The sequence below is a fragment of the Psychrobium sp. MM17-31 genome, assembly GCF_022347785.1.
Taxonomy (GTDB): Bacteria; Pseudomonadota; Gammaproteobacteria; order Enterobacterales; family Psychrobiaceae; genus Psychrobium.
The window spans coordinates 692,057-749,727 of sequence record NZ_JAKRGA010000003.1 but is presented as its reverse complement, the minus strand read 5'-3'; the positions used below and the strand labels follow the sequence as shown (position 1 = coordinate 749,727).

Annotated in this window: 52 protein-coding genes and 1 other RNA gene (2 of these 53 running past the window's edge); 34 read left to right on the top strand and 19 right to left on the bottom strand. The window is 41.8% G+C overall.

Annotated features, from left to right (window positions below):
• Positions 1 to 76, bottom strand: the beginning of a protein-coding gene (locus MHM98_RS12175; RefSeq protein ID WP_239439717.1) for an endonuclease. It extends 629 nt beyond the left edge of the window; the window shows 76 of its 705 coding nt (coding positions 1–76); it begins with the start codon at positions 74 to 76; its stop codon lies beyond the left edge, outside the window.
• A gap of 482 nt (positions 77 to 558) precedes the next feature.
• On the opposite strand from MHM98_RS12175, the gene MHM98_RS12170 reads away from it, so the two are divergent.
• Both MHM98_RS12170 and MHM98_RS12165 read left to right on the top strand, forming a co-directional pair.
• Positions 559 to 1,524: a DUF2971 domain-containing protein gene (locus tag MHM98_RS12170; protein ID WP_239439598.1), complete on the top strand. Its 966-nt coding sequence runs from the start codon at positions 559 to 561 to the stop codon at positions 1,522 to 1,524.
• A gap of 375 nt (positions 1,525 to 1,899) precedes the next feature.
• Positions 1,900 to 2,376: a hypothetical protein gene (locus MHM98_RS12165; RefSeq protein WP_239439596.1), complete on the top strand. Its 477-nt coding sequence runs from the start codon at positions 1,900 to 1,902 to the stop codon at positions 2,374 to 2,376.
• Between the two features lie 154 nt (positions 2,377 to 2,530).
• On the opposite strand, the gene ssrA is transcribed toward MHM98_RS12165, so the two are convergent.
• Positions 2,531 to 2,885, bottom strand: a transfer-messenger RNA (tmRNA) gene (ssrA, locus tag MHM98_RS12160).
• Between the two features lie 116 nt (positions 2,886 to 3,001).
• Positions 3,002 to 3,487, bottom strand: coding sequence for an SsrA-binding protein SmpB (gene smpB / locus MHM98_RS12155; protein ID WP_239439594.1), 486 nt, complete (start codon positions 3,485 to 3,487; stop codon positions 3,002 to 3,004).
• A 216-nt stretch (positions 3,488 to 3,703) separates the two neighbouring features.
• Here smpB and MHM98_RS12150 point away from each other — a divergent pair, with 216 nt between their 5' ends.
• Genes MHM98_RS12150 through MHM98_RS18815 form a run of 3 tightly spaced genes read left to right on the top strand, consistent with a single transcriptional unit; the run spans position 3,704 to position 5,043 of the window.
• Positions 3,704 to 4,135, top strand: a complete 432-nt coding sequence (locus tag MHM98_RS12150) for an SRPBCC family protein (protein WP_239439593.1) — start codon at positions 3,704 to 3,706, stop codon at positions 4,133 to 4,135.
• The gene (locus tag MHM98_RS12145; protein ID WP_239439592.1) at positions 4,128 to 4,472 is read left to right on the top strand and encodes an RnfH family protein; all 345 of its coding nucleotides are present in this window, start codon (positions 4,128 to 4,130) and stop codon (positions 4,470 to 4,472) included. Before MHM98_RS12150 ends, MHM98_RS12145 begins: the two co-directional genes overlap by 8 nt.
• 52 nt (positions 4,473 to 4,524) lie before the next feature.
• Positions 4,525 to 5,043 carry a prepilin-type N-terminal cleavage/methylation domain-containing protein gene (locus MHM98_RS18815; RefSeq protein ID WP_275441545.1) on the top strand — a complete coding sequence of 173 codons (519 nt, stop codon included), beginning with the start codon at positions 4,525 to 4,527 and terminating at the stop codon, positions 5,041 to 5,043.
• 73 nt (positions 5,044 to 5,116) lie between these two features.
• Here the strand turns inward: MHM98_RS18815 and bamE are convergent, their stop codons facing one another.
• The 3 genes from bamE to MHM98_RS12125 form a co-directional block, all read right to left on the bottom strand.
• Positions 5,117 to 5,485 (bottom strand): outer membrane protein assembly factor BamE, encoded by a 369-nt coding sequence (bamE, locus tag MHM98_RS12135; RefSeq protein ID WP_239439591.1) that lies wholly within the window; start codon positions 5,483 to 5,485, stop codon positions 5,117 to 5,119.
• A gap of 82 nt (positions 5,486 to 5,567) precedes the next feature.
• Positions 5,568 to 6,314: a UDP-2,3-diacylglucosamine diphosphatase gene (gene lpxH, locus MHM98_RS12130; RefSeq protein ID WP_239439590.1), complete on the bottom strand. Its 747-nt coding sequence runs from the start codon at positions 6,312 to 6,314 to the stop codon at positions 5,568 to 5,570.
• 85 nt (positions 6,315 to 6,399) lie between these two features.
• Positions 6,400 to 6,894: a peptidylprolyl isomerase gene (locus MHM98_RS12125; protein ID WP_239439589.1), complete on the bottom strand. Its 495-nt coding sequence runs from the start codon at positions 6,892 to 6,894 to the stop codon at positions 6,400 to 6,402.
• A gap of 212 nt (positions 6,895 to 7,106) precedes the next feature.
• Here MHM98_RS12125 and cysS point away from each other — a divergent pair, with 212 nt between their 5' ends.
• The 3 genes from cysS (at position 7,107) to MHM98_RS12110 (ending at position 10,276) form a co-directional block, all read left to right on the top strand.
• On the top strand, positions 7,107 to 8,486 hold the full coding sequence (gene cysS, locus MHM98_RS12120; RefSeq protein ID WP_239439588.1) for a cysteine--tRNA ligase: 1,380 nt from the start codon (positions 7,107 to 7,109) through the stop codon (positions 8,484 to 8,486).
• 212 nt (positions 8,487 to 8,698) lie between these two features.
• Positions 8,699 to 9,409 carry a DUF3581 family protein gene (locus MHM98_RS12115; RefSeq protein WP_239439587.1) on the top strand — a complete coding sequence of 237 codons (711 nt, stop codon included), beginning with the start codon at positions 8,699 to 8,701 and terminating at the stop codon, positions 9,407 to 9,409.
• Positions 9,410 to 9,976: 567 nt separating this feature from the next.
• Complete coding sequence (locus MHM98_RS12110) at positions 9,977 to 10,276, top strand: hypothetical protein (RefSeq protein ID WP_239439586.1); 300 nt, start codon at positions 9,977 to 9,979, stop codon at positions 10,274 to 10,276.
• Here the strand turns inward: MHM98_RS12110 and nhaC are convergent.
• Together nhaC and MHM98_RS12100 are read right to left on the bottom strand one after the other, a co-directional pair.
• A complete protein-coding gene (nhaC, locus tag MHM98_RS12105) occupies positions 10,254 to 11,735 on the bottom strand; it encodes a Na+/H+ antiporter NhaC (protein WP_239439584.1) in 1,482 nt (493 codons plus the stop codon). The two genes, MHM98_RS12110 and nhaC, sit on opposite strands and share 23 nt — an antisense overlap.
• Before the next feature lie 3 nt (positions 11,736 to 11,738).
• A complete protein-coding gene (locus MHM98_RS12100; protein ID WP_239439583.1) occupies positions 11,739 to 14,120 on the bottom strand; it encodes an aminotransferase class III-fold pyridoxal phosphate-dependent enzyme in 2,382 nt (793 codons plus the stop codon).
• Positions 14,121 to 14,249: 129 nt separating this feature from the next.
• Between MHM98_RS12100 and MHM98_RS12095 the strand changes: the two genes are divergently transcribed.
• From MHM98_RS12095 to MHM98_RS12065, 8 genes are all read left to right on the top strand, one after another.
• A complete protein-coding gene (locus tag MHM98_RS12095; RefSeq protein ID WP_239439582.1) occupies positions 14,250 to 15,320 on the top strand; it encodes a saccharopine dehydrogenase in 1,071 nt (356 codons plus the stop codon).
• 32 nt (positions 15,321 to 15,352) lie between these two features.
• A complete protein-coding gene (locus MHM98_RS12090; protein ID WP_239439581.1) occupies positions 15,353 to 16,504 on the top strand; it encodes a saccharopine dehydrogenase C-terminal domain-containing protein in 1,152 nt (383 codons plus the stop codon).
• 257 nt (positions 16,505 to 16,761) lie between these two features.
• The gene (locus MHM98_RS12085) at positions 16,762 to 17,187 is read left to right on the top strand and encodes a hypothetical protein (RefSeq protein WP_239439580.1); all 426 of its coding nucleotides are present in this window, start codon (positions 16,762 to 16,764) and stop codon (positions 17,185 to 17,187) included.
• 211 nt (positions 17,188 to 17,398) lie between these two features.
• A complete protein-coding gene (locus MHM98_RS12080; RefSeq protein WP_239439579.1) occupies positions 17,399 to 21,169 on the top strand; it encodes a DNA replication protein in 3,771 nt (1,256 codons plus the stop codon).
• 118 nt (positions 21,170 to 21,287) lie between these two features.
• The gene (locus MHM98_RS18950) at positions 21,288 to 21,812 is read left to right on the top strand and encodes a transposase (RefSeq protein WP_343229214.1); all 525 of its coding nucleotides are present in this window, start codon (positions 21,288 to 21,290) and stop codon (positions 21,810 to 21,812) included.
• 51 nt (positions 21,813 to 21,863) lie between these two features.
• A complete protein-coding gene (locus MHM98_RS18945; RefSeq protein WP_343229213.1) occupies positions 21,864 to 22,268 on the top strand; it encodes a hypothetical protein in 405 nt (134 codons plus the stop codon).
• 371 nt (positions 22,269 to 22,639) lie between these two features.
• The gene (locus MHM98_RS12070) at positions 22,640 to 23,020 is read left to right on the top strand and encodes a hypothetical protein (RefSeq protein WP_239439578.1); all 381 of its coding nucleotides are present in this window, start codon (positions 22,640 to 22,642) and stop codon (positions 23,018 to 23,020) included.
• 208 nt (positions 23,021 to 23,228) lie between these two features.
• Positions 23,229 to 23,741: a Fur family transcriptional regulator gene (locus MHM98_RS12065; protein ID WP_239439577.1), complete on the top strand. Its 513-nt coding sequence runs from the start codon at positions 23,229 to 23,231 to the stop codon at positions 23,739 to 23,741.
• A gap of 72 nt (positions 23,742 to 23,813) precedes the next feature.
• Here MHM98_RS12065 and MHM98_RS12060 read toward each other — a convergent pair whose 3' ends face one another.
• Both MHM98_RS12060 and MHM98_RS12055 read right to left on the bottom strand, forming a co-directional pair.
• On the bottom strand, positions 23,814 to 25,991 hold the full coding sequence (locus MHM98_RS12060; RefSeq protein ID WP_239439576.1) for a S46 family peptidase: 2,178 nt from the start codon (positions 25,989 to 25,991) through the stop codon (positions 23,814 to 23,816).
• Positions 25,992 to 26,154: 163 nt separating this feature from the next.
• Positions 26,155 to 26,565: a helix-turn-helix domain-containing protein gene (locus MHM98_RS12055; protein WP_239439574.1), complete on the bottom strand. Its 411-nt coding sequence runs from the start codon at positions 26,563 to 26,565 to the stop codon at positions 26,155 to 26,157.
• 108 nt (positions 26,566 to 26,673) lie between these two features.
• Between MHM98_RS12055 and MHM98_RS12050 the strand changes: the two genes are divergently transcribed.
• The gene (locus tag MHM98_RS12050) at positions 26,674 to 27,153 is read left to right on the top strand and encodes an ester cyclase (RefSeq protein ID WP_239439571.1); all 480 of its coding nucleotides are present in this window, start codon (positions 26,674 to 26,676) and stop codon (positions 27,151 to 27,153) included.
• Between the two features lie 37 nt (positions 27,154 to 27,190).
• On the opposite strand, the gene MHM98_RS12045 is transcribed toward MHM98_RS12050, so the two are convergent.
• Positions 27,191 to 29,044: a TonB-dependent receptor gene (locus tag MHM98_RS12045; protein WP_239439569.1), complete on the bottom strand. Its 1,854-nt coding sequence runs from the start codon at positions 29,042 to 29,044 to the stop codon at positions 27,191 to 27,193.
• Positions 29,045 to 29,160: 116 nt separating this feature from the next.
• On the opposite strand from MHM98_RS12045, the gene MHM98_RS12040 reads away from it, so the two are divergent.
• Together MHM98_RS12040 and MHM98_RS12035 are read left to right on the top strand one after the other, a co-directional pair.
• On the top strand, positions 29,161 to 29,676 hold the full coding sequence (locus tag MHM98_RS12040; RefSeq protein ID WP_239439568.1) for a peptide-methionine (S)-S-oxide reductase: 516 nt from the start codon (positions 29,161 to 29,163) through the stop codon (positions 29,674 to 29,676).
• A gap of 8 nt (positions 29,677 to 29,684) precedes the next feature.
• Entirely contained in the window at positions 29,685 to 30,077 is a 393-nt protein-coding gene (locus MHM98_RS12035) for a DUF4345 domain-containing protein (RefSeq protein WP_239439566.1), read from the top strand.
• 101 nt (positions 30,078 to 30,178) lie between these two features.
• Here MHM98_RS12035 and MHM98_RS12030 read toward each other — a convergent pair whose 3' ends face one another.
• The 3 genes from MHM98_RS12030 to MHM98_RS12020 all read right to left on the bottom strand — a co-directional run bounded on the left by MHM98_RS12030 (position 30,179) and on the right by MHM98_RS12020 (position 34,517).
• Positions 30,179 to 31,327, bottom strand: coding sequence for a sigma-70 family RNA polymerase sigma factor (locus MHM98_RS12030; RefSeq protein WP_239439564.1), 1,149 nt, complete (start codon positions 31,325 to 31,327; stop codon positions 30,179 to 30,181).
• A 65-nt stretch (positions 31,328 to 31,392) separates the two neighbouring features.
• A complete protein-coding gene (locus MHM98_RS12025; RefSeq protein ID WP_239439563.1) occupies positions 31,393 to 32,286 on the bottom strand; it encodes an alpha/beta hydrolase in 894 nt (297 codons plus the stop codon).
• A 134-nt stretch (positions 32,287 to 32,420) separates the two neighbouring features.
• On the bottom strand, positions 32,421 to 34,517 hold the full coding sequence (locus MHM98_RS12020) for a prolyl oligopeptidase family serine peptidase (protein ID WP_239439561.1): 2,097 nt from the start codon (positions 34,515 to 34,517) through the stop codon (positions 32,421 to 32,423).
• Positions 34,518 to 34,767: 250 nt separating this feature from the next.
• On the opposite strand from MHM98_RS12020, the gene metA reads away from it, so the two are divergent.
• The 10 genes from metA to MHM98_RS18810 all read left to right on the top strand — a co-directional run bounded on the left by metA (position 34,768) and on the right by MHM98_RS18810 (position 46,063).
• Positions 34,768 to 35,706, top strand: a complete 939-nt coding sequence (metA, locus tag MHM98_RS12015) for a homoserine O-succinyltransferase (RefSeq protein ID WP_239439559.1) — start codon at positions 34,768 to 34,770, stop codon at positions 35,704 to 35,706.
• Positions 35,707 to 35,817: 111 nt separating this feature from the next.
• Positions 35,818 to 37,005 (top strand): hypothetical protein, encoded by a 1,188-nt coding sequence (locus tag MHM98_RS12010; RefSeq protein WP_239439558.1) that lies wholly within the window; start codon positions 35,818 to 35,820, stop codon positions 37,003 to 37,005.
• Positions 36,998 to 38,710, top strand: a complete 1,713-nt coding sequence (locus tag MHM98_RS12005) for a diguanylate cyclase (protein ID WP_239439556.1) — start codon at positions 36,998 to 37,000, stop codon at positions 38,708 to 38,710. Before MHM98_RS12010 ends, MHM98_RS12005 begins: the two co-directional genes overlap by 8 nt.
• A gap of 220 nt (positions 38,711 to 38,930) precedes the next feature.
• Positions 38,931 to 40,115: an acetyl-CoA C-acyltransferase gene (locus MHM98_RS12000; RefSeq protein WP_239439554.1), complete on the top strand. Its 1,185-nt coding sequence runs from the start codon at positions 38,931 to 38,933 to the stop codon at positions 40,113 to 40,115.
• A gap of 88 nt (positions 40,116 to 40,203) precedes the next feature.
• Positions 40,204 to 40,980, top strand: a complete 777-nt coding sequence (locus tag MHM98_RS11995) for an enoyl-CoA hydratase (RefSeq protein ID WP_239439552.1) — start codon at positions 40,204 to 40,206, stop codon at positions 40,978 to 40,980.
• A gap of 12 nt (positions 40,981 to 40,992) precedes the next feature.
• Positions 40,993 to 42,120 (top strand): enoyl-CoA hydratase/isomerase family protein, encoded by a 1,128-nt coding sequence (locus MHM98_RS11990; RefSeq protein ID WP_239439551.1) that lies wholly within the window; start codon positions 40,993 to 40,995, stop codon positions 42,118 to 42,120.
• A gap of 2 nt (positions 42,121 to 42,122) precedes the next feature.
• Entirely contained in the window at positions 42,123 to 43,013 is an 891-nt protein-coding gene (mmsB, locus tag MHM98_RS11985; protein WP_239439550.1) for a 3-hydroxyisobutyrate dehydrogenase, read from the top strand.
• Positions 43,014 to 43,206: 193 nt separating this feature from the next.
• Positions 43,207 to 44,508 carry an HD domain-containing phosphohydrolase gene (locus MHM98_RS11980; RefSeq protein ID WP_239439548.1) on the top strand — a complete coding sequence of 434 codons (1,302 nt, stop codon included), beginning with the start codon at positions 43,207 to 43,209 and terminating at the stop codon, positions 44,506 to 44,508.
• A gap of 52 nt (positions 44,509 to 44,560) precedes the next feature.
• Positions 44,561 to 45,106: a heme NO-binding domain-containing protein gene (locus MHM98_RS11975; RefSeq protein ID WP_239439547.1), complete on the top strand. Its 546-nt coding sequence runs from the start codon at positions 44,561 to 44,563 to the stop codon at positions 45,104 to 45,106.
• Positions 45,107 to 45,109: 3 nt separating this feature from the next.
• A complete protein-coding gene (locus MHM98_RS18810) occupies positions 45,110 to 46,063 on the top strand; it encodes an ATP-binding protein (protein ID WP_275441536.1) in 954 nt (317 codons plus the stop codon).
• A gap of 20 nt (positions 46,064 to 46,083) precedes the next feature.
• Here the strand turns inward: MHM98_RS18810 and MHM98_RS11960 are convergent, their stop codons facing one another.
• The 5 genes from MHM98_RS11960 to MHM98_RS11940 are packed head-to-tail and all read right to left on the bottom strand — an operon-like array spanning position 46,084 to position 52,041.
• The gene (locus MHM98_RS11960; protein WP_239439546.1) at positions 46,084 to 47,031 is read right to left on the bottom strand and encodes a glycosyltransferase family 2 protein; all 948 of its coding nucleotides are present in this window, start codon (positions 47,029 to 47,031) and stop codon (positions 46,084 to 46,086) included.
• On the bottom strand, positions 47,018 to 48,154 hold the full coding sequence (locus tag MHM98_RS11955; protein ID WP_239439545.1) for a polysaccharide pyruvyl transferase family protein: 1,137 nt from the start codon (positions 48,152 to 48,154) through the stop codon (positions 47,018 to 47,020). Before MHM98_RS11955 ends, MHM98_RS11960 begins: the two co-directional genes overlap by 14 nt.
• Positions 48,144 to 49,415 carry an O-antigen ligase family protein gene (locus MHM98_RS11950; RefSeq protein ID WP_239439544.1) on the bottom strand — a complete coding sequence of 424 codons (1,272 nt, stop codon included), beginning with the start codon at positions 49,413 to 49,415 and terminating at the stop codon, positions 48,144 to 48,146. Before MHM98_RS11950 ends, MHM98_RS11955 begins: the two co-directional genes overlap by 11 nt.
• Complete coding sequence (locus MHM98_RS11945) at positions 49,370 to 50,761, bottom strand: hypothetical protein (protein ID WP_239439543.1); 1,392 nt, start codon at positions 50,759 to 50,761, stop codon at positions 49,370 to 49,372. The genes MHM98_RS11950 and MHM98_RS11945 overlap by 46 nt, the downstream gene beginning before the upstream one ends.
• Positions 50,762 to 50,769: 8 nt before the next feature.
• Positions 50,770 to 52,041, bottom strand: coding sequence for a polysaccharide biosynthesis/export family protein (locus MHM98_RS11940; protein WP_239439542.1), 1,272 nt, complete (start codon positions 52,039 to 52,041; stop codon positions 50,770 to 50,772).
• Between the two features lie 573 nt (positions 52,042 to 52,614).
• On the opposite strand from MHM98_RS11940, the gene MHM98_RS11935 reads away from it, so the two are divergent.
• The 5 genes from MHM98_RS11935 to MHM98_RS11915 form a co-directional block, all read left to right on the top strand.
• The gene (locus MHM98_RS11935; protein WP_239439541.1) at positions 52,615 to 52,989 is read left to right on the top strand and encodes a hypothetical protein; all 375 of its coding nucleotides are present in this window, start codon (positions 52,615 to 52,617) and stop codon (positions 52,987 to 52,989) included.
• A gap of 685 nt (positions 52,990 to 53,674) precedes the next feature.
• Positions 53,675 to 54,319 carry a hypothetical protein gene (locus tag MHM98_RS11930; RefSeq protein WP_239439540.1) on the top strand — a complete coding sequence of 215 codons (645 nt, stop codon included), beginning with the start codon at positions 53,675 to 53,677 and terminating at the stop codon, positions 54,317 to 54,319.
• Between the two features lie 445 nt (positions 54,320 to 54,764).
• Positions 54,765 to 55,220 (top strand): hypothetical protein, encoded by a 456-nt coding sequence (locus MHM98_RS11925; protein WP_239439539.1) that lies wholly within the window; start codon positions 54,765 to 54,767, stop codon positions 55,218 to 55,220.
• Between the two features lie 702 nt (positions 55,221 to 55,922).
• Positions 55,923 to 57,230, top strand: coding sequence for a HipA domain-containing protein (locus tag MHM98_RS11920; protein ID WP_239439537.1), 1,308 nt, complete (start codon positions 55,923 to 55,925; stop codon positions 57,228 to 57,230).
• Positions 57,231 to 57,502: 272 nt separating this feature from the next.
• Positions 57,503 to 57,671, top strand: partial view of a BrnT family toxin gene (locus MHM98_RS11915; RefSeq protein WP_239439535.1) — the 5' portion only. 128 nt of this gene lie beyond the right edge of the window; 169 of the gene's 297 nt are visible here — the first part of the coding sequence; the start codon lies at positions 57,503 to 57,505; the stop codon falls past the right edge of the window.

Sequence of the window (57,671 nt, the reverse complement as noted above, 5' to 3'; positions counted from 1 at the left end):
TCTTTTTGGCTTGGCTAAAAGATTCTATCTTTTGATTGTTGTGTGGTGTTGGGGTAAATCCATGCGCTGTTGATATCGCGAAGGTCGCAGTTGCTAGTAAAACTGCGTTCAAAACTTGTTGTGTTGTCACTGATTATCCTGTCAATTCATTTAGCTCAAAATAAAGCCCCGCCAATTAACATGGTAGGGCTTTGTAAGGTCTGTGATAACAAACCTGAATGTGGTGGATGCAGGGGAACAAGAATCACAACTTTACCTTCAATTATCTCAAAAAACCGAATTACTGAGATGTTTTGGCGCAAGTTTATTTGAGCGGAGTTTTGTCGTCAATATGTAGGCAGAACAACATATTACATTAAGGCTTTATTGATGCTAATTCTGGAATAGAGACGAGCTTCTTTTGCTCTATAAAATTGGATTTTAGATACGACAGCAGAGTTAGTCTCAATAATTCAAAGAGATAATTATGAGTGTCACAAATTATTGATCATTTCACTTGATTTGTATTTGGTTGTAGCGTATTTGTCTCAATACAAATATGTAGGGAAAGTAAAAACGATGGAAAATAATTTGTATCACTATACAAGTGGACATGGGTTGCTTGGAATAGTTGAACAGAGCAATCTATGGTCAACTCACTTTAGATTTATGAATGACACGAAAGAGATAAAGGAAGCTTATAACGTAACTGTTGATAATTATGAATTAATTACGCAGAAGACCATTATAAAAGTTAATGAAAAGCACAAGCGTTTCGAGGAAACGTCGAAGAGCTTGTTATCTGAATTAGAAAATATGCTTGAAAAATACGCTATGAATGCAGCTTTTTATATTACTTCTTTCACGACGGAGAGGGATAACCTGGCGCATTGGCTAACTTACGGAGGTGGGAATACATCTTACTGTTTGAATTTTGAAAGAGATAGTTTTACGGATAACAAACTAATTATAGCTAATACAACTTCAGAGCTTGTAGATGTGAAGTATTTTACGGATAAAGATGAGGTTATCGATGAATTAGTTAACGAACTAGCGTCAATTATTATTGAATGCTTCGATCGTTATATTGATGGGTGGAGTGATGAAAAATACTCTAGATTTTTTGGGGTAACTAGTTTTGAGTTATGCGAGGCAGCTTTGTTTTTTTTTGCTTCATACAAGAATGAAAAGTTTAAGGATGAAAAGGAAGTAAGGTTTATTACATCTTGTTTACAGGGGTTTACGATCAATGGCGATGAGTCGTTTGATTATTATGAGGCAAGGAACGAGTTTCATCCTAAATTAGATGAGAAAGCTGATTCTTTTATGGTGGAAAGCACTAGAGAAGATTGTTTTAGAATTAGTGCAATAGGAACGGTTGTCCCTTATATTAAATATCCAATTGAACTGAAAAACATTAAAGAGATAATTATTGGCCCTTGTGAGCATAAATCGGATTCTGCATTTGGAATGAAATCAATGACTACGAGAAAAAATTTGAGTGTAGAGATTACTAGCTCTCACTGTCCATTTAGAAATATTTAATTCATTATGGTGAGGTCAATTTGATTAATAAAATGGAGTCTTGATTCGTTATCGGCGGGGATATAATTCAAGTCCAAATTAATTGAATTTAGTCTCCTGATTGGTATTTGAATTGGAAGCTAGTGTGAAGACTATATTGATTACTGCGCTTGAAAGTAATCAATATAACGCTATTAAAAATTAAAGGAATAACATGAAATAATATCTTGTAGCATTGAGTGTAAATGAAATGGAAGTGGTTCTTAAGTCGAACGAAGAGTTAAGTGGGAATATTGTTCATATTAAATGTTGCCGTTCGGTAGGTGAATGCGAAAAAAAGGGACAGGCACAAATTTTCACCCAAGCTGTTTGATGCTAATCTAATACGGAAAAATTATGAAAAAATTGACATTAATACTGACAGGCTTTTTTAGTTTTATACTTTCTGGCTGTTCCTTATTGCCAATCAAAGCACAGATAAAAGAAGAACACTTCAGATTTGAGAATTTCAAAAGAGATAAAGGGCGGCAATTAGAGTATGTTCATCTAATGTGTTTTAAAAATAAGCCGATAACTTGGACTCAGCCAAAACAGTACATTGCAGGTGAGCATAAGCTATGGGTTAAAGCTAGAGTTTTCAGACGGGATATTCCCAACAGTAAAAGGGAGGCTTTTGCGCATTTCAAAGTGAATTTTGAGGCTGGTAAAAGTTATATGCTAAACAGAAAAATAGATGAAGATAATATCTCTATTTGGATTCAAGAAGTTGATACAGGAATTGGAGTATCAGATATCGTTGTAGTTGATTTAAAAACACCTTTGATTGAGGAATATAATTTGCGAAAACAGCAATGTGAATCAGGAACTATCTAAGAGTAGAAGATGAAATAAAGATTTGAAATGAAAATAGGCACCCATTACTCTGTAAGTATATTTCCACGAACAATCAAAATTCGAGAATTAAAAAAGGGGCTAATCAGAAAACTGATTAGCCCCTTTTTAAGGTCTGCGGTAACAGACCCGAATGTGGTGGAGGCGGCGGGAATTGAACCCGCGTCCGAAAAACCTACATCCTCGGTCCTACATGCTTAGTCATGTCTTTAGGTTAACCGCAATCACTCCGACAGACAGGATTGATATTGGCGAGCCTGATTAAATTTTAACGCTTCAACTACAGACGAAGTTTCCACGCGATCCTGTGTAGTGTGACTTTCCGAATCCCAGCGCACAAGCACACGTGGGTGGAAAGCTAGCGGCCTAAGCGGCTAGAGAGTACTGTTCGTCGTTTGCGAATAGATTTAAGTGCGGCTTTTTACGAGGCCAACCGCCCCTCGGCATGCACCTTGGGTTTCGAGAATCCCGTCGAATCCTGAATCGCCCCCAAAGCGATAATGGCTATTCTACGCGCGCTTGGCGCATTGAGCAACCAGTGACTTAATTACTTGATGGAATATCAAGCAATTAGTCGCAAGTAATTAATCGATAGTGCGCTAAGTTATTAGCGCAGTGAATCTTTCATGACACGTGATTTTTCACGTTCCCAGTCGCGCTGTTTGGTGTCGTCGCGCTTGTCGTGGGCTTGTTTACCTTTACCTAAACCGATTTCAACTTTTGCCCATGGGCCTTTCCAGTAGAGGCTGATGGCAACGATGGCGAAACCTTGGCGATCGACTAAACCTTTCAGCTTGTCGATTTCACGGCGATTAAGCAGCAGGCGACGCGGCCGCTCTGGATCGCAAAATACGTGTGTCGATGCGGTGTTGAGCGGTGTGATGTGACAACCAAGCAGTAAAATCTCGTTATTTTGCACAATACAGTAGGCTTCAGTCATGTTGACCTTGCCAGTGCGCATTGATTTTACTTCCCAGCCTTGTAGCTCAAGACCTGCTTCGGTTTTTTCTGAAATGGCGTATTCGAAATGCGCCTTTTTATTTTTGGCAATATTACCCGGACTGGTTTTCTTGTTGCCTTTGTTTTTTGCCATCTGATTTAACTCTTAACTGATGAGGTCGCGTGAAATGAAAACTAATGAATCAAGAAGTGTTGCGACGCTGAAATTGTGGCTAAGTTTACCAAGATCACAGCGGCAAGCAAGCGAAGACATTAGAAGTTGTTAGCTGTTAAGTATTTGTATCCGCTTAGGTATGAGTATTTAAGGGCGCTTGTGATATGATAGCGCCGATTTTGTAAAGGAAGAGTTATGCCTCAAGTAAACCGTAGTGCGCTGGTGATGTTTAGCGCGCAGCAAATGTATGATTTAGTTAATGATGTTGCGTCTTATCCGCAGTTTTTACCCGGTTGTGTTGGTGCGCGTGTTGTATCGTTTGATGGCAATGTGATGGTGGCGAGCGTTGATGTATCAAAGGCGGGGATTAAGAAAACCTTTACGACGCGCAATACACTGCTTGAGAATCAGCGCGTTGATATGCAGCTGGTGGACGGTCCGTTTAAGTTATTACAAGGTGGTTGGTCGTTTTTAGCACTGGATGACAATGCGTGTAAAGTCAGCTTAGATTTAGAATTTGAGTTTGATAATAAATTGGCTGAGTTGGCGTTTGGAAAGATTTTTAAAGAACTAGCAGGCAATATGGTTACGGCCTTTAGCGAACGAGCGAAACGTGTTTATGAGTGAGCAAATTAATGTATTGGTGGCTTTTGCCACGCCACAAAAACAAAAGATTATTGAATTGTCGGTTGATAGCGAATCGACGATTAGCGAGATTATTGCCAAGTCAGGCATCGATAAGTATTTTCTCGATTTTGATTTTACCAAACCAAAGGTTGGCGTGTTTAATCGCACGGCTAAGCTGACTGACACTTGTCGCGATGGCGATCGCATTGAGATTTATCGCCCGTTAATCGCCGACCCTAAAGCGGCTCGCTTGCGTCGTGCAGAGAAAGCTGTTGCAGAAGGGCGCGCAGATAAAGTGACAGGTGGTCGTGTCAATCAGGTAAGAAAAAAGGACTAATCAAGGTCTATACTTTATACATAGGTTTTACAGGGATTACGGTGAGTTAATTATGTTACAGCGCCAACGCGGTTTTACGTTAATTGAATTGATTGTCGTTATTATTATTTTAGGCATTTTAGCTGTTGTTGCAGCGCCTAAATTTGTTGATGTGCGGGATGAAGCACAACAAGCGACAATAAAAGGTGTGGGAGCTGCATTTAAAGCGGGTGTCGATCAAGTTCATTTAGCGTGGCAACTTCGAGGCAACGGGCAGGCAGTACAAGATTTTATTAAGGATGCCAACCAGATTGTTTCGTCGACGAATCCAAATCATAGGCACTTGTCGGTGAATAGTTTTGGCTATCCGGCTGATAGTCGAGGTACGAGCTTAACGATGAATAGCACAAATGACTGCATCGATGTTTGGAATTCAGTAATGGATACGCAGGGCGCTACTGTTAATAGCAATGACTCTGAGGATTATCGAGCAAGGTATAGTGCTAGCACCTGTACTTATGAATATGTTGCTGAACCGAGTTATACAATTTTTTATAATTCGAATACTGGCGAAGTCACCGTCAATTTATAAAAAGTTAGTTTCATTAAAAAGGCCGCGCTTATTATCTAAGCGCGGCCTTTTTGTGTTTGTAAGTTAAGACAGTTTATTCAGCGATTGGCGTGTTAAACGCGTCGTTTGGTGTGTAGTCACCTGTCATATCAACTAACTTATTATCTTTAAAGTTTAAGATTAGCTCGCGGTAGGTGATTGCTGCGTTACGACCTGATTTAAAGTGGTAAACGTAGCGCCATTTGTCGCCGCCGTAAACATCGTCAACCACTGGGCGACCGATGATGAAGGCTACTTGCTCTTTGGTCATTTGAACACGGAGTTTGTCGATGTCTTTTTGCTCTAAGAAGTTACCTTGAGGTTTGTCTTGTTTGTATACCAACCAATCGACAAAAGAACACGCTGGCAAGGTCAATGTTAGTGATGCGATTAGCAGCGCTTGTGATACAGATTTTAAACTCATGTTTCCTCAAATAAATAACGTCGTTAGTACTCAACTTGGAGGGCATAATAGCCAAGGGGTTCCCCAAAGTCCAAATTAAATTTTAATCTTCAACTTTGGGTGAAATAAATGCTTGGTTTTCGAGCGACATGCCATCTGGTGTTACAACAAGTGACGAGCCTTGTTCGTACCAGTCACCAAGCACGATGCGCTCGGCTGGCTTGCCGTTAAGCTCAAAATGATGACGATCAGGGCGGTGAGTGTGACCGTGAATGAGCAGTTGCACGCCGTTATCAGTCATGTCTTTTTCTACTTCACTTTGCGTCACATCCATAATCTCAAGCGTTAATTGCTTGTTAGATGATTTTGATTTGCTGCGAATATCGCCCGCAATCTTCTTTCGCATCGCAAAAGGCAGTGATAGCAGTAAGAACTTAACAATAGGGTTACGACTGCGCTTTCTAAACTTTTGATATGCAACATCGCGAGTACATAGGCTATCGCCGTGCATAATCAGCGTTGGTGTGCCGTATAAATCAATGACCTTGTGCTCTGGCAATAAAATCATGCCGCTTTGTTTGCAAAAACGTTTGCCAATAGTGAAGTCGCGGTTGCCGTGAATGTAGTAAATTGGCACGCCAGTATCGTTAAGCTCTTTAAGGCGCTCGCTCACGTGCTTGATCATCGGACACGGATTATCATCGCCAAACCACACTTCAAATAAGTCACCTAAGATATAAAGTGCATCACAACCAACGGCGTCGTTACGCAAGAAGTGACAAAAAAGATCGGTAATGTCTGTGCGATCGCGATGGAGGTGTAAATCAGCAATAAATAGCGTTTTGCTCATTGAACGGAAGAACCTTGCTTAGTAATTGTGAAAATTGGCAGTGCAAACAAAAAGGGCTAAGCGAAAGCTTAACCCTAATGACGAATTAGTCGATGAAAGATACTTTCTCGATAACTACTTCATCTAATGGAACGTCTTGGTGGTAACCACGGTTGCCAGTCTCAACTTTCTTGATCTTGTCAACAACGTCCATACCTTCAACAACTTTAGCGAATACACAGTAACCCCAACCTTGCACAGACTCGCTAGTGAAATCTAGGAAGTTGTTGTTGCTAACGTTGATGAAAAACTGTGAGCTTGCTGAATGAGGATCTTGAGTACGTGCCATTGCTAGCGTACCGATTTCATTTTTAAGACCGTTGTTTGCTTCGTTTTCAACACAAGTTACTGTGTCTTTTTCTAACATGCCGCTTTCCATGCCGCCGCCTTGAACCATGAAACCATCGATTACGCGGTGGAAGATAGTACCGTCGTAGAAACCTTCTTTAACGTATTTTTCGAAGTTTGATACAGTTTTTGGTGCTTGTTCTGCGAATGTTTCGATTTTGATATCACCGAAGTTAGTGGTCATTAAGATCATGAAATTAACCTGTATTAGTGTGTTTGAATTGGCGCGATTTTACCTTGTTTAGCACTAATGGCAAAGCAAAGGCTTAAAATTAGAACTAAATTGCGAGTTAGTGATGGTTTTTCGTTAATCTTTAAGCGCCAGTGCGCCAATGTATTGAGCTGTTTTGGCGCAACTGATAAACTCACCGTCTTTAATTGTTAGTCTCAAGGAATACACTCCCAATGTTATCTATTTACAACACGCTTACGCGCCAAAAAGAAGTCTTTAAACCGATTGTTCCCGGTAAAGTTGGCATGTATGTGTGTGGAGTGACCACTTATGACTACTGTCACATCGGTCACGGCCGTACTTACGTGTTTTTCGATACTATTGTGCGTTACCTGCGCTTTAGCGGTTACGAAGTAAAATACGTGCGTAACATTACCGATGTTGATGACAAAATCATTGCCCGTGCCAATGAAAACGGCGAATCGTTTATTGAACTCACTGAACGTTTTATCGAGATCATGCACGGTAACTTCAAGTCGCTAAACATGGTTGAACCCGATGTTGAGCCAAAAGTATCGACTCACATTCCTGAAATCATCGAAATCATCGAAAAGCTAATTGCCAAAGAGCACGCTTATGTGGCTGACAATGGCGACGTGCTGTTTTCTGTACCTAGCTTTGATGATTACGGCAAGTTAAGCGGTCAAGATTTAGATGCACTGCAACTTGGCGCCCGTGTCGACGTGGTTCAAGACAAACGTAATCCAATGGATTTCGTATTGTGGAAGAAGGCTAAACCAGAAGAGCCAAGCTGGGAATCACCATGGGGCGAAGGTCGTCCGGGCTGGCACATCGAGTGTTCGGCGATGAACGCGAAACACCTTGGTGAAACCTTCGATATTCACGGCGGCGGCAGTGATTTAACTTTCCCACATCACGAGAACGAAGTAGCGCAATCATGTTGTGCACACGGCACGAACTACGTGAATACGTGGATGCATTCTGGCATGGTACAGGTGAACAAAGAAAAAATGTCTAAGTCGTTAGGCAACTTTTTTACTATCGAAGACGTGCTAAAAGTATTTGACGCTGAAACTATTCGTTTCTTCTTGCTAAACGGTCACTACCGCAGTCAGCTGAACTACTCAGAAGATAACCTGCATCAAGGTCGCAGCGCGTTAGAGCGTTTATACACGGCACTGCGCGGTGTAACGCCAGCGGCGAATGTTGATATGGATAACGATTACGTTAACCGCTTCAAAGTAGCGATGGACGATGATTTCAACACGCCAGAAGCATTACCTGTGTTGTTTGAATTGGCGAAAGAAATCAATCGCGTTAAAGATACTGATAGCGATAAAGCAAGCGAGTTAGCGGCTATCTTAATTGAGCTTGGTAGCGTGTTAGGTGTGCTGCAATCAGATCCTGTTGCCTTCTTACAGGGCGGCGGCGAAGACGATGAAACAGCGATTATCGAAGCACTTATCACTAAGCGTAACGAAGCTCGTGCTAGCAAAGATTGGGCAGCTGCCGATGCGGCGCGTGATGAGCTAACAGCAATGGGTATTGTACTTGAAGACAGCGCTGGTGTTACCAGTTGGCGTCGTGTATAAAACACCCTAACTAATACGTTAAAATAGCGGCACTTTTCAAGGTGACACTGTTTGCATTTATCGATAATTACATCGATGAATGTACAGCTGCCTTGGCTTAGTGCCTCTTTTTTTGCCTTAAATTTATTCCCACTTATTGATTGGTATTAGATATTTAAGCGCGTAATGCGAGGCCTGACTTTTGTTTTAATTTATATGGCCAATTTATAGATATGAATATCAATCAGTATTTTAATCAAGGCGCAGGGGCGTCTTTTTCTTTTACGCGTGAACAAGCGAGCAGCTTCGCTAAAGATATCGCGGGTGACTTCAATCCACTGCATGATGTAGAAACTAAAAAATTCTGTGTTCCAGGTGACTTATTGTTCTCAATTGCGCTAGCCAAATTAGGCGTGAGCAAGAAAATGCAATTTACTTTTTCTGGCATGGTAAGCGATGGCATTGAACTTGATTTTTCATGTAACGAAGCAGCCAACATCAAAGTAATTGATGGCAGTGAGAAAGAGTATCTATCGATTAATCGCGACGGTGAAAAAAGCGATAACGCGGAGCTAGCGTCATTACTAGCTCAGCGTTACGTAGAATTCTCTGGTCATACTTTCCCACACGTTTTAGTACCGCTAATGGAAAAAGAAAACGCGATGATTAATCCAGCGCGCCCATTAGTGATTTACGAGAATATGTCGATTGATTTAGATCGCTTAGACATCGCTAACCCAACGCTTGAAGTAACGAACACCGAGTTACAAGTAAACGGCAAACGCGGCCGCGCTATCTTACAGTTTGTCTTTAAAGATGGCGATGAGGTTGTAGGCCGTGGCGAAAAACTAATGGCGTTAAGTGGTTTACGTGAATTTGATGCAGCGGTAATCAACGCTGTCGTTGAAGATTACAACGAGCGTAAGAAGGCTTATTTTGCATAGGCAAAATAAGCTTATTGAAAAGAAAATAACTTAGGTTAATTATTGTTAGTTAAATGAAAATTTGAATATTCGAGCACGGTTTGGTGTGCTTATAAGATGTAAATGCTTAATTGAAATTCGCGAAAGCACACCAGTTACTTTTCTTTGCGTCGCCAAAGAAAAGTAACCAAAAGAAAGGCGACCCGTGATTTAGCGTTGATTCTTAAATCATAAATTGCCTATTCAATATCGTATTTGATCCGCATCTCGGCAACTGCTCCTGCGTTGCTCTACCTCCTGCATCCATGCAGTCGCTTGCGGCAAATACTCAAAAGTTTGTCTGGAACAAACTTTAACAGCTTTAGCTGACCTCGAAGAGGTGAGTACAGGGAATGTACGAATCAAAATCATCCCTGATTTTTGCATTGGTCAATTTCTAATTTAAGACGCTAAATGGCGGGAATTGTCCGTGCCGTAAGCCTATCGAAACACTTTACAGATTAGAACTAAGCAGCTTCGGCTGCTTTTTTTATGGCTGCGTCAATGTTATTAGTAAGAGTCATAAGTCTATTTTCAAAGGAGAGAGCAATGAGTGATGACAATATTCCTACAAAACCAAGTGTGCTAGAGCCATCGTTAGATGGTGATGATTGGCTTAACAACATCATTGGTCATTCTATTGACAATCCGCTGATTGCTTATTCGATGGAGCATGAATATCAATACATTGATGACGTTTATCCCCATGATCGCATCGTGCAGCAGCGACTCATCGAACGCGATGGTAAATTCTTCGATGAGTTCGTGCTAGAAAATACCGATGGGCTGTCGGGTAAAGTCACTCAGCACTCGCTGTTTTTCGATATTAATGCGTTTTACCAGCCATAACTACATCCTGTGGGGCTAGCGGCATCATCTTAAATTGCTTTATGGCGTAAATTGCACTGACAATTGGGCAGATTAAATTGAAAAATGCATAGGGAAGATACGCAAAAGTTGCTACGCCTAATGCGCCAGCCATGTAAGCGCCACAGGTATTCCACGGCACTAGTGGGCTGGTGATAGTGGCAGAATCTTCAATGGCGCGGCTTAAATTCACTGTATCGAGTTGATACTTTTCATATTCCAATTTCAGCATCCGACCCGGCAGTACGATCGCAATGTATTGATCTGACGTGATGATGTTGGTGCCAATACAGGTCGCTAGTGTGGTTAACACTAAGCTGGTTGTGCCGTTAACTAGCGATAGAATTGATTGCAGTAAGCGTTTTAACATGCCGCCCACTTCCATAATGCCGCCAAATGCCATGGCACACATAATGAGCCAGATGGTGGTTAGAATGCTGCTCATGCCGCCGCGACTTAGCAGGGCGTCGAGATCTTTATCGCCAGTATTGGCAACATAGCCATCGAACATTGCAATCCATAAACCTTTAATTGCCGCAACAGCGGGTAAAAGTGTTGTATCACTCACGCCTTTGATAATGGCGTCATATTGGAAAACAAGGGCGCAAATAGCGCCTGCAATGGTGCCGAGAATAATGGTGGGGAAGGCGGGCATTTTGCGATAGGCCAGTACTAACACCACTAACAGCGGAAACAATAAATGTACGCCGACATCGTAGTTTTGCTCTAACAACTGCAAGGTAGTCTCAACCCCTAAACTACCGCCAGATATTTCAGCGTTGATGCCTATGACATAAAAAATAACCAGCGCAATCAAGATGCTTGGCGTGGTGGTCCACAGCATGTGCTTGATGTGTTTAAAAATATCGGTGCCTGCCACTGCTGGCGCGAGATTGGTGGTGTCAGATAGCGGCGACATTTTATCGCCAAAGTAAGCGCCACTAATAATGGCGCCAGCAGTAATTTCGACACTTAAATTAAGCACGCCTGCAATGCCAATGAGTGCGATGCCCAAGGTGCCTGCCACTGTCCATGAACTGCCGATACTCAAGGCGACAACTGCACAGAGTACACAGCTAGCGACATAGAAATATTGCGGGCTAAGGAGCTTCATGCCGTAGTAAATCATGCTGGGCACAGTGCCACTAAGTAACCACGTACCAATTAATGCGCCAACGGCAAATAAAATAAGGAATGCGCCCGATGCGCTGGCGATAGATTGGGTGATGCCTTGTTCTAAGGCTTGCCACTGATGACCGTTCTTCACGCTAATCGCGAGCGCAATACAGGCGGCGAGAATGAGGGCGATTTGATTGGCACCTGATGAGCTATCAGAGCCAAACAAATAGACGGAGGCGCTAAGCATTAGCACCAAGGAAATAACAGGGATGAGGGCGTCTAATAGGCTCGCATCTTTCGCTGGTGCTGTGCTTATCGTCATAAATTACTCCTGTGCACTTAAACTGCTAAGGGCGCAGTCTAATTGGCTAACGAAGTAATCTACATTGGCGCGATTAAACACAATCGGCGGCTTGATTTTCAGCACATTGTTATGCGGACCATCGAGGCTTAGTAAAATGTGCTGACGCTTTAATATTTCACATAGCGCTTTAGCTTGCTCTGTCGCTGGCGTTAATTGCTCATCGAGTACTAATTCAGCGCCAATAAATAACCCAAGGCCACGCACATCGCCGATTAATGGCTGAGTCGCAGCAAGCTCTCGTAGCTGCGCCATGAAATAATTACCTGTATCGAGAGCATTCTCTCGTAGGTTTTCTGACTTGATGGTGTCGAGTACCGCATGGCCAATGGCGCAAGACACTGGGTTACCACCAAAGGTATTAAAGTATTCCATGCCAGTAACAAAGGCATCGGCGATGGCTTTGGTGGTGACAACTGCTGCTAACGGGTGGCCGTTACCGATAGGTTTACCAAGGGTGACGATATCTGGCACCACATCTTGAGTTTCAAAAGCCCACCAGTGACTGCCAACGCGACCAAAACCTACTTGTACTTCATCGGCAATACAGATGCCGCCAGCGGCGCGCACTGCTTGATAAACAGTTTTTAAATAGCCATTTGGCATAATTAAGTTGCCGCCAACACCTTGCAGCGATTCACAAATAAAGCCGCCAAGCTGTTTACCGCTGTTGCTGAGGTGATTAATTTTATCGACCGCATATTGTGCATATTGACGGCCTGACGCTTCACTCATGCCTTTGATTTCACCGCGATAAGGATCTGGCATTGGCACTATGTGAATATTATCTGCCGCACCTTCACCGCCGGGACCGTTAAATTTATATGGGCTAATTTCAATCGCTTTGTTGGTATGGCCGTGATAAGCGCCATCCACCACTAACAATTCTTGTGAGCCAGTGGCGCATTGCATTAAACGCATCGCCAGTTCGTTGGCTTCGCTGCCTGAGTTTACAAACATCACCACCGATAGTTCATCGGGCATGGTCTCTAGAAGTGCTTGTGAGTAGTCCACTAGGTTTTGGTGCAAATAACGGGTATTGGTGTTGAGTGTCGCCATTTGCGTTTGGCCTGCGGCAACCACTTTCGGGTGACAATGGCCGACGTGACACACGTTGTTCACCATATCGAGATAGGCGATATCATTTTCATCGAGTAAATATTGGCCTTGGCCGCGCTCGATAATTAGCGGCTGCTGATATGAAATACTCAAGGTTTGAAAGAGGTTTTCTTTGCGCTTGGCGATAATGTCATCGTGACGATTAGAAGCAAATGGTGTGATATTACACAAACGCTGTAGCTCGAAACCGATGGTTTTAGCATCAAAACTTAGTAATTTTTCGATAGCGCGCCATGCTGGTTTTGCTGAAATCAGCAGGTAGTCGTTATCTGGCTCTTCTAAAATCGCTTTCGCGCTGTTACATACGCTGGTGGCGAGTCGCGCGCAAATAAGTGGAAACAGCACCCACAATTCCACTGGCAGCAATGGATTGTGCTCGTGATAACTTTGAGTAATGGTTTTTATGACGTTTAGCGGTTCTTCGGTGTCGAGCATCGCATAAGTAATGGCAATGGCGAGTTCGTTAACACGGTAGCTGTGTACCATATCGCCAAAATCAATTAAGCCGCTGATATTCGCTGATTCTTCAGCACTATCGAGCAGCAAATTATAATCGTTAATGTCGTTGTGGATAACTGCTTGCGGCAGTTTTTCGTCAAATGGCGTTAGCTGTTGCGCTAGCATGGCGCGAATAGTTTCAATCTGAGCACGCTGGGTATCGTCTTTAAGGTAATCAATTTTGCTATCGATAACGTGCGGCGCTTGTTTGAGATCCCAATCTAAGTAGCGATTGGCGCTTGGATGAGTAAAACCCGCCGTCTGTTTTGAAAGCTGAGCAGTCATCGCGCCGAGTTGCTGATATTGGCGCTCGCCAATCTTTGAGTGGTTGGCAAAAAATACTCCATCAACAAAACTCAGTAATCGCATAAAGCGAGGCTGGCCATTTTCATCGAATAGGGTGACGATGTCTTGCTGTTGACGAGTTTTAATCGGCAGCGGCGTTTCGAAACTGTCACAACTGCTTGTTGTTTCTTTATTCGGCGCTCTGTCAGATGGAGAATGCTGTAAATGATTCATTAATGCATTTTGCATCGCCAGCTCGGCCATTGGCTCATCGGCATTTGCAATCTTAAGAATAAATCGCATGCCATCGCTGCTGGTTAGGAGGAAATTAAAATCGATATAGCCGGGTAATTGTTTGGCTGTGACGTCTAATCCGTAGTGTTTTAAAACAAGTTCAACAATTTGCTGAGTAGAAATTGGATTAGTAATAATGTCTTGCGACATGAGACGACCTTATGATTGAAATTAATTTTGTATACTATATACAGTTGATTTTGCTTTGTATACTATACGGTTCTTGTTATTAATTTAGCCAATTTAGGCTAATCATATTCGCTTCTGACAGGACATTTTATGCAAACTCACATCTGGTTAAGGGCTGAAACTAAACCTATGGAAGAGCGCATTGCGCTAACACCCAATATTGCAAAAACCTTGATTGACGCAGGCTTTAAAGTCACAGTTGAAGAGTCTGAGCAAAGCGCTATTAGCGCGCAAAAGTTTAGCGAAGTAGGTTGTGATATCGCGCCTGCGCATCAATGGAAGTCGTTAGAAGATAACGACATCATTATCCTCGGCTTAAAAGAATTAGAAGAGTTATCCTCGCCGCTGTCACATCGCCATATTCATTTCGCTCATGTCTATAAAGAGCAAAGCGGTTGGCAAAACGTATTAAATCGTTTTGTTGAAGGCAAAGGGCAGTTGTTTGATTTAGAATACCTCGTCGATGAAAACGGTCGCCGTGTTGCTGCCTTTGGTTTCTGGGCAGGCTTTGCGGGTGCTGGTGTGGCTTTAAAAGCATACGCGGCGCAAGATGCTAACAATGTTGAAGCGTTAGGAACCCTTACGTCTTACACTAGCCAACAGGCAATGGTGGACGAAGTTAAAGCCGCGTTAGCGAGTAAAACAGCGCCGAAAATGTTGGTGATTGGCGCGAAAGGACGCAGCGGTAAAGGCGCTGTAGAGTTTGCCAAGCGCGTTGGTGTCGATGTAACAGAGTGGGATATCGAGGAAACGAAAGCTGGCGGCCCATTTGAAGATATTCTGTCGTTCGATGTTGTAGTGAATTGTATATTCGTACAAAGTGCACTGCCTCCGTTTGTAACGAGCGATATGTTAACGCAAGCAAATCGCCAGCTGTCGGTTATTTGCGATGTCAGTTGTGATCCTTACGGTGATTACAACCCACTGCCGATTTACGATCGCTGCACTACCTTCGATAAGCCATTGTTACGTTTAATTGATGGCGAAAGTCCATTAGATTTAGTCGCTATCGATCATTTACCGTCGCTGCTACCTGTGGAATCGAGTGAAGATTTCTGTGAACAATTACTACCTCATTTGTTGCAATTAAACGATATGAATCAAGGAGTATGGCAGCGCGCAAACAACGTATTTAACGAAAAGCTTAAGCAGCTAACATAAGCAAAAAGACAAATAAAAAATAAGAGAAGATTATGAAAACAATTCATTGGTTAGGCGCTGGTTTGTCGTCACTACCTGGCATTAAAAAAATCGCTTTATCGCCACAGCCATTAATTTTGTGGAACAGAACTTTGGCAAAGGCTCAAGAAGCCGTTGATGCGATGGGCTGTGACGTTGCGGTGAAACAACTTGATTGGGACGCGCTAACGCAAGCGGTGTCAGCAGGGGATGTAGTTGTTTCTATGCTGCCAGCGACAATGCATTTACAAGTTGCCGAGCTGTGTTTAGCCCGCAACGCGCATTTTGTATCAAGCAGCTATATTTCACCTGAAATGCAGGCGCTAGATGCCAAGGCTAAAGCTGCTGATTTATGTTTTGTTAATGAAGTGGGTCTAGATCCGGGTCTTGATCACCTGCTAGCCCATGCCTTAGTTGAAGACTACCAATCATCAGCGCATTTTAACAAAGACAACCAGCACTTCTTCCGCTCATACTGTGGCGGTTTCCCAAGCGTTGCTAACGATTTTAAATACAAATTCTCTTGGTCACCGCTAGGCGTATTAAAAGCATTAAAATCACCAGCGCAGTGGATTGAAAATGGCGAACAAGCCACCACTGAAAAGCCGTGGTTAGCGCTGCAAGACTATCAAGTGACTTTGGCAGATGGCACTAATGAAACTTTCCAAGCCTATCCAAACCGTGATTCAGTGCCATTTGTTGGTCAATACGGCATGGATGACGGCTGGAACGTTCAGCAATTTGTGCGTGGCACGCTGCGCCTAAACGGCTGGGCACAAGCGTGGGATGAACTCTTTACCCAAGTTGATACGTTAACGGGGGAAGAGGGCATGGCGAAACTTGCAGCCATCAGCGATGAGCTGTGGGACAAATACCAATACAACGAAGGCGAAGCCGATCGCGTAGTGTTATCAGTTGAGCTAGAAGTTAAAGATCCTAGCGGTGAAAACACTGTATTCAAGCAAGCTTACGGCATCGATGAAATCGGCAACGAACGCGGCTCTGCCATGGCACGTTTGGTGTCATTAACAGTTGCAATCGCGATTGAATCACTACTTGCAGGCGAACTACCAGCAGGCGTATCGCCAGCGCCTCATAAAAAGGTGATTGTCGATGGTTGGTTAGAGCAACTAGCACAACTAAACGAGCGCGTATTTGTTTCTTAGTTGTTTACAAGTAAGTTCGTAACTATGAAAAGGCTGGAATGATTTCCGGCCTTTTTTGTGGAGATTTGTGATGATTAGCTTTTTGAGATAGTTATGTACGCCTGAACCGAGATTCAATGAGAGATTTTGCTGACAACAGTTCTTTAACTATTTGACAAATATTGTTTTTATTACTAGTTTGGTTGCTTATTTTTAATTAGTGAACCGGTGTTATTGAACATGCGGGATAATATACTGCTCTGCGCCTAGGAAAGTTTGTGCCTTCAATTACAGAAAGAGAAGAGTTTTGGTTCCCATGTGATTGTGGTGAAGAACATAAGAATAAATTTATAGAGGGGCTTTCCGTAACTGAAAAAGGTGACTCTACGGAGTTTTCGGTTGCTTTACTCAATCACAACGAAGAAAAACATATTTGGTTAGCAGTTTTCATGAATGGATGCCAAGGGATTACTGAATCACCTTGTTTTTTATCTGCGCATATTTATCTAAATGAAGGGACGTTATGTTTTAGTATACAAGATGCGGAAAAATCTCCATTCACAAATGTTTATGAAGATAATCTTTATCGTATCAGTAGAGAGGAAATTTTGGCTGCTGAAGGTTTAAAAGATGCAATTGCCACATTCTACCAAGACATATCTAAAGTAGACATGGAAATAGGTTTATATCTATTCTCCAGCTAATTGAATTATCAGATAAATGAAAAATCGGAATCCATAAATATCTAGCGATTGCTAATCTTAGGGGTCAACGATTTAACGTTGTTGGTTCTCGTTACTATCTGATTGGGCGCAGTGTAAATGAGAGGTATCCGATTTGAAGTACTGGATGGGTATTATTGGGCATTCAGACCCAGCTGCCTAATTTTAGAATTTATGTCCACACAGAGGGATTATGGGAAGTCAAAACCAAATAAAATCTAAGTTGCTTGAAATAGAAGGCGGAAAATTTCAAAGACTCTGTGATGATTGGCTGTATCGAAAGGGGTATGAAAATATAAATCCAATCGGAATGATGGATACTACCGATAGAGTGGTTAAGGGAACACCCGACTGTTTGTTGATGCAGGCAAATGGAAAATATATTTTTTCAGAATATACCGTTCAACAGGACCGTCTAGCCAACAAACTAAAAGATGACATTGAAAAGTGCTTTGATGAAAATAAAACAAGCATTCCTGTAGATGAAATCAGTGAAATAATCATATGTTATTTAGGTAAACTTACTACAGAAGAAATCAACGAACTCCGAACCTTTTGCTACGATAGAGAAGTCATGTTGACTCTTAATGGGCTTGATTCAATTTCTTTAAGCATTAAGAATTCTTACCCAGTCATTTCGGAAACTTATTTAGATTTACCTTTAGATACTGGCCAATTATTGAGCGTTGATGATTTTATCGAGAGGTACGGTAGGAGTAACTTTACAACGTCTATAGACAATGAATTGCTGTTCTGTGACGATTTGTTGAATAATGCGGTTCGAACACTGGAATCATCAAACTTCTTGCTTGTATCAGGTGCAGCCGGATTAGGAAAAACATTATTTTCAGTCACTTTGGCAAAACGAATTCTGCAAGAGAATGAAGATACCAATGTTATTTGTCTTTTTGATAAAGGCGCAGACCTAATAAGGGATATTACTGCGTACTTTAGTGAGCCTGGTGATTATTTGATTTTTGTTGATGATGCTAACAGATTGGATAACAGGCTTGATTATATTCTTCATTATCTAACTGAAAAAGATGAAAACCGAAGTTTTCGCATCGTTGCCACGGTGAGAGATTATGCGCGAACTTCTGTAATCGAAAAAGTTAGCAAATACACTGAACTTCATGAGCAGGTTATTACGCCGTTAACCGACGAACAAATTAAAGAACTGGCTGAATCATTGTTTGGCATTAAAAATGGGGAGTATCAAAAACGAATTCAAGAAATATCCTGCGGCAATCCACGATTGGCTGTAATGGCTTCAAAAGTTGCTATAGAGACAAATCAAATACAATCCATTCAAAATGTCACTTCCTTGTATAGCGATTACTTTGGCGAAAATGAAAACGTAAAACTTGTTCTTGAAGATGAAAGGTTAGTTCTCGCGGCTTGCGCTATTTCGTTTTTTAGAAAGATTGACAAACTTAATGAACAACAAATGGGGATGGTAGAGAACTCTTTCGGTATACAGGCTGAGGAGTTTTGGGAACTTGTTGATATCTTGCATAAAAATGAGTTGGTGGATTTGTATGAAAATGAAGTGGTAAAAATATCTGACCAAGTTTTATCTACTTACCTTTTTTATATAGCCGTCTTTGAAAAAAAGATAATACCATTTTCGTCAATTGTTAAAGACTTCTATCCAGACTATACCAGAACTATTGTTGATTCACTTAACCCTATCATTAGTGCATTTGACCAAAGGAAAGTTGTTGCTGGCATTAGGAGTGAGGTTAAAGACATATTTGAAAAGTATTCTGAAAATGAGAACGTCGATAAATCAATAGAGTTTTTAAGCACTTTTTGGTTTGCTCTACCAACAGAGGCTTTGGTTTTTTCATCAAAGGTTATTAACGGAATGCCAGACGTTGATATTGATTGGAAAGGTGAAAGTTATGAAGAGGCTAAGAACGAAGCAGATAAATCATCTTTAATCAATTTGCTGACAAGTTTTAGGTTTTATGATGAGCAAGAATTCAAAATGTCTTTTGAATTGCTGCTTCAATACCTTGCTAAAAGTAAGGCGTCCCTTGGCTTTGTAATACGAGCACTGTCAGAACGTTACAATTTTAAGCCTAATGATTGTCGATACGGCTATTGTGTACAATCGTTCATTGTTGATAAGTTGATACAACAAATGGACAAAGGGGAGAACTACTTATTTAGTCGGCTTTTTATTTTAACGGCTAGTTACCTGTTAAAAGTTGAGCACAGAGAGCATCAGTGGTCTCGCGGTGATGCAATAAGTATTATAACTTTTAGGCTATCTCCTGATGAATACCTACTCGCTTTAAGAGATAAGATTATCTCAAACCTATCTTTTTTAATGAATAAAGAAGAGTTGCAACCTTTTGTTATTGACGTAATTAAAGAGCACATAGGCAGAGCAAGATATGAAGGAGCGGATATGGCTGAGGCTGACCTTCCTTATTTTGAACGATATTTTGTTAAAAAGTTAGACAAAGATAATTTGTCTCACTGCATGATGATGCAAGATTATTGTGAGCACCTTGAATCTTTGGAATTGAACTATCCAGTGGAGTGGAAAGAAGAGTTCTTTAATGAAACGCTTAAACTTTCAAACTTACTTCTTGAAGACAGGCATGAAGGGCGCATGCTTGAAATGGGTTATGAGGAATACAATCAATACCGCCATCAGAGTTTAGTTGAACATTTTAAAGGTATTTCAATAGCAAATTTCATTGATTTCATTGATAGGTGCAAAGAATTGAATAGTGCCCTGTCGGGTAGAGATAGGGACTATTCCTTAAAAAATGGAATTGAAATGAGTTTTCGTGCAATCGCTGAATCAGCACCAGAACTCTTTCCCGATATTGTATCTAATTACATGGATTATGATGACTCTTTTGAAGTAAATCCTCATTTCATAGTAACCGACCTGTTTAAGGCTCAATCGAGCGAAGATGTTTTCTTATTGTTAAACAGCAAAGAATATCGGTGGAAGAAACTATGGCTATCTACTTATTTTGCATTGTTACCAGAGGAGTCCATTGTTGATAATGACGCGAATTTATTAATAGAGCATATCAGCAATACTCCAAGCAATGAATTGCGAGGTTGGCTAGATTATTTAGATAAGTATAAGCGTGTTGACGATGATATATATTGCAAAATTGTCAGAATTTTAACGGATAAATCCAGCGAAGATGCTAACTATGCAAGATCACTAGGGCACCTATTCAGCAGCCACTCCAGTATATTTGGCAACTGGTTTGAAGTATTTGAGCCAGACGAGGAATTGGTTTTTGATGCGTACTTAGCCGCCTACAGTCTAGAGCGCTATTGGGATTATTCTGGCGACGCTTTAAAACATCTTTTAGATAGACGGTTTGAGTTTTTATATAAATTGATCGATCAAATATATGAAAAGGAAAGATGGCCTGACTTGCACACAAATTTGCCAGAGTTAAATTTTTTGTGGGAAAGAGAGGGCTACGTCGAAGAAATTGAAGAATACGCGAAATATCTTCAGAGTAAAGATGAACACTCTTTCAGTTATAGAGAAAATATATTTAGTAAGTTATTCACTAAAGAAAAAGGTAAAACTGAATCGGAAGAAATGGTTCAGAAAAAACATGATTTTTTCCGTAATGCCGTCAAGAAAAATGCAACGGATATTAAATTTATGTGCTTTTTATTTAATTCTGCACAATACCTTAGTGAAGAATTCAGGCGGGAACTATTAGGTTTATTTCTTAGTGAAAATGATAAATTTGAGGACTTTCAAACGTTAGATTATGAACTAACTACTTGGTCGTGGTCAGGAAGTCGAGTTCCCATCTTGGAGCGAGAAAGGAATTTTCTTGAAGGTTTACTACCGCTTTTTAATTCCATTAAGTTTCTTGAGCATAAATCCTATGTAGAGATACAAATTGAGAATAAATTAAAATCTATTGAATATGAAAAGAAGAGAGATTATCTGGAAAGCAGATAGCTTGATATATAGTGAAAGAACACTGCACTATAACGGTAAATAATAGACATCCAAAAGTTTCTGGCAATAAATCCATTTTGTCCTAGGCTAATAATCTCTCTTGGTTGAGGAGGTTGTTATGGCTAGAGCAAGAAACTGTCTAATTGATTTAGACGCCACACCTTTCTATCACGTCATTTCTCGTTGTGTTCGCCGTGCTTTTCTGTGCGGTGAAGATAAATATTCCGGTAAGAACTACAACCACAGACGCCAATGGGTATTGGATAAACTTCATGCGCTAGCGGAGATTTTCGCCATCGATATTGCTGCTTATGCAATTATGAGTAACCATTACCATTTAGTATTGCGTGTAGACCGAGCGCGTGCGTTAATTTGGTGTGATGACGAGGTGATTGAACGTTGGTATCAACTGCACAAAGGTCATCCAGTCGTTGATAGGTATCGGAAAGGCGAGATAGACGATAAAGCGAGTCTAGCCAAAGTTGCTGAAGTAGTGGCAATGTGGCGGCTGAGGCTTTATGACATTAGCTGGTTTATGCGCCATCTCAATGAGTCGATAGCTAGAGCGGCAAATAAGGAAGATAACTGCAAAGGGCGCTATTGGGAAGGTCGTTACTATTCTCAGGCATTGTTGGATGAATAAGCATTGCTATCATGCATGATGTATGTTGATTTAAATCCTGTTCGGGCTGGTATGGCTAGAAACTTAAAAGAGAGCGAATTTACTTCAATTCAAGCCCGAATTCGCAGTTACGAGCAAGACCGAAAAGCTGCTTCCAAAGACAATAAAGTCCTACCCAAGCAACCCGCTAAACTGTTGCCATTTGGCAGTTCAAAACAACCCCTTGCTATTCCATTTACCCTCTATAATTACTTTGAACTGGCGGATTGGAGCGCAAGGCAGATAGTGCCTAATAAGCGCGGATTTGTGGAAGAGCATCAGCCTAAATTACTTGATAGTTTGGGAATTGCTAGTGACGACTGGATAGAAATTGTTAATCATTTTAGACGTCAGTATGGTAACTTCGCAGGTTCTCGAGAGCGGTTGAGACAATGTGCTAACGACCATCATCACTGTTGGTATAAGGGCGTTGGCTGACGGACAAACTAGCCAAGCTATCTGAGAAATGTAGATAATCGAGCTGTTTACAGACTTTCTTTGTACTTTTATCGGTGTCTGATAGCAAAAAACACTTCTAAAACGATTTAATACCGAGTTTAACGAAATCAAATTGTTAATTGATTGAAATTTGGTGCAAAACGAATTGCAAAAAAGTGGCTGAACGTCCATGCTAACTTTTGGGTGTCAATATTTTTAGGATATCGAGCATTTCATGAATTCTGAGGTGTTTAAAAATGCCTAACAAGGTTGTATTTTTTCCTTTCTTTGTGACAAGTCATATACTTGGCATTCAATTTAGCAGCAAACTTCGACGTTAAGTTGCTCACTAGAATGGGGCTTTAGTAGCAATGGTTAAAAAAATTTTACTGCTCATATCTGTACTTTCGTTATTGAGTTTTTCTGGTTTTTCTATTTGGTTTGTACAATATAGCTATGAGCAATCTAAATCTAAATTCACTCGTAATGAAATGATAGAGTTGCAAGCTCAGTTTGAAGCAAAATTAGAGGATGAAACAATTCCAATTGATCGTGCAGAGTTAGTTTCAATCATAAAAAAACAGCATAGTCTTAATATATCGAAAGAGGAGTATGCACAAGCTCAATTTAGCTCTAGCAATAGTATGGCAGAGTTGTTAGCTACCTTACTGTTGATACATTTAGCTATATTGTTTTTCACTGTTGAGCTAAAGGGCAAGCCTAGGAAGCAAATTAATAGTGATCAAAAATAGTAGGAAGTTCCTAGTAACTGTTGAGTTGAAGCTTTCCTCTTATCTCCATTAAAGCGCAGCCCACTGCGCTTTTTTCATGCCAGTACATTCATTACGTTTTTATTTGAACACTTCCATTTTTACAAATACACACCATCAATTGTTATGTTATAACGTATTGTGGTAAGCTTTTAATAAGCGTGTTTTAAAAGAGTGTGATTGTAAGATTATGAATGGACTATCGGCGAGCGAAATGACGGCGAAAACGGTGAATGTAGATGCAGGAAAAGAGCCATTAGCATTACAACTCGCCTTTGCTGAGCAGGTTTGCCTTGCTAATCATTCTTCGTTGACTCCTAATCGCAAGAAGGTGTTGTCGGTATTGCTAAGTGAAAACAAGGCACTGTCGGCATACGATATTAAAAATGAGTTGAGTGAAATTTATGGCAAGATTCCTTTGCCAATGACCATTTATCGCTCTTTGGAATTCTTAGTCAGCATCGATTTGGTGCATCGTTTAGATACGGTGAACAAGTTTGTGATTTGTCGTCATTTTGGCTGTCAGCATCAACATCAGTTTCCTCATTTTTTAATTTGCCAGAAGTGTGGTCGTGTCGATGAGGTGAGTGAACAAATGCAGCATGTTGATTCGATTACGCAAATCGTAGCTAACAACGGTTTTAAGTTGGCTACTAAGCAGGTGGAGCTTAGTTGTATTTGTAGTGATTGTTTGGAGTCGTAATTTATTTCAAACATAAAAAAAAGGCTGGAGAATTTTACCTCTCCAGCCTTTTTCTTTTCTGATGTTAAGTGCTTACTTAACGATAGTCATTTCATCAACAACGTTTTGCGCGCCGTCGATGTTTTCCATTGTCCATAGCATGAATGGAACACTGGTGTGGATTGCGCGTTTGTATTTGGTGTCGTAATCCCAATCGCCAATGATTGATTCGTAAACGCCGTCAAATACAAGACCAACAAATTCGCCTTTGCCGTTTAGGGTTGGTGAACCTGAGTTACCGCCAGTAATGTCTAAGTTAGACAGGTAGTTTACTGGCACTGAGCCTAAATCTTTACGGTAGTATTTGCCGTAGTCTTTGTTGGCGATAGCTGTGCGGATATTTTCGAATAAATCGAATTCGTGATCGCCCGCTTTGTATTTGGCTAGTAAACCTTCCAGCGTGGTAAACGGTGTTGCCGTTAAGCCGTCTTGTGGTGAGTAACCCATTACGTTGCCGTAAGTGATACGCAGTGAGCTGTTAGCATCGGCGTATACAGGCTCGCCTTTACTCTTCTTGTAAGCAATCATAGCGTCCATGAAGGCAGGGCGCGCTTGGGCTAGTTTACCAAATAGTGCTTCGGCTTTTTTCTCTAGCTTGCGATCGTTGTCGTATTGAGACACAGCGAATTGGATGTATGGATCTTTACTGTTTTTAAAGTCGCTAACTGATTTGTTCATCCATGCTAAACGCGTCGCTTCTTCATCAAGCTTGGTGTTTTTGTGCATCATGTCCAATTTAGCGGCTAATTTCTTAGCGTCGAAGTTTTTGCCAATGCCGAAGAACTTATCAAAGGTCGCGTTGCGCTCTTTCTTAGGAAGCTGCGCGTACAAGCCGATGAAGTGCTCAAGTACTGCTTTATCAACCTCTGCGTCGTAACGACGGTTAACGCGCTTCATACCTTGAGTAAAGCGGTTCATGTCGCGCTCTTGATAACCTTGCTTACGCTCTGTATCTGGCTTAGCTTTTTCGTTAGCTAGACGGTATAGACGCTTAGCAACGCTCATCATGTTGGTGCTACCGAAGTAACCCATGATTAAATCGCGCTCTTGGCCTTTTTGTGTTTGGGCAATTAGCTCATTCAGCTCAGTTAACGCTTTGCCGTATTTACGCTTGCGTTGTTTCGAGCTGTTGATCCATTTTTGTAGATCTTTTAGTTCAGCTTGCTTACGCGCTAGCATGTCGCCTTTGTTGTAACTTTCGATCATTGAGCCGAAATTTTTAGCGTAGTTCGCTAGGCTTGCTAGGGTACTTTCGTACTTGATACGCGCATCGCTGCCTGCTGGTGCAACGTCTTTGATAATGTTGATGTAGTCTTCGCGGTATTGCTTAGACGTTGGGTAAACCCAAGTAAATTGGTTTTCTACTTCATCAACAGTGCGGTAACGGTTGGTGCGGCCTGGATAGCCAAGAACCATTACGTAATCGCTGTTACGTACGCCATCAGCATTCACTTTTAGGAAGGCTTGAGGTTTGAATGGTACGTTGTCTTTTGAGTAATCGGCTGGCTTGCCATCTTTGCCAACATAGGCGCGGTAGAATGCCCAGTCGCCAGTGTGACGTGGCCACATCCAGTTGTCGGTGTCGCCGCCAAATTTACCAATGCTTGATGGTGGTGCATAAACTAGACGCACATCGCGGATGGCGAGTTGTTTGATCAGGAAGTATTCTAGGCCGCCGTGGAAGCTGTAGACTTCACAGCGGTAGTCTTGTGACGTTTCACAGGCTGATACGAGTTCTTTTTGATTCTTTTCAATCGCTTTGAAGTAGGCTTGGCCTTTTACTGATGAGCCAATAGAGCCGGTAATTTTGTCGGTAACATTCGTTAGTGATTCAGTTACGTAAATGCGTGAGCCCGGTGCTGCTTGAAGTTCTTGTGATTTGTTTTTTGCAACAAAACCTTTTTTCAGCAGGTTGTTTTTTTCAGTCGAGTTGTACTGAATTGAACCGTATGCACAGTGATGGTTGGTAATGGCTAAGCCTTGATCAGATAGGAAAGACGCAGTACAGCCACCAAGACTGATAATGGCGTTCATTGGAAATTGATCGAGGTTTTCCATTTTTGTTGGATCAAGTTTTAATCCAGCTTTTTTTAACTTACCGCTAATTTCTTTTAATTGATGCGGTTGCCACATACCTTCGTCGGCGAAGGCGTTGCCAGCAATAAGCGCTGAGGCCAAAGGAAGTGCCTTTAGCAAATTTTTGTTCAACATAGTTTTAGTTCCTAGGTGTTTTCATTTTGTATCGCTGGCAGTGTTGATACCGTCAGTGATAGACCATGGCCCGTTATAATGTAACAAATGTTACTAGTAGACAAGGTCAATATTCCTAGTTTCTATGCTTTGGCGCGCTTTAGTTGTAAATAGATGTTTCTATTTAAGCGGTTAGTGACTTTTGTAGTTGTTGTTTCAGCTGCGCAATGAGGCTTTGGCGATCGTTTTTAATGCGCTCAATCATACCAGCAGGCACCATGAGATCTGCTTGGTAAGTGTGACTCCATACCATTATCTCTAAAATAATCGGCAGTAAATCGATACCTTGTTGGGTGAGTTGGTAGTGCTTTTTTCGTTTGTCATTCGGATTGACGGTTTTACTGAGCAAATGCTGCTTTTCAAGGTGCTCTAAACGACTAGAGAGTATGTTGGTGGCTATTTTTTCGTCCGATTGTTGCAACTCTGAAAATGAGGTTTTGGCAAAGAACAGCATGTCTCGCAAAATTAATAAACTCCACTTATCACCAAAAATATCTAGTGCGTGGGCAATTGGGCAATCTGAACGTTTTGTCATCTTAAGTTCTCTGTGGCGTTTGAAAGAACCATTGTAAATAACTTGCAAAATGCAATCAAATAAATTAACTTGCGATTTACAAGTTAATTTATTTGATGTGAGGAAAGAATGTCAGCACCTATTATCGAACAAGCGCCTTTGATGAAATCGCACTGGAGTGAGCAGGAGAGGGTTAACGCGCAAGTTGTGTTAGATTTTGTGCAACTATTGATGAATGATCACAACTTTGAGGCGCTGCGAAATCAGCATCAAAACAATCCGTATAAACAGCACAATCGGACGATGAGCGATGGTATTGAAGGTGTGTTAAGCACTATTGCAGATTTAGTGAAGAAGTTTCCAACATTTAGCTATGACGTTAAGCGCGTTTTTGTCGATGGTGACGAAGTGATTATTCACGCTCACGCGACGCTAAAAGCAGCTCATCGCGGTGATGATACGCAGGGCATGAATATTGTCGATATTTGGAAACTAGCAGATGGTATTCCCGTCGAGCATTGGGATGCAGTTCAAGGCTTGAGTTTGTCGATGCGCCTTTATGGCTTGTTGACTGGTGGTAAGGTTGCTAATAGTAATGGCGTTTTTTAAAAGAGCGCCCCATTAAGCAGGGGCGCTGTGACGTTAGTTACCAGCGGTAAGTGGCAGTAAACGAATATTGGTCGCCGCGACCTGGCGTACCGGGAATTTCTTCAAACTCTTCTTCCCACAGGTTATCGGCTGATAGGCTTAGCTCTAAGCCATCCAATTGACTTGGTTTATAGATGGCGGTGAGATGCGTAAACAATGCGTTATCATCGCCGTTACGCAGGGCGTTTTTCTCTTGGGTGCGCCATTCGTTGTCGATGCGAAGTTCGACATCGTCAAGCGGACGCCAAATAGCGCCTAGTGTAATGCGATGTGTTGGGTAGTTAAGCGCATAGAAGCTGGCATCAACGCTGGCGTTGCCATAATCTTCTGATTTCTTCAGATGCGTATAACTCGCCACAATATCAGCATTGTCAAAGCGTTTAACGGCAATAAGTTCTAAACCAAGGGTTTTGATATCAACTGGATTTGCTGAGCGGGCTGATGTTGAGTCGAAGCTATAAGTCCAATCCGCTAAGTCGTTATCCCAACGATGGAATAGGGCAGCGTCTAAGTTCCAGCCTTGGCGATCGAGTGACATGCCTAATTCAAGGTTGTCGCTAGTTTCGCGTTTTAGGTTGTGATTACTTCTAAATAGGCCGCCAGTTTCGCTACCGCCGATAGCAGTGTAGCCAGATACTTGGCTCGCTTGTGAATAAGAGAGATAGAAACTGTCTTGACCGTCATCGCTATTTGGCTTGCTCCACGTGATATCACCAATGACTGATGTGTGTGAATCGTCGCGATTGGTATCGTCAAAGCTGAGGCCTAAACGAATTTTTAATTGCTCGTCGTTAGCCAATGGCATGTGGTATTCAGGGAGCACACTGAGTTTGGTGTAACTACGCGAGGTAAAGTTGCGCTCAAGGGTGGTTGAGTTGATTTTATCTTCTGCAAATTGACTGGTGTAGTTCAATGCTATGGTGTCATTAAAACGGTGGTAACCAGCTAGGGCAATCGATTTCACGTCAGTGTCGTGGAAGGCTTCAAACGCTGATGGATTCTCGCGTGAAAAAACGTAGTGATCTTTGTGCTGGCGATGATAAGCCGTAATCTCGAAATTGTTGTCATTGCCGTAGCTTTGACGGTGATTAAGCATCAATAACTGAGTATCTAAATCTTCGGTTTCGTTGACGTTAAACGGTGTGTACATATTTGGCCAACCGAAGAACTTTTCTTGATCGCCAAAAAATAAATCGGTTTGCGAATCTTTGCTCACCAGTTGCAGGCGGCCAGAGGCGCGTTGATAGTCGTGATCGCCATTGTCGATGCTGCCATCGCTTGTCGATCGCGAGAATTCACCTTCAAAGCCAAGTGTCCAACCATCGTTAGATAAATCTGATGTGCCAGCAGCGTGAATACGTTGCAAGTTTAAACCATTGTTACCAATGCCAGCGCTGACGCTGCCGCCGTTTTTGATTTGACGCCAACCAAAAGAGACGGTGCCAACAGAGCTGTTAAGTCCTAAAAGGGCGTTATCTGCACCCGTTAACACATCAGCTGTAGTTAGCATTTCAGGGGCGACAGGAATTTCTGCAAAGTAGTGACCAGTTTGTGGATCCATTAACGTGGCGCTACCAATTCTAAAACCAGTATTTTCGAAAATACCGCCGCGAATAGTGACATCAGCCTGCGCTTCAGCCATGTTACGCGATTGAAGATCGATACGTGGGTCGAATTCTAAATTTGACACTGGCATATTGAAGGTGCCAACCGGTTGGTCGTTGGCAGTAGTGCGGCCTTCGATGGTAATTTTTTCAATTTTTTTACTGCTGTCATTTGTGTCATTGGCTACAGCAATAAATGATGTGCTAACAAGCAACGTAAGGGCACTGACTTGTGCAACTCGATTCATTTTAATACACTCGCGGTCGTTAAGTTTTTCTAGGCTGAGATTGATTTCGCGGCAGATTCTATAACAAATAATCAATCATCGCACTTGATAACTATTCTCAATTGGTACGACAAGTTATGACGAATACAACGCAGACAACAACCAACACATCAAGCCACACTATTTATTTTGCTGGTGGCTGCTTGTGGGGCGTGCAGGAATTTTTTCGTCATTTACCTGGTGTGGCGCAAACTCAGGCCGGACGCGCCAATGGTACCAGTAATAATACTCGCGCTGCTTATGACGGTTATGCAGAGTGCGTGAAAGTCGAGTTTGACCCTGCACAGGTTAGCGTCGAGCAGTTGATGGGGTATTTTTTCGAAATTATCGATCCCTATAGTGTTAATAAGCAGGGAGAGGATGTCGGTGAGAAATATCGCACTGGCGTCTATAGCGAGCATCAATGGATGCTCGATGCGGCAAGATCATTTATCACTAGCAGAGACGATGTTGAAAAGGTTGCGGTTGAAGTATTGCCATTAATTAACTATGTAGCAAGTGATGATGAGCACCAAGATCGCTTAACGCGTTTTCCCAATGATTACTGTCATATTCCGTTGGATTTGCTGCATAAATATAAATCAGATAATTAGGACTGCGCATGATGAGCCTGAATAAACTTTTTATAACTATGTTTGCGCTGTTTTTTGTTGCTTATGGTGTCGTCTTTATTGGTTGGCCTAATACAATGCTGCATTGGGTTACAGGCGGGGCTGTCGATACGCAATCTGGCGTGATCGATTTAAGGGCGACTTATGGTGGCATGTCACTTGCCGTTGGCGTTTTGCTATGGTGGTTTGCTCAAAATGCCAGTTTACATCTATTGGGATTGAAGTTTATTCGTTTGCTGATGCTAATGATGGCGTTTGGAAGATTGGTTGGCTTGATTGTTGATGGCAATCCTAATTGGGTGATGTGGCTGTATTTATCCTTAGAAATTATCTCTGTGGTGATGAGTAGTTATCTGAGTAAGCGTTTATCGAACGCTGAATAGATTAGTATCTTTGTTTCTTTCATGTAATAAAAGAGCCGATTTAATTGTTTAAATCGGCTTGTATTTGTTCTGCAATCGCATCAATGTCTTATGCCAATTGGTTATAGAAAGTGGCTAAAGCGGCCGCTTTGATAGAGTCCGACGAGTAGTCCTAAAGTTCCGCCACCAAATCCCACTATATAGCCCAATTTACAGGACCATTGACTGCGCGTTAGTATTTTTGCAGCTCTGGTGTCATTGGGCGCTTGTCGAGTGAGATTGTCGCGACTTATGCGATTGGTACTCGACACTACCACAGTCAAACCAACTAAAAACAACGTATAGGCGATTACGGGCAATAACCAGCCTTGTGTCCACTGATAACTCGCGGTTAATCCTATCGCACTGATGACAATCCACAGATTTCCTTGGCGTTTGAGTTTTTGTAGTTTCTCGATATCAGCGTGGTTATCGATGTGTTTAATAGTGCGATTAATGGCGAAGTTGTTGGCGAGTACACCAAAGAAAGCGCCAATAACTGCACCGCCAAGCAGATAAAACAGCTTTGATAGCCAGTGAGATTGAGTTGCTGCCGCCGAGCTGCCAATAGTCGCTGCTGCAACAGGTGATGCGCTTGCCGTTGCTATTAACGTCGATAATTCAAGTGCAACAGGCGTGGTGGCAAACAGCACCTTGCCGTATTTATGCAAAATATCTTGTTTGAGCAATTCGCGAATGCGCTGCAAGCGTTTACGGACGGTTGCTGGAGTTAGGCCCAGTAATTTGGCGACGGCATTGGCGTCGTGTTCTTCGCGATAATAGAGGACGATGATTTCACGGCTTTCATCCGGCAATTGCGATATTAGGTGGTTAATCACCTGATTTTGTTGCTGTTGAATTAATTGATGCTCACTGCTGTCAGTTTGATTAATGACTTCATCTAGCAATGATTCTATGGTGTCATCTTCGCTTGCAATTTCACTGTGCACTTTGTTGTCGCGAATAAAGTTTAGTGCCGTGTAGCGTGTGATTTGTCGTGCCCATGGCAGCAGACTATCGGTATTTTTAAGCTCATTGAGTTGTTGCCAAATTTTGATAAACACCAACTGACTAACATCGCGACTGTGACCTAAATCTTTAGTCATGGCTAAAGCAATCGCATGCACTGTATTGTTGAGGTAATTAACAAGTGTCGAAAAAGCTTGTTTGTCACCAGATTGCGCGAGACGTAATGTATCTTGGTCAATTAATAATTTTGTAGAGACTGTCATCATTAAACCCTTAAGTAGATTATGCGGCGGGCTATATCGCCCGCAACGCGTTGTTGTGCTAGCAGCTAGCTGTTTGGCTGCTGTTTAATAAAGTTTTTAATTGTTGCCAGTAACCAGTCTTTTTGATCCCACATTAAAAAGTGATTTCCTTGCTTATTCATAATTAACGAGACCTTTGGCGCGTCTGCTAATTGCGCTTTATACATTGCCTGTGCAGCCTGATGCTGCTGCTCAGTTTTAAACGCGCCAGAGGCACCAATTAATAGCACAGGGTTTGTGACATTGGCTAGCTTAGGTCGGAGATCGGTCGTCATTACCCAGCTTAGGGCGCTGCCTGCAGTGTGTGGATCTGATTGCTTTGCCATGGCCAATATATCTTTATAACGCGCCTTATTATTGGTTTGCAGGGCGATGCCTTGTTGGGTGAACGCCACCATTTGCTGGGGCGTTGCATTTTGATACATCGCTTTTATCGCTGTTGCCTGTGGCGCTAAATCTTGCGCGGTGGTTTGATTACTACGGGTAAAAATAGGGCCAATAAACGGTAGGCCATCGACAGATATTGCGGCCTTTAATTTGATGCTAGGATTGAGTGACGCGTCAAATGCCAGCAATCCGCCCATGCTGTGACCGACTAAAATCGGCTCTGCTAGCTTATTTGAACTGAGGTAAGTTGCCAGTTCAGCTTTGATGGTGCTAGCGATGTCATCTGCATTCTTACACGCTGGGTTTTTACCAAATCCAGCAATAGATAGTTGATGCACTTGATAGTTGTTCGCAAGATTAGCGCTGATTTCATCCCAAACCGTTTCATCGCTGATAAATCCCGGTAGTAGAAGAACCGCTTGTCCTTGACCAGACACCTTGGCATTAAGGCATTGATTAGTTGTCGCTGCTGCTTGGTTGTGTGATAGAAAACTTGCAGTGATTAGTGCTATTGAGCAAAGTGTTTTTTTCATGATGATTCCCGTTAATTAGTATGTTCATTAACTAAGTCACGAGAGCGGTGAAATGTGTGACAAACTTTTTTCAGTAATTAACAAAAAAGCCGATTTAATTGCTTAAATCGGCTTTTGTTTGCGTGAGCGTATGACTACTTAAGTTGTTGCCATAAGTAGCTATAAACTAGGGCGTACATGTCGGCGCGCTGTTTGTTGTCTGCTGCGCCGGCGTGACCGCCTTCGGTGTTCTCGTAGTAGTAAACATCGTGTCCGAGATCTTGCATCTTGGCTACCATTTTACGCGCGTGACCAGGGTGAACGCGGTCGTCTTTGGTAGATGTTGTGAAGAAAACTTTCGGGTAGTCTGTTTTCGCATCTAAGTTGTGGAATGGTGAGTAAGTTTTAATGTATTCCCACATTTCCGGCTTGTCTGGATCGCCGTATTCAGCTGCCCAGCTCGCGCCCGCGAGTAACTTGGTGTAGCGCTTCATATCAAGTAGTGGTACCTGACACACAACAGCGTTGTATAAGTCTGGACGACGCGTAAATGCCGCGCCCATTAGTAGACCACCGTTACTACCACCTTGAATACCTAGATGCGCAGGAGAAGTGATTTTACGATCGATAAGATCCATCGCGATAGCTTCGAAATCTTCATACGCCTTGTGACGGTTTTTCTTTAGCGCTGCTTGGTGCCATTTAGGACCAAATTCACCACCGCCGCGAATGTTTGATAAAACGTATACGCCGCCTTTCTCTAACCAGTTTTTACCGCGTAGTGCGCTGTATGATGGTTTTAACGAAACTTCGAAACCGCCGTAGCCGTATAGTAATGTTGGATTTTTACCATCGAGGACTGTGTCTTTTTTCATGATGGCAAAATATGGAACCTTGGTGCCATCTTTAGACGTTGCCCAGTATTGATGAGTTACCATGTCATCGCTGTTAAATTGCGATTTTTGAGCTTTTAACTGAGTTAGTTTGCCTGATTCACCATCGACTTTGTAAAGGGTCGCAGGCTTAAGGAAGCTGGTGTAGGTTAGGAAAAAGTCATCGCTGCTTTCGCTGGTATTGAAAACGCTGATGCTGCCTTTATCATCGATATTGACGGCTTTGCTTTGCCATTGGCCGTTAGTGTTGGTAAAGCGTAAAACTTTTGATTTTACGTTGTCTAACACGCTCACTAGTAACGCACTCTTAGTCGCTTGAACTGAAGTAATAGCGAGGCTTGGTGTTGGGGTGATCAGCGTTTGGTAGCTGGCGTTATCTTTTAGAATATCCTTTAGCGGTGCAAATACGATGCTGCCTTGCGCTAATTCTTTACCGTTAACTTTCCATGCTGATTTTAACTGGATAAATAAATCGCCATTTAGGAATGCACTTAAGCTGGCATCTTTAGGAATTGGCAGTTTAACTTTTTTACCGTCTTGCAATACGTAGATATCACGCGTGTAAAAAGATGTTGAATCGTAAACAATATTCACTGATTGCTTACCATCGCGCAATACAAAACCAGAAGCTGCTACTGATGATGGGTCGGCGTGGAAAACTTGTTTAGCGCTCGACAGTGGTGTGCCGCGATTCCAAATCTTAACAACACCCGGGTAACCTGAATCCGTTAAGCTGCCTTTACCGAAATCAGTACCGACAAATACGGAGTTTTCGTCGCGCCAGCTAATTGAATTTTTGGCTTCTGGCAGGGTGAAACCATCTTTAACGAAGGCTTTTTTACTGATGTCGAATTCACGCACGACAACTGCGTCGGTACCGCCTGGTGATAAACTGACTAAACAGCGGTTGTAGTCTGGGTAAAGACAGTTCATACCTTTGTAAACCCAGCTTTGGCCGTCTTTTTTAGCCAGCTCGTCGATGTCTAAAATCGTTTCCCATGTCGGGTTTTCTTTTTTGTACTCTTCTAGCGTTGTACGGCGGTATAAGCCGCGCTGATTGTTTTTGTCCGTCCAGAAGTTGTACAGGTAATCGCCGCGTTGTGTGGCGTAGGCGATACGGTCGTTTGAGTTAAGTAGCTTAAGGTTTTCATCATAGCTCTGTTGATAAACAGGGTTTGATTTCAAGCTCGCAAAGGCTTTGTTGTTTTGCGCATCAACCCAAGCTAGCGGTTTTTCACCTTGAACTTCTTCAAGCCATAGATAATCGCTGTCAGGTTTGACAACGGCGTTATTTGTCGTTTGGCAAGCTGTCAGCGCTAGGGTAGCAAGCGATGCCGTAACAATTGCAGTTTTTTTCATGTTAGCAATCCGGTTGTTTTTGTTCTTATAAATGAGTGTATTGAAAGTGGGGATGTCCCATTTTCGGGATTTTTCAGCGAATAAATGTATCAGCCTTAATGACACAGTCAACAATAATGGTGGCTTTTCTAGTAACGAGATGTGAATGTAACCTGACTAAAACAAATAATTCACGATAAACATCTAGACGTCTAGATGCCTTTGGGTTAAATTATCTACACTTGTAGTAAAACAAATTAGCGAGTGCGCTGTGCCAATTAATATTCCCGATAAACTGCCTGCCAAAAACGAGTTGCGACAAGAAAATATTTTCGTCATGAGCGAGTCGCGCGCCTTGAGTCAGCAAATTCGTCCGATGAAGGTGCTATTACTTAATTTAATGCCCAATAAAATCGAAACAGAAACTCAGCTGTTGCGCTTACTAGCTAATACGCCATTGCAGGTGGATGTGGAATTTCTACGTATTCACAGCAACATTTCAAAACACACACCACAAGATCATATGAATGACTTTTATCGCGATTTTGATGAAATCAAAGATAAAAACTTCGATGGTTTGATTATTACCGGTGCGCCATTGGGTGATGTTGATTTTGACGATGTGATTTATTGGGAGAAGATAAAAACAGTATTCGATTGGTCGCAGCAGCACGTTACCGCAACGCTTTTCTTATGTTGGGCGGCGCATGCGGCTTTTTATCATTTGTATGATTTAGAGCGTTACATTCGCGATAAAAAAATCGCTGGGGTGTTTTTACATCAGCGCAGTCAGCTTCACGATCCACTGCTGCGTGGTTTCGATGATGAATTTTGGGTGCCGCATTCTCGCTTGGCACAAATGAATGTTGATGAGCTGCGTCAGCATCCTGATCTCGATATTCTCGCTGCCTCCGATGAAGCTGGGGCTTACTTGGTGGTGAGTAAAGACAGACGCCGTTTATTTGTTTTGGGGCACCCTGAATACAATGTCTCGACACTTGGCGATGAGTACAAGCGGGATAATGATGCGGGATTATCACCATCGATTCCAACCAATTATTTTCCTAATGACGATGCAAGCCAAGAGCCAAGAGGTTGCTGGCGAAGTCATGCTAATTTATTGATTTCAAATTGGCTTAATTATTATGTGTATCAAATTACGCCATTTGATTTATCCCATTTACATCGCCGTACGCCTTGGGAAAAGTAATTTCGGATAATCTGAAAATAATTCTAGTATTGGTAGAGTTAGCGACTATAATCAGCGAGAAACCACCGTTATCGGTGGTTTTTGTTTTTTTGTCATTGGAAGAGTTATCTGTTGAGAATTTTATTAATACCTATTGTTTTAATGCTAACTGCCTTTTCAGTTTCCCATGCCGAAGAACCAGATAAATTATTCCAGAACGACTGGGATTATAGTGAACAATTTCCTAGGGATGCGCGACAAAAAGTCAGCCATAAAATTTCTCAACAAGACTCGAAAATTCACATATTGCAGCTCGCCAAGTTAGATATCACTCAAGGAAATATTAAGCAGGCAGTCGAGGGACTAAATTCTTTAAAAGAACCAGAATTAACCCAGCCACAATTACAATTTTATTTATACAATCGTGCAAATTTAGCGGTAAAACAGGGTAATCCTGTTAGTGCTGAACGCTATTTGAGGCGCTTACAAGGTGATGAGTTTGATGGCGTTAATAACGTCGACGGGTTCTGGTTATCAATTCTTGAAGGTGAAATTTATTTGCTGACTAATGAATTTGAACGGCTAACTAACAAGATTCATTTGTTATCGAGAGAGACGTCTTTAAATAACAGAGTTTGCCGATTAAAGTTGCTTGAAGCTGCGATGATTCTAAAACAGCAACGAAAAAGCCGAGCAGATTTTATTAAAAGCCAGTTGGTGACTCATTGTTTTAGTCTCAATCAATCGGTTTACGTTGCCCGTGCATATCTTGACGTTGTTGCTTTGAACTATAAAGCGCATGACGAGCCAGAAGAATCTCTTGCGCTACTCGAAGACGCCAGCACTCTATTCAAGTTACAACGAGTTAACGATGAATTTATTAATGCGCAATTATCACTTGCACAGCTCTACCAGTCGACTAGTGACGATAGACTTTCTAAAGTACTTAACTTTTTAAAACCGCTGCTTAGTGATATCAATAATCAACAGCTCCGTGCGCGATACTTTAAATTGAGTGCTTTTGTTAATCAGCAAATAGGCGATCTCAATGGTGAATTACAAGACCTTAAATCATATGCCCAAGCATTAGCGGATATTGAAAAAGAGCGACGATATATTAATGCTAGCTACCTCGAATATAGCGTTGAGGCAGAGCGTGCTCGTTTGAGTCGAGAAATGAACAAACAACAGTTATTGCTAACTGAAACCAAAAACACAGTAGATACTCATCGACTAATACTATCTGTTTTACTTATTACCTTGTTTTCATTAGTTATTGGTTATTGGTTGTTGGTAAAAAGCAGGAGGTCTAATGTTTAGAACAGCACTTCTAACGGGCCTCTTATTTATCCTACTAAATTGTTTGAGTATGGCAGTAAAAGCGGCGCCAGTAGACTCTGTAATTGCTGAACTTCAACTTGCTGATGATAACTTATATGTTGATTTAGCAAATTCGATGAAGGTGATTGAAAAATACAGTCGAAAGAGTGACTCACTGACACCGCCGCAGTTGTCGCGACTGACTACGGTTAAGCTTAGAGCTTTATTGATTACTGGACAAATGGATAAGGCCGCTCTGTTTATTAATAGCGTAAAGCCAAGTGTTTTAGAGCAAGCGGATTTATTGATGTTTCACTATTTGGTCATCCGTTATGGTCAAGCAGTCGAAGATTTTGTGTTGTCATTTCAACATCTCAATTATGCATTGAAACTAAATGATGACTCTCTGTCGATTGCTTTGCGGCTTAAAATATTACTTGCAGCGACTGATTTAAATATCGATGCTGGTACTTATCGCAACGCAGAAAAGTGGCTAAACCAAGCGACTAAATTAGTTGAACACTCATCGGACATATCGTTAAAGTGCTCTTTAAATCATACACAAATCTACTTTTTGGCGAAGCAAGAGTTGTACGATAAAGTTGCCCAAATTGTCGACGAAGCCATTGATATATGTACCCAAAGCAATGAGCCTGTTTCACTAAGCATGTTCCATGTTTCAAGATCATTTATGTTTGCGAAAAGAGGCGAGTATTCAACTCAGCAACAAATACTCGAATTTGTTCTTAAGGAATACGGCGAGTTAAATGGTCAATTTAACGTCCACCACAACAAATTGTTATTGGCTGAATCTTTTATCAATCAAGATTTGATAGTCGAGGCGCAGGACTTATTAGCGTCTATTTTGCCTGATATAAAAGCCAGCCGTAGTGAATCAAATCTAGCTACTGTGTATCGATTGACAAGCGCGATATATGAGAAGAACGGAGATATCTCAAGCGCCGTTAGCTCATACAATAGCTTTATTGATTATCAGAGTCGTTATGATACGGCCGTCAATGAAAATCAACTGATTTATCTTAATGCGCAACTAGCCAGTTCAGATACGGATCTCGATGAGCTATTGCAGCAATTGATTGCCCAAAATAGATCTGAGAAAAAGAACTTAAGTCTGCTAAATACAGTAATAGGTCTTACTTGCGCGGCATTGGTGTTGATTTTGATAGGTTTTGCGACCCGCTATGTAAAAAATCACCGAAAAGTTCAGATAATTGAAAGTAGAAACTTAGATGCCTTGACTAGGTTGTTAAGCCGAGCAGCAGGTCAGCAAAAACTCGTTAATCGTTATTTGGCAGATAACTACCCAAACCAGCAAATTTTGTTGGGATATTTAAAGATTAGAGAATTAAATACGATTATCCAATCTTATAGTTTTGATCACGGCGATAGACTAATTGCTAAAGTCGCTCATAGGCTTAAGGCGCTTAAACATTCTGATTTGGACATATTTATAGATGAAAGCGCCAATTTTGTTGTTAGCTGCATTGCACCGCTTGATAGCGATATTAATCTATTATTTAACGATATGCAGGATGCAGTTAGCTCTATAAGTCTCAGTGGCGTAGAGAATTCAGATTATCATTTCGATATTGCCTATGGTGTCTATCAAACAGATAGCACCTTAACTTCGATAGCCACACTAGCGCAGCAGCTAGATGATCTTAAGCTATCACTGTCTAATTAATTTTAACGGCTAGTGACGTAACTTCGCTGCTAGCTGTTAAATACTTCATTTGTTAAATATAACTGTCACACCAGCTTTACACTCCGTCTTTATAATTAATTCTCCCTTGTACTAAAGTTTACGTTGGCGTCAACTGTAACTTAGGGTAATGTAGCCAGTATCAATTTTTTAACATGATGCATTAGTGTGTCATGTTGTCGTTAAAACATCGGAGTTAAATATGAGTGATCAAGAACAAATCGTTATTGTAGAAGCGTTACGTACGCCAATGGGCGGCTTTGGTGGTTCACTGTCTCAAGTTGATTCACCAACCTTAGGTAGCGTTGCTATTAACGGTCTAATGGAATCAACGGGCTTAGCCAAAACAGATGTTGATGAAGTAATTATGGGCTGTGTGCTGCCAGCTGGCTTAGGTCAAGCACCAGCGCGTCAAGCGGCGCTAAAAGCCGATTTATCGTTAGATACCGTATGTACCACCATTAATAAAGTATGTGGTTCAGGCATGAAAGCCGTGATGATGGCACACGATTTTATTAAAGCGGGTAGTGCGAATATCGTCGTAGCTGGTGGTATGGAAAGTATGAGCCTTGCGCCATACATGCTTCCTAAAGCGCGTCACGGTATGCGTATGGGCCACGGTGAAGTTAAAGATCACATGTTCCTTGACGGTCTTGAAGATGCGTCAACGGGTAAAGCAATGGGCTGTTTTGCGCAAAGTACTAGTGATGACACTGGTTTTACACGTGAGCAAATGGATGAGTTTGCAATTGCCTCACTATCACGCGCTAATGCAGCGATTGAATCAGGTGCGTTTGACAATGAAATCGTGCCAGTGACTATTAGTTCTCGCCGCGGTGACACGACAGTGAGCATTGATGAGCAGCCAGGAAATGCACGCGTTGATAAAATTCCTAGTCTGCGTCCAGCGTTCGCTAAAGACGGTACTATTACCGCAGCAAACGCCAGCTCAATTTCAGACGGTGCATCAGCACTATTAGTTATGACAGCATCAGAAGCAGCTAAGCGTGGTTTGACGCCATTAGCAGCAATTAAAGCTCATGCTACCCATGCTCAACATCCGAGCGAGTTTACTATTGCACCTGTTGGCGCGATGGAAAAAGTATTGGCGGGCGCGGGTTGGAGTAAAGACGATGTTGATCTGTTTGAAATCAACGAAGCCTTTGCCATGGTAACTATGCTAGCGATGAAAGACCTTGAGCTTGACCACAACAAGGTTAACGTTAACGGCGGTGCTTGTGCACTAGGCCATCCATTGGGTTCAAGTGGCTCGCGTATTATCGTTACCTTATTGCATGCCCTTAAGAATCGCGGCTTAAGCAAAGGTGTTGCAAGCCTTTGTATCGGCGGTGGTGAAGCAACAGCCATCGCGGTTGAAATGCTATAAAACCTCATTACATAAAGCGCCTTATCATCGATAACGGCGCTTTTTTATTATTCTCGACACAATAAAATCAGAAAAATAGGAAGTGTTTATGACTCAGTTATTACAATTATCAAAACAAGAGCACACCGCAGTCATTACCATTGCTAACCCACCTGCAAATACGTGGACCAAAGAGAGTTTAACGCTGCTTCGTGACATGGTGCGCGAGCTAAATGCCGACAAAGACATTTATGCGCTAGTGATTACTGGTGAAGGTGAAAAATTCTTTAGCGCAGGTGCAGACTTAAATGCTTTTGCTAGCGGCGATAAAGGCGTTGCTGCCACCATGTCACAGATCTTTGGTGAAGCATTTGAAACCCTATCGAACTTTAGAGGTGTATCCATTGCTGCGATTAACGGTTACTCGATGGGTGGCGGTTTAGAAGTTGCACTGGCTTGTGATATTCGTATCGCTGAAGAGCAAGCACAGATGGCACTACCAGAAGCAGCTGTTGGTTTATTACCATGTGCTGGCGGCACCCAAAATCTTAGCCTACTAGTTGGCGAAGGTTGGGCGAAACGTATGATTTTATGTGGTGAGCGCATTACCGCGCAAAAAGCGGAGCAAATCGGTTTAGTCGAAGAAGTGGTTGAAAAAGGCGGCGCGTTAGAAGCGGCGTTAAAACTCGCTAAGCAAACAGCGAAGCAATCACCAGTGAGTGTTACAGCCTGTAAATCACTTATCCAAATGGGACGCGACGGTACTATCAATAGTGCATTGCCATTAGAGCGTGAAAAATTCGTGCAGCTATTTGATTCAAACGATCAAAAAGAAGGCGTCAATGCATTCCTAGAAAAGCGTAAGCCACAATGGACTAATAGCTAGGAATTGTCGCCGATGAATACTGAAGCAGTTATTTACAACGCCCATGAAACAGGGGATGGCCATTATATTATTCAGGCTACCTTAAACAGTGAAAAATCACTCAACGCACTAAATCAAGCAATGATCGATTCTTTACTACCTGCACTAGAGCGTTTTGAAAAAGACGAAACCGTGGTAGCTATTGTGCTCGATAGTATGGGTAACAAAGCGTTTTGTGCTGGTGGTGACATTGTCGAATTATACAAGGCAATGAAAGATCAGCCAGGAGAGCGTCAACCCTTCGTGCAAGAGTTTTTCGTTAACGAATACACTCTCGATTACGCAATTCATACCTATAGCAAACCTATTGTTGTATGGGGTAATGGCTATGTAATGGGCGGCGGCTTAGGCCTATTCGCCGGTGCGAGTCATCGTATCGTGACTGAATCATCACGCGTTGCGATGCCAGAAATTAGCATAGGTTTATACCCTGATGTGGGGGGAACTTATTTCCTCAATCAAATGCCCGGCAATCTAGGTTTGTTTTTAGGGCTGACAGCGGCACAAATGAATGCGGCGGATTGTCTGCAGGTCAAACTTGCTGATCACTTCTTATTACACGAGCAAAAAATGCAACTTATAGAAGCGCTAACGCAGCAAAGTTGGACAATTGACAAAGACGTTAATCGTCAGCTCGTAAGCCATTGCGTAATGAGTTTAGAGAAAACCGTTTATGAGCAAATGCCACAAGGCAATATTGCTGCTCATCAAGCGGTTATCGATGATGCAGTGAGCCAGCCAACCTTAAGTCAAGTGATGAGCACCATTGCTGGGTGGGGCGATGAAGACTCGTGGCTAAAACGCGCCAAACGTTCGATGGTTAACGGGAGTCCGTTATCGGCACGAATTCTTGAGCGTCAGCTTGAAGTTGGTAAATCACTGACCTTAGCGCAATGTTTCAAGTTAGAGCTGCAACTGTCAGTACTTAGCGGTGAATTAGGCGAATTCGCCGAAGGTATTCGCGCATTGCTGATTGATAAAGACAATCAACCAGCGTGGAAGTACAGCGACGTTGACAGCGTAGATGATGCGGTAATAGACAATCTATTTAATCCAATTTGGGATGAAAACGCTCATCCACTCAAGCTAAAAGGAGAATAATAATGGCAAAAGTAGGATTCATCGGTTTAGGAAATATGGGCGGCCCAATGGCCATTAACTTGGCGAAAGCTGGTCATCAGGTAAGCGTATTCGATCTTAGCGAAGCTGCGGTAAGCGCTGTGGTTGCTCAAGGCGCTACCGCGAGTGCGACAGCTAATGAAGCTGCGACCGACAAAGACTTTGTTGTGACTATGCTACCTGCTGGCAAACACGTGAAGATGGTTTATTTAGGTGACAATGGATTACTAAGTGTTGTTAATAAAGACACACTATTAATCGATTCGAGCACCATTGATGCCGATAGCGCAAAAACCGTAGCGGCAGCGGCGAGTGAACAGGGCATTGCCTTTATGGATGCACCTGTATCAGGCGGTGTTGCTGGCGCAGCAGCGGGCACATTAAGTTTTATCTGTGGTGGTAGTGAAGTAAACTTCGAACGTGCTAAAACCGTGCTTGATGATATGGGTAAAAACATCTTCTTAGCGGGTGATGTTGGCGCAGGTCAAATCGCGAAAATCTGTAATAACATGTTGTTGTCTGTATTAATGGCGGGCACCAGTGAAGCATTGAAGATGGGCATGGACAACGGATTAGATCCAAGTGTGTTATCTGAAATCATGCTAAAAAGCTCAGGCCGTAACTGGTGTTTAGAGCTATACAATCCAGTGCCAGGTGTGATGGAAAACACGCCAGCAAGCAATGATTACCAAGGTGGTTTCATGGTAGATCTTATGCTTAAAGATCTTGGTTTAGCAGCGCAAGCGGCGCAAATGTCAAAATCGAGCACACCACTTGGTGCTATGGCGCAAAGCCTTTACTCGATGCATAGTAACGGTGGCAATGGCGCTAAAGATTTCTCAAGTATTATTGAGATGTTTGCTACTAAGAAATAATGACTAATATAGTTATTTCACTTCTTAAGCCGTGCTTGTTGAAAGCGCGGCTTTTTTGTGAGAAAAATCTTTACACGCCAATTAATTAGCGCTATATCTAAAGTATGTATTGAGCAGTTTTCATCTAGGTATAAATACTTAGGCTTCGTATTAATAACGAAGCTTGCCAAAGCTAGATTAAGAGAGGGAATTTATGAGCATACAAGATACTGAACGCACGCTTCGTTTGAATCTTCTGTTGCTTGATGACGAGCAAGATATCATCAATTCACTCAAACGTGTGTTGCGCAAAGATTATAATATTGTCAGCTTTAATGATGGCCCATCTGCGCTTGAGCACATGCGCGAACATCCCGTCGATATCATTATTTCCGATATGCGAATGCCGGTGATGAATGGCGCTGAGTTTTTTACCCACGCCAAAGAGATTCAGCCTCACGCGATCCGTATTCTACTTACCGGCTACAGCGATATGGAAACTACTATCGCTGCGATTAATGATGGTGGTATTTACACCTACATCGGCAAGCCGTGGGAAAATGAAGAGCTTAAACTGCTGCTCAATAAAGTATCAGAGCACTACCTCCTTAAAAAACAAACACGTCAACTAAACGAACAGTTAGCTGATGCTAACGAGCGCTTAACGCAGTTTAATCAAACGCTAGAGCAGAAAGTTGCCGACAGAACTTCAGCCTTATTGCAAAGTAAAAAGAAGCTGTCAGTTGCGCTTAAGTCGCAAAATGCATTGTTGCACGATGTGCTGGATATGATGTCGACGACCATTGAATATCGCACTGGATTTGGCGCAGGTCATAACAAGCGCATAGCGATGCAATGTAAAGGTATTGCGCGCTATCTCGGGCTTGATGATGCAGAATGTCGTCGCATTTATTTGTGTGGTTTATTGCACGAAATCGGCACCGTTGGTTTAAGTGATGAAGTGATTGCCAAGGTTGGCGTTGGGACTGGCAAGCTCGATGAAGAGTTTATGCATCATCCGGTTATTGGCGCGCAATTGGTGGAGCGGGTAACGCGCTTTGGTGCGCTGAAAGAAAATATTTTGCATCAAAATGAAAACATGGATGGCACTGGCGTTCCTGATCATTTGAGCGGTGATGACATTCCCATCGGTGCGCGAATTATTCGCGTGGTTAAAGATTTCGACTTCCTAATTGCAGGTAAAGATAATGAACAACTGATGTCGGTGGCAGATGCTCAAGCATGGCTGATGTCACGTGCTGATGTTTGGTATGACAAAGTCGTAGTTAGTGCGCTGTTTTCGGTAATGAAAGAGCGCTGTGAATACGGCGAAGACATGGAATATAGCGTTGGCATCGAAGGTTTAAAAGTCGGCGATACGCTGCTTGAAGATCTCGTGCTTACCAATGGCAACATTATGCTAACCGCAGGTCAGGAAATTACCGCTGGCATGATAGAAAAACTGCGGGTTTACGAAGAAAATTACGATACAAAAATAACCTTATTTATCGCCTAAAAGCCGTTGTGATAAATCAAATAGATAGCAATAGTGAGTTAAGGAGAATGATATGCAAGGTGCAATTTTTACTGCGTTTTCGGACATGATTATCGAAAAGATGGGCATGGAGCAATGGAACGAGCTCATTGACAAAACCAGTCCTCAGTCGAAAGGAATATATACCAGTGGTGGCCAATACGAGGATAGTGAATTAATCAATATGGTGGTGGCTCTGTCTGAAAAAACCGGAATCGCCGCCGAAAAATTGGTGGAAGCTTTCGGTCAGTATTTATTTGATATTCTTTACAAAAACAGTCCGGTCGATGTTTCTAAAATCGACAACTTGCGCGATTTTTTATTGTCGATTGAAGATGTTATTCACGCCGAAGTTAAGCGGCTTAATCCCAACTCTTATCTGCCGAGCTTTCAATACGAAGATGGGCCTAATGGCGAGCTAATTATGTATTACAGCTCTAAGCGTCAGTTGTGTCATGCCAGTATTGGCCTTATCTTTGGCGCGGCCAAGCAGTTCGATGAAAAAATAGAAATAGGTCATCCGCAATGCATGCACGATGGTGCCGACAGTTGCAAACTCGTTGTAAACTTTACGGGCTAAGCTATGAGTGAAGAAAACCCTTATAAAGCGGCATATGAGCGCGAGCGTCAGGCGCGTCAAATGGCTGAATCTTTGCTCGACGATAAGACTCGCACCTTATATGACAATGTTGTGAAGCTCGAAAGCACGGTTGCTGAGCTTGAAGAAACTCAAGACAAGCTCGTGCAATCGGAGAAGATGGCATCGATTGGTCAGCTCGCCGCTGGGGTTGCCCATGAAATTAACAATCCCATCGGTTTTAGCCTTAGTAACCTCAATACGCTGAGTGACTATCTGCAAAGTATTCTGTCGCTCGATAAACTTGTTATGAGTTCGCTGTTAGCATTAGATAACGAGCAATTTTCCAAACAATATCAAGAGTTGCGCAATGAGCATGATATCGACTTTATTGTGGAAGATATCGATTCCTTAGTCAGTGACAGTGTTAAAGGGCTTAATCGCGTGAGTGCTATCGTTGCTAATCTTAAAAAAGTCAGTCATAGCGGCGAGTTAGAAAAAGAATCTTGCGATATTAATCAGCTGATCGATGAATCTCTCAAAGTGGTTTGGAGTGAGCTTAAATACACCATGCAGGTAGAAAAGCATTTTGGCGAAATTCCACCTGTGCTTTGTCATGGCGGCGAGATTACCCAAGTGTTGATGAACCTGTTTTTAAATGCGTCGTACGCCTGTGAAGAAAACGGTGTGCTTGATATTCGGACCTATCAAACAAATAGCCATGATCGCGATTGGGTGATCATCAAAGTCCAAGATAATGGCAAAGGCATGTCGCCACAAGTGCTTAAGAAAATCTTCGATCCTTTCTATACCACCAAACCAGTTGGCGTTGGTACCGGGCTTGGCTTATCGGTGTCATTTGGCATTATCGATAAACACGGTGGCAAAATATCTGCGCATAGTGAAGAAGGGCAGGGAACAACTTTTACCATTGTCCTGCCCATCGATGATGTGGAATAGCTAAGCGAAACTAAGCAAGGCTAGGCCTTCAAACGTCCCAGTAACTCAGCGCCAGCTACTTGGGTTTGGCGCAGCCATGAGTAAATAAATAATCCATATTTGTGTTTAGGTTTTAACTGGCAACGCGGATCTTTCAGTAGCGCGCGCGCTCTCGCAAATTGACCGCCTAAAATATTGAGTTTAGCGATGTGGCAAAGGTGCGCTGCGCTGTATCTAAGCATGGTTACACGATTGTGTTTGCTGTTGTTTTTTTGCATCGCTTGATTGGTCACACGAATGCTAAACGGACACTCTTGATGTGGAACATTCAAATTACAAGCGCGGTTTGTAGCGTCGCGGTGATACAGCGATTGAATCGATGGTGAATAGGCGATATCGCTGGCCATGGCTGCGCGGACGAAAAAGTCTTGGTCTTCACCCATAGGCTCGTTTAATGGAAAATCACCAATGTTATTTACTAGTGATTTTCGCACCGTAATTGATGACATGGTAAATGGTAGATCGCCTTTTGACGCCACATCAAAATAATCATCGAGCAAGGTACCCGTTGGGTCGACATCTTTGAGATTCACTTTGGCATCGACGTATTTGTTACCCGGTTCAATAACTTGATAGTGAGTGGCATAAACACCCGCTTGCGGAAACTTAGCCACTAAATTTGCAATCTCCTCAAGATAAAGTGGCAGCCATTGATCGTCGGCATCGATAAAGGCGATAAACTCATGTTTAGTAAGCGAAATACCGGTGTTTCTAGCACTAGATACACCACCGTTTTTTTGCTGCACCAAGGTTACATTGTCGATGTTACATTCACTCACTAACTGCGGGCCATTGTCGGTTGAACCATCGTCAACCACAATAATCTCACTTGCCGCATAAGACTGTTTGGCAATACTGTTAAGGGTTCTAATAATATGTTGTTCTTTGTTATAAAGCGGAATAACGACGCTAAATTTAGGCTTGTTCATAGTGATTACTCCAGTTTGATAACGCTAACTCTAACGCTTTACTAACAGGCAGCGTTGGTGCGATAAATTGATTGTTTAGTCCGGCATCTAATTCTGTAATTAAGGTGTCGATGTCTAGGTCTTGCGCGGCAAAGCGATAATTCTGCGCCATACCCACCTGCTCACACCAACCCACGCATTTAGGGTGATAGTTCACCGAAAATACAGGCGTGTTTGCTAAAAAGCCCATAATTGAACCGTGAAGGCGCATACTCACAATCGCTTTATAGCTCGCTAAATCTTGCAATACAGCCATTGGATTCGCATCGTACGGCTTTGCAATAATTGGCAGTTTATCGCCAAAGTAATTGATGATTTGTTGATTGATTTGACCGTCACCTAATTCTTGGTGGCCGTTGAAGGTCAGAAGAACAATCGGCTCGCCAGTGCGGGCATAAATACGTTCAATCAGATGACAAATTTCCATTAAGCGTTTGCGCTCTGCTTTAGCGTTTGTATCACCATGTGGCGTAACGGCAACAGGGCACAGTGCCAATGCAACACCACAACGATTAAGGCGCTTACTCGGCATTTGATTGCAAAGTAGTAATGGCGCTAAATCAAAGGTCTTTTTCACGTTCGCGTTTGGCGCTATTGCTTGTGCAATGTTTAAACTTTCTTGATCGCGAACGCCCACAAAACCACATTCGTTGAGAAATTGGCTACAGGCTTTTTCAGCGGCCACTGATTGGAACGGGCCTAAGCTTACGCCAACCGCAGCGCTATTTTCACGGCTGCTAAGCGCCATCATATGACGTTTAATATTTATATCTGATTCGCTGTGTAGCACCGAACCACCGCCAAAAATTACACGCTCACATTGCATTGCCGCGCGATATTGATTCAAGCGGTTGTGACCAGGAAATGCTTGATGCTGCTGCAGTGGCAATTGACGGTTAACTAACAGCTCAGGTTTTGGCATGCCGTAAAGTCCGACACTAATGCTTTTGCTTTGCATAATGTGCTTAGCGCCCCACAACGTCGCATACATCAAAGCATCATCACCGCTATTTTGCATACCGTAATAACCAACCAAGTGGCTGTCGTATTGTTTTAATGGGTTTATTTTGCGTTTAGTTTGCATAGCGAGCTCCTGATTTTTTTGGGTTTAAAGCCATGCCAATCCATAGCAGTGCAGGCCAATAGAGGTAAGCGAGAATTTCTAGGTTCTCGAAAAATGAGTAACACACCAATACCATCACCATACAAAACGCACTTGGCGACATTGGCGAATGATAGCTTGTGAGCAGTAGATATAATGCTGTAAACAAAAGTGGAATAGCTAAAGCGAGCAGCCCGACAATGCCTTTGACAAACAGCAAACCGTACCAGCTGTGATGAGTACCAATTGGCATAAATTCAACGATTTTCGGACCACGTTCGACAATGCCATGTCCCCAAATTGGCGCTTCAGTTTCCCAGCGTTGCACGGCAATGTTGGCTAGCGCGCTGCGTACTCGCGTAGAATCTGGACGCGCGGCCTTAATGTCTGAATACAAGGTGTAAATCCAATCGTAAATCGCTTCAGCCGCCAGTAAAAATAAGCAGGTTATTACGCCGATAACAATCAACATTAGCGGGCTTTTCATTTTGCCAAGAAACATCAGCATTGGAATTAGCATAATGAAAATGGCCCAGCCAGCGCGTGATTGTGATAGTAGACACATCACAACACAGCCTGCGATGCCCCAATTTCTATAGCGAGTGTTTTTCTCTAAGCTACAGAAAATGAATAACATACACGCCATAAATCCTGCTGCAGGTGCCCACGGTGCAAAAAAGCGCCAGCGACCCATGCCCGTCTCAGGATTGAGGCCATAAAGACTGACGGTGAAAAAATCAGGACCCGGACCACCAACCACTTTTAACGGCGATACAAATAAATCTGCTGGTAGCTTCACGATATAAGCGGCGATGGTAATTACCCCAAAGAACAATGAATGAATCGCGATAATACAAGCGGCGCGAATAATGATTTCACGCTTAATGTTGACCATAGCGCCTAAGAAAAGAAATAGTGGTAGCAATGCCCAGCCTTTGGCCCAGCCAATGGTTGATTTAATGGTTTTGCCAAGACCTAAATCCCAGTTAGCGTGGGCAACGAATAGTGCGAGTAATAAGACTAAACCACCGCCAATCCATAGCCAGACTATGCTAGGTAGATAAGCTGAATTGTCGATACCTTTGATATACCAGCGCAACATGGCGACGCCGAAGATCATCCAGCCAATCACTGAGCCAGAGACATATAAAGCACCGATTGCAAAGCAAGGGTAGGTAAGCACCATGGCATACCACACTAGCTTTTCTTCAGCAGTATTTCGATTAAGTGTGCACGTTGCCATATGATGATTAATCCTAAGGTGACGAAGAAGATGCCTGCGAAGGCGGCGATAAACGCAATTAACTTACGTGGACTACTTTTTAGTTCTGGATATGATGGGCTTGCCAATAATTGAATCACTGGGTAAGACGCAAATATATCGGCACGGCTAGCTTCGATTCGGGCTGCTGCTGAGGTAAAGATAGCTTCGGCCATATTAAACTCGCGCTCTAAACGTTCTAGTTCGATAACTTCACGTGAATAAACTTTAAGTTGATCTGTCATGCGCGTGATAGAACGATCTAAGTCGATAAGCATTGATTTTTGCCCTTGGAGATTTGCAAAGGCATCAATAAGATCAGCAAACAGCTGCGCACGTTTTGGCGTTAACTCTAAATCTAAGCTGGTGAAAATAGCCGCCGAATCGATGCCAAAGATCTCACGTGAGCGCTTAGCAATGGCTTTGCGAGTTAACTGTAAGCGATTTTGCTGCGCAACTACTTTAGGGTGCTTTTTACCCCAACGCGCACTGTATTCAGTTAGCGTGCTCACCGTGGTAGATAACTCGCGTGCATAGGCGTGAAACTCAATATCAGACTGCAGCGTAAACGCTTGACCTGCGTGACGCGGCGACACACCTAACTCTTCACTTAATTGGTTGATGTATTCATTTAGTTTTTGCACTTCAGCATTGGTGTAAAGATGCTTTTCTTTAACGCCAGATAAGGTGCGAATTAATTGATCCATTTGATCGCTTGATACAAGCATTGAACGTTGCTGAAAATCGACAATCGCGTTGCGCGTATCATTCATGCGCTCTTGGTACTGACCAAGAATATTCTTGATGCTTTGATCGCGACGTAATACTTCATCGGCACGAAGGTTATCAAGCTCTTGTTGAAACGATTGATAGAGTGCAAATGCTTTAGCTTGCGCTTGTTCGCGGCTACTGCCTTTAACTTGCAGCGTAATTATTGACGTTTGCTCGGTGAGCTTGATTTTAGCGCGGCCAAAATCAACAGGGGAAATTTTTAAGCTATCTGCAGCGCGCTCAATCACAGTGCGGCTTGATAACATTTCTTTGTAATTAATACGTGGGTTAAAACCACCGCCAGAAAAAGGGGCATTCGTTTTTGAAACTACTTCACCAATATCATTAAGTGACACACTCGAACTATTACCTGTACCCGGTAATACCAACTCCATATCGCTGGTGTAAACTGGTGTTTTGGCGAGATATAGTGCAGTAAACAAACCAATTAGTGCGTAACACATCACCGCAACCACCAAATAAGGGCGTTTTAGTGTGCGGTAGATATGCGCTCTAATCAGACCAAATCTATCTAAAGGGACAATTGGATATTTCATATCATCACCTACAGTAACTTAAACGGTGTTATCAACTCGGCCATAGCCTTGGCGATATCACGTAGGTTAGTAACACTAGAGTCGTAACAAGCAACGGCATCGTTTGGCATCAAGTACGGATTAATGCTGTTTTTGCTTGGCATGGTAAGTAACTCTTCCACTGAACGTTCAATGACTTGAATTTGACCCGTTAGTGGATTTTTGCTTGAAAGCACAATGCGGCGCGGCGCGTTAGTCCAATCTTTACCACCGACGCAGTTGGCTGATACTGCTGCTTGTAGCAAACGCGTGCCATAAGGCAGGCTAGTCGAATATTTACCAATCGCTGCGCTGGTGTTATCGCCAGCTGAATCGATTAGATTCGACATAAATACGCGAAAACCTTTTGGCGTAATTTGGCTCGGTCTAACAAGGTGCGGTTGGAAACAACCTGTGCTTGGGACAATCACGCGATCGCCAGCTACCAATGGGTAATCTTTGACTAACTTACCAGTAAGTACACCCGTCATATCCACTTGTACTTGCCAGCCTTTACGTAGCAACATTACTTGATCTAACTTGGCATCAGGGCGAATACCTGAGGCGGCGCGTAGTGCTTCAGAAAGTAAACGAGTAGGGGAGAAATCACCTGACGCAGCAAGACGATCTTCTTGCGTTGCTCTTGGTAATTTGTCGTTAATCAGCACGCGACCCGGTTGAAATACCGCACCAGCTACTGACACTTCAATCGCCGACCAGTTAAGTACTTGAATTGTGACTGCGGCTGTTGCAGGTTGGAAAATATAATTGCGCACTAATGCCAACTCAATTTGTGTTTCCAACGTGTTAGTGGTGTCGCCTGCAGCGGCTATTTTTCCGATTTGTGGCATCTTCACCGCACCGCTGTTATCGATGATGTAACGGCCAGAGAAACCTTCGCCGTCTTCGATATTCACTTCGATTAAATCACCCGGGCTAAGCAATAAACCCTCCGCCAAAATCGGATCAACGCGCATATCAGGTAAATCATTAGCGGCAGTTAAGTTGAGTGGTTGGTCAGTGTAATAGTTAACAGGTGCAGCGGTGTTTTGCAGTTGCAAACAATCAAGACCACGAGCGAAATCGGCACTTGGCGGCGCTTCATGCACAAATTTATCGCCAGAGTTATCCATCGCCCCGTAAAACTGTTCGTCACCGCGATCTAAATCGCTCGAATAGTGTCTAACACAGCCCGATAAACTAAGCGCAGCAATGCTATAAGCGATCATCGATAATTGAATGAATCGTTGTCTCTTTAACATATCGCACTCCTTGTAGTTGTTTATCCAGTGTGTGGCTGTTTTGCGTTTTTAAATCTGATGATGAGTTATGTATCAGTGGATTGCAGGGACTGTACCAAGATTGGTTTGTTAGTTAAGGTATTGTTTTATATTGATTTTGTCGGGTTGTGTATTGGTGGTAAATGTTGGGATTTGCGTTTTGCAATGCGGGAATAGGGTGGTTTGCAAAATGGAATTTGGTTGAGTTAGGTTAACTCATCTTAACGTCAGGGACGATTACGTTTTTCACATGTTTATTTTTAAATCGAGGTTTTAAATGATTACAATTTTGATAATCTATTTATTTGAAAATACTAAGGATATTTATCTTCATTCGCTTTGTATATTAAGCGGTAAATTGCTTTAGGGTACATACTGTACACTAATTAATATTGATGAAGATGACAGCCTCATCAAACTTAAACGGCTTAGTCTGAGTCGTGCAGAGTCTCTAGGCGATGAGTATGACTCAAAATGATTTTGAAATTCGCAGTTTAAACAACCTTGAACAGGTTATTTTAAAAAGAAGAATAGTGAACTTTAATGAAAGACTATATGAAAAGCATGATTGTATTGATATGCGCTTTTACATTTTTATTTGCTTGTACGAAAACTAAAGAAAGCGGTTTCGAGAATTCCATCGAGAAAATTTTTACGGCTAACCCGAATGCGGACGCAGAAAAATCTATATTAAATGAAGACTTCCGCTTAATTGGTGTCTATAGCCATAAGATTTTGATCCCTGGAATTGATATTAAGTGCCATATATCACCAGCAAGAATAAGAGTTATTGATAAAACCTCTCATTTTTATCCAAATTATTCGGCAGCCAAATTTAACGCTTTAGCCCGAGTCTACGCGAAGTATTATAATGCTAGGATGGCATCGCATTATCGAGATAAAGGTTGGAGGATTTGCAATAAAAAGTGACACCCAAAAATTTCTCACTGATTTTTAATTACTTAAGTCGCATAACTTCGAAAGCTCAATACCTTCTCATAATAACAAAGAGTAAAAAAAGACATCCATATTTTTTTATATATTTACCCAGTGCTTATATAGCAAAAATAAGCAAAGCAGCCTTTTACAGTGGCTGCTTTTTTATTACTCGCCAGTTGAATTTTTTTGCTCTAGCGGTAGGGTGTTTTGAGCGTCTAGTGCTAAATACTGAGCGGTTAAATTTATGGCTGTCCCAAAATTGGTAATCTAAATGTATATAATGACGAAGAATCAGGCCTTTTAGATAAGCTTGTTGATGAGGAAATCAAGGCGTTTAATGAAGGGGCTCAAAAAACTCCATTGTGATTATGATTGTGTAGATAATTATCAAAGAGACACAGGAAAAAGTACGTACAAATGAGAGGAGTTGTATTACAAGCAGGGATTAGCACAACTGTATTTATAGGAAAAGACTATCGCACGTACAGAAATACGTTCCAACATGAATTTACTCACTATTTTGGAATGAGGCATCAAAAGAATGCACCAGATGGGAAGGCCGGAAGTATGACGTCATATAGTGAAATAAGAGAAATTCTAACTTCTGATCGAGTTAGATTTTATAACGCATACAATAGCGCATTGGGTCGCGACAAAGATAGAACAGGACACTAATATGGTACTTAAAATAAAATATTTTTATTTAGTTATTTTTATACTTGTTTTTAGTGGTGTCAACAGTAAAGAATTGAATAAAAAGGAGTTTTCATCGAGGGTGGATAATTTTAAGTCTTCAATTCCAAATACATTTAATTCCTATAATGAGAGATTTATCGAAATAAATGATTCATATATCTATACGGTAGAACTTGTTAAGAAAGGAATCTACTCCAGAGTATGGTGTTATTATTACATTGACCCGGTAAAGATTGTTAAGAAACAAGAACGTCCGATAAAACTCACTATAGAAAAGTTAATGGTTGCCCAGAAAAAAGCAAATGAATGTGGCTATATCGAAGGGAATAAAATTCCAAGAATATTAGGTACTTCATTTGAGTCAATTGAAGAGTTTAAGATTATTCAGGAAGAATTTTACGTACTGTTTAATTCAGAGACCTTTACAACTGAATTACGCTCAAATTATCCGCTAGATTATAACGATATTAAAAATAGCACATATATTTCGATGAGAAATCAAGGTAATGGACGTGTGGAAGTGTATATTCCAGTGTATAAAAATAGACGACTAAGAATAAATTTGGAATTTAGGTCAAAGCGTTTGATTGTTAAATCTCTGGTATTTTCGAAGGGGGCATTGTAAAAAGATTAGACATATATGGACGCTCCCTTGCTGTCAAGGCATTAGCCTGACTTTTGTGTCGCGATAGCGGCACAAATAACGCTTGTATTTTCAGTAGCCAATTGTTGCTGAAATAAAAAAGGGACAACCATTTTTTTCTATTTATTTACCAAGTGCTTATATAAAAAAATTGAACAAAGCAGCCTTTTACAGTGGCTGCTTTTTTATTACTCGCCAGCTGAAATTTTTGCTTTGGCAGTTGGATTGTTTTTTCGCCAAGTGTTAAAGCTCTATATGCTGAGCAGTTAAGTTTATGGCTGTCCCAAAATTGTTAAGTCCGACTTAAAGAAAGAATCTTGAGTATATAGCAAGATCGCGTGAATTAGACAGTTTAATTAAATCGTGAGATTTGTTAACAAGTGGAATTTTCAGCATACTGTCATCAATATTTTTGTTAATTTAAATTATGAATACTTTAGAAATCAGGAAGATTGGCTATCAATATCAAATTGATGGTGTAGAACAAGAAGCTCTGCATTATCAATCTGAGTTTATTGTTGATGGAATAGGTCTTTCACAGCTATACAATTTCGAAGAGAGTCGCCCTTGGTTTGGTCAAACTGAGTTTGAATCAACCACAAATCATAAAGCTGAACTAAAAGGGCTTGAGTTGCCCAATAATCAACTAAATAACGGTCGTTTTGTCCTTTATCGCTGTCACTGTGGTTGTGATTATTGTGGCGTAATATCTTGTAAAATCATTCGAACTGAAACTTCGGTTAAATGGACTGATATTTATTTCGGCGATGAAGATGGGAGATTTGAAGGCGAAGCTAGTGACAGTGTTTTAATTAATCTGACTGAGTTTGAATTCGATATAAATGAATATGACAGAGTCATTGACGAATTTTTAATAAAATGAACTGGCTGCGGTGTAACAATGATCTTTATATATGATGTTTTGAGAGTAACCCTGCTGCTTGTTATTTTTATAATGCTAATACATATAAGAAGGGATGTTGAACTTGATGTAAAACAAAAGCTCGTTTTGTATTTTCTATATATGCCATTTTTTATTTATTTTGGTGGCGTTGACTCTATTAGCGATTTTCCAATTTTAGCTTATTCTGATTATTACCCTTATAGAGCGCTATTAGTATTTTTGAGCTTTTTTATATCTTTTGTTTTTGTTGTAACAAAGAGCAAAAATGTTTGGTTAAGATTTTCCTTTCTGATGCCAATAATTCAGTGCCTTGTTGTTTTTTATTTAAATCTTTCTTATGAAAGTCGTTCTTTTTCCCTTTTCTTTAAAAGCTGGTTTGATTAATCATAAAAAGTGACACCCTAAAATTTCTCAATGATTTTTAATCGCTTAAGCCGCATGACTTCGAAAGCCCAGTATCTTGCAATAGATACTGGGCTTTTATTTTGCGATTTTGACAATGGGACTCATAAGTAAAAACAGCCAAAGTTCTAGGTTGTTATGCTAGCCTCTACTTCAAAATTTCATATTCCAAGCTCCAAAAACTAAGTAAAATGCCTGCTAGTTATTCTCGTCATTAATTGTTAGTATCAATTCTGTAATTCAATAATAACAAGTGTTTCAAAGGAATCTAATCTCGTCATGATTGACCGACTTTCCCGCTATTTACGCATGACTGGGCAATGTAGTTCAGCCGAATTGGCTGACTTTTTGTCTGTGAGCGTTTCTACTGTATCTCGTCAGTTAACTAAATTAATTGATGATGGAAAGGTGGTGCGTTTAGGTCAGGGTAAGAACGTTCGTTATATCTACCTTCGTGCGGTTAAGGGGGTTACTCAACCTGTTTTGGTTAGGCAAGTCGATGAAAATGCGGTTATTCATCAACTCGGTAAGTTATGGATTATTGATAATGGTAGTGTTTTGGAAATGGATAACGAAATAGTTGCCTATGATGATTTACCATGGTTTTTCTTTGACTTAAAGCCACAAGGATTCATCGGTCGTTTGATTGGTAAGCGGGTAGCGTCAAATTTACAAGTCTCGCCACGAGTCGATAGTTGGAGCAGTGATGATGTGCTGCGCTATTTAGTATTAGAGCCAAATAACACGCCGGGCAACTTTGAGCTGTATAAAAATTTCGATACGGTGCGAAGTGTTAAATCAAGCATCCCAACGCGTGAACGAATATTAGAGCGCTATGAAACTCATTTAACTAAGCCAATGTTTACTGAGTTTGAAGAAGCTGGAGGTTCATCAGCAGGTGGCGAGCAACCGAAATTTAATGCACTTCTTGGTTCGTCTAAAATTGTAAAATATAGCCAATCGCTCAATGTGGCTAACTCTAATGCCGAGAGGGTAAAAGATTTGCTCATCTGTGAGCATCATGCGCTAAACGTATTGCGTGAATACAATGGTTATGCGGCAGAAACAGATATTTTTGTGACCGAGAAACGCGCCTATCTTGAAGTCAAACGTTTCGATAGGACCGTTGTCGAACGTGAGGAAGGTCAAATCGGCATGGTGTCACTTGAAAGTGTGATTGCTGAATTTATTGGTTATGTAGAAAACTGGTCTGACGCTGCTGATAAACTATTGGCCCAAGAGATTATTAAACCTGACCAAGCTGAGTTGCTAAAACTTTGGTTATCATTCAGTAGGCTTATCGGAAATACGGATACCCATAATGGTAATGTATCGCTATTTTTAGATGGAATAACTCCATCAAAACTAACGCCTGCATATGACATTTTGCCCATGGCATATATGCCAAATAACGCCGATATTCCGACGCCTAAGGTGAAAATTGTGCGTCCTGACAATATTTCAGATGAGATTTGGCAACAGGCTACATTATTGGCTGGTGATTTCTGGCAACGAGTTTCTGATGATTCGAGAGTTTCGGAATCTTTTAAAACTATCGCTAGTGACTGGTTGAAGGCTATTTTGTAAAAATTGGATACAATTTTTAGCCGATAAAGCTCCCTATTTAGTAATAAATAGGGAGCTTTTTTTGCAGGTTAATAAATCTAACCCTTTCCTAATCTAATACGCGCCTTTCGCTATTAATACCGTTGGGACAGAGAAAAATAAAAAGTGACACTCAAAATATGACAAAGTAATTGCTCAATTCTCTAAGCAGCAAGAAAATGAGGCGCTGTAGGATCATTTGGATTCTAATATCAAACTTGCCAAATAATTACAATATAACTACACTGTAATTTATGAGTGACATTATATTTGAATGGGATCCTAATAAAGCGAGTTCGAATATAAAGAAACATGGTGTGAGTTTCGAAGAAGCACAGTCTGTATTTTACGATTCCTACGCTCGATTAATTCCAGATCCCGACAGCTCTTTTGGCGAAGAGCGCTTTATTCTTCTCGGTGAAA

What these genes read in the sequence shown, in the direction of transcription:
- MHM98_RS12145 (WP_239439592.1), top strand. Translation starts at nt 4,128, where the DNA reads ATGAGTGAGCAAATTAATGTATTGGTGGCTTTTGCCACGCCACAAAAA.
- MHM98_RS18945 (WP_343229213.1), top strand. Translation starts at nt 21,864, where the DNA reads ATGGCTAGAAACTTAAAAGAGAGCGAATTTACTTCAATTCAAGCCCGA.
- MHM98_RS11980 (WP_239439548.1), top strand. Translation starts at nt 43,207, where the DNA reads ATGAGCATACAAGATACTGAACGCACGCTTCGTTTGAATCTTCTGTTG.
- MHM98_RS11975 (WP_239439547.1), top strand. Translation starts at nt 44,561, where the DNA reads ATGCAAGGTGCAATTTTTACTGCGTTTTCGGACATGATTATCGAAAAG.
- MHM98_RS12090 (WP_239439581.1), top strand. Translation starts at nt 15,353, where the DNA reads ATGAAAACAATTCATTGGTTAGGCGCTGGTTTGTCGTCACTACCTGGC.
- MHM98_RS12070 (WP_239439578.1), top strand. Translation starts at nt 22,640, where the DNA reads ATGGTTAAAAAAATTTTACTGCTCATATCTGTACTTTCGTTATTGAGT.
- MHM98_RS12045 (WP_239439569.1), bottom strand. Translation starts at nt 29,044, where the DNA reads ATGAATCGAGTTGCACAAGTCAGTGCCCTTACGTTGCTTGTTAGCACA.
- MHM98_RS12165 (WP_239439596.1), top strand. Translation starts at nt 1,900, where the DNA reads ATGAAAAAATTGACATTAATACTGACAGGCTTTTTTAGTTTTATACTT.
- MHM98_RS11955 (WP_239439545.1), bottom strand. Translation starts at nt 48,154, where the DNA reads ATGCAAACTAAACGCAAAATAAACCCATTAAAACAATACGACAGCCAC.
- MHM98_RS12020 (WP_239439561.1), bottom strand. Translation starts at nt 34,517, where the DNA reads ATGAAAAAAACTGCAATTGTTACGGCATCGCTTGCTACCCTAGCGCTG.
- MHM98_RS11925 (WP_239439539.1), top strand. Translation starts at nt 54,765, where the DNA reads ATGAATACTTTAGAAATCAGGAAGATTGGCTATCAATATCAAATTGAT.
- MHM98_RS12040 (WP_239439568.1), top strand. Translation starts at nt 29,161, where the DNA reads ATGACGAATACAACGCAGACAACAACCAACACATCAAGCCACACTATT.
- MHM98_RS11950 (WP_239439544.1), bottom strand. Translation starts at nt 49,415, where the DNA reads ATGGCAACGTGCACACTTAATCGAAATACTGCTGAAGAAAAGCTAGTG.
- MHM98_RS12060 (WP_239439576.1), bottom strand. Translation starts at nt 25,991, where the DNA reads ATGTTGAACAAAAATTTGCTAAAGGCACTTCCTTTGGCCTCAGCGCTT.
- MHM98_RS12115 (WP_239439587.1), top strand. Translation starts at nt 8,699, where the DNA reads ATGAATATCAATCAGTATTTTAATCAAGGCGCAGGGGCGTCTTTTTCT.
- smpB (WP_239439594.1), bottom strand. Translation starts at nt 3,487, where the DNA reads ATGGCAAAAAACAAAGGCAACAAGAAAACCAGTCCGGGTAATATTGCC.
- MHM98_RS11935 (WP_239439541.1), top strand. Translation starts at nt 52,615, where the DNA reads ATGAAAAGCATGATTGTATTGATATGCGCTTTTACATTTTTATTTGCT.
- mmsB (WP_239439550.1), top strand. Translation starts at nt 42,123, where the DNA reads ATGGCAAAAGTAGGATTCATCGGTTTAGGAAATATGGGCGGCCCAATG.
- MHM98_RS11940 (WP_239439542.1), bottom strand. Translation starts at nt 52,041, where the DNA reads ATGTTAAAGAGACAACGATTCATTCAATTATCGATGATCGCTTATAGC.
- MHM98_RS11945 (WP_239439543.1), bottom strand. Translation starts at nt 50,761, where the DNA reads ATGAAATATCCAATTGTCCCTTTAGATAGATTTGGTCTGATTAGAGCG.
- MHM98_RS11960 (WP_239439546.1), bottom strand. Translation starts at nt 47,031, where the DNA reads ATGAACAAGCCTAAATTTAGCGTCGTTATTCCGCTTTATAACAAAGAA.
- MHM98_RS11995 (WP_239439552.1), top strand. Translation starts at nt 40,204, where the DNA reads ATGACTCAGTTATTACAATTATCAAAACAAGAGCACACCGCAGTCATT.
- MHM98_RS11930 (WP_239439540.1), top strand. Translation starts at nt 53,675, where the DNA reads ATGGTACTTAAAATAAAATATTTTTATTTAGTTATTTTTATACTTGTT.
- MHM98_RS12030 (WP_239439564.1), bottom strand. Translation starts at nt 31,327, where the DNA reads ATGACAGTCTCTACAAAATTATTAATTGACCAAGATACATTACGTCTC.
- lpxH (WP_239439590.1), bottom strand. Translation starts at nt 6,314, where the DNA reads ATGAGCAAAACGCTATTTATTGCTGATTTACACCTCCATCGCGATCGC.
- MHM98_RS11920 (WP_239439537.1), top strand. Translation starts at nt 55,923, where the DNA reads ATGATTGACCGACTTTCCCGCTATTTACGCATGACTGGGCAATGTAGT.
- MHM98_RS12035 (WP_239439566.1), top strand. Translation starts at nt 29,685, where the DNA reads ATGATGAGCCTGAATAAACTTTTTATAACTATGTTTGCGCTGTTTTTT.
- MHM98_RS12000 (WP_239439554.1), top strand. Translation starts at nt 38,931, where the DNA reads ATGAGTGATCAAGAACAAATCGTTATTGTAGAAGCGTTACGTACGCCA.
- MHM98_RS12125 (WP_239439589.1), bottom strand. Translation starts at nt 6,894, where the DNA reads ATGATCTTAATGACCACTAACTTCGGTGATATCAAAATCGAAACATTC.
- MHM98_RS12065 (WP_239439577.1), top strand. Translation starts at nt 23,229, where the DNA reads ATGAATGGACTATCGGCGAGCGAAATGACGGCGAAAACGGTGAATGTA.
- cysS (WP_239439588.1), top strand. Translation starts at nt 7,107, where the DNA reads ATGTTATCTATTTACAACACGCTTACGCGCCAAAAAGAAGTCTTTAAA.
- MHM98_RS12025 (WP_239439563.1), bottom strand. Translation starts at nt 32,286, where the DNA reads ATGAAAAAAACACTTTGCTCAATAGCACTAATCACTGCAAGTTTTCTA.
- MHM98_RS18815 (WP_275441545.1), top strand. Translation starts at nt 4,525, where the DNA reads ATGTTACAGCGCCAACGCGGTTTTACGTTAATTGAATTGATTGTCGTT.
- MHM98_RS12100 (WP_239439583.1), bottom strand. Translation starts at nt 14,120, where the DNA reads ATGTCGCAAGACATTATTACTAATCCAATTTCTACTCAGCAAATTGTT.
- MHM98_RS12150 (WP_239439593.1), top strand. Translation starts at nt 3,704, where the DNA reads ATGCCTCAAGTAAACCGTAGTGCGCTGGTGATGTTTAGCGCGCAGCAA.
- MHM98_RS12050 (WP_239439571.1), top strand. Translation starts at nt 26,674, where the DNA reads ATGTCAGCACCTATTATCGAACAAGCGCCTTTGATGAAATCGCACTGG.
- MHM98_RS12080 (WP_239439579.1), top strand. Translation starts at nt 17,399, where the DNA reads ATGGGAAGTCAAAACCAAATAAAATCTAAGTTGCTTGAAATAGAAGGC.
- nhaC (WP_239439584.1), bottom strand. Translation starts at nt 11,735, where the DNA reads ATGACGATAAGCACAGCACCAGCGAAAGATGCGAGCCTATTAGACGCC.
- MHM98_RS12005 (WP_239439556.1), top strand. Translation starts at nt 36,998, where the DNA reads ATGTTTAGAACAGCACTTCTAACGGGCCTCTTATTTATCCTACTAAAT.
- MHM98_RS18810 (WP_275441536.1), top strand. Translation starts at nt 45,110, where the DNA reads ATGAGTGAAGAAAACCCTTATAAAGCGGCATATGAGCGCGAGCGTCAG.
- MHM98_RS12110 (WP_239439586.1), top strand. Translation starts at nt 9,977, where the DNA reads ATGAGTGATGACAATATTCCTACAAAACCAAGTGTGCTAGAGCCATCG.
- MHM98_RS18950 (WP_343229214.1), top strand. Translation starts at nt 21,288, where the DNA reads ATGGCTAGAGCAAGAAACTGTCTAATTGATTTAGACGCCACACCTTTC.
- MHM98_RS12095 (WP_239439582.1), top strand. Translation starts at nt 14,250, where the DNA reads ATGCAAACTCACATCTGGTTAAGGGCTGAAACTAAACCTATGGAAGAG.
- bamE (WP_239439591.1), bottom strand. Translation starts at nt 5,485, where the DNA reads ATGAGTTTAAAATCTGTATCACAAGCGCTGCTAATCGCATCACTAACA.
- MHM98_RS12055 (WP_239439574.1), bottom strand. Translation starts at nt 26,565, where the DNA reads ATGACAAAACGTTCAGATTGCCCAATTGCCCACGCACTAGATATTTTT.
- MHM98_RS12170 (WP_239439598.1), top strand. Translation starts at nt 559, where the DNA reads ATGGAAAATAATTTGTATCACTATACAAGTGGACATGGGTTGCTTGGA.
- MHM98_RS11990 (WP_239439551.1), top strand. Translation starts at nt 40,993, where the DNA reads ATGAATACTGAAGCAGTTATTTACAACGCCCATGAAACAGGGGATGGC.